This is a genomic window from uncultured Dysosmobacter sp. (genome assembly GCF_947631635.1).
Classification (GTDB): Bacteria; Bacillota; Clostridia; order Oscillospirales; family Oscillospiraceae; genus Oscillibacter.
Genome location: NZ_CANRMB010000018.1, coordinates 1 through 56,999, shown reverse-complemented (window position 1 = coordinate 56,999; position 56,999 = coordinate 1). Strand labels below are relative to the sequence as shown.

General features: G+C 59.8%; 54 protein-coding genes, 1 tRNA gene and 2 other annotated features (1 of these 57 running past the window's edge). Of the genes, 20 read left to right on the top strand and 35 right to left on the bottom strand.

Annotated elements, in window-relative coordinates; all coding sequences use genetic code 11:
- A protein-coding gene (locus tag Q0Z71_RS10345) for a YqeG family HAD IIIA-type phosphatase (protein WP_298021975.1) crosses the window boundary here: on the bottom strand, positions 1-413 show its 5' portion. It extends 100 nt beyond the left edge of the window; only the first 413 of its 513 coding nucleotides appear in the window; its start codon is at positions 411-413; the stop codon falls past the left edge of the window.
- A 75-nt stretch (positions 414-488) separates the two neighbouring features.
- Between Q0Z71_RS10345 and Q0Z71_RS10340 the strand changes: the two genes are divergently transcribed.
- The gene (locus Q0Z71_RS10340) at positions 489-1,256 is read left to right on the top strand and encodes a hypothetical protein (RefSeq protein ID WP_298021973.1); all 768 of its coding nucleotides are present in this window, start codon (positions 489-491) and stop codon (positions 1,254-1,256) included.
- A gap of 51 nt (positions 1,257-1,307) precedes the next feature.
- Here the strand turns inward: Q0Z71_RS10340 and rpsU are convergent, their stop codons facing one another.
- From rpsU to smc, 15 genes are all read right to left on the bottom strand, one after another.
- A complete protein-coding gene (gene rpsU, locus Q0Z71_RS10335; RefSeq protein ID WP_016324321.1) occupies positions 1,308-1,490 on the bottom strand; it encodes a 30S ribosomal protein S21 in 183 nt (60 codons plus the stop codon).
- Between the two features lie 228 nt (positions 1,491-1,718).
- Positions 1,719-4,145 carry a leucine--tRNA ligase gene (gene leuS / locus Q0Z71_RS10330; protein WP_298021969.1) on the bottom strand — a complete coding sequence of 809 codons (2,427 nt, stop codon included), beginning with the start codon at positions 4,143-4,145 and terminating at the stop codon, positions 1,719-1,721.
- 29 nt (positions 4,146-4,174) lie between these two features.
- Entirely contained in the window at positions 4,175-4,507 is a 333-nt protein-coding gene (locus Q0Z71_RS10325; RefSeq protein WP_298021966.1) for a putative quinol monooxygenase, read from the bottom strand.
- A gap of 58 nt (positions 4,508-4,565) precedes the next feature.
- Positions 4,566-4,778: a binding site (T-box leader), on the bottom strand.
- A 404-nt stretch (positions 4,779-5,182) separates the two neighbouring features.
- Entirely contained in the window at positions 5,183-5,545 is a 363-nt protein-coding gene (gene rsfS, locus Q0Z71_RS10320) for a ribosome silencing factor (RefSeq protein WP_298021962.1), read from the bottom strand.
- A gap of 25 nt (positions 5,546-5,570) precedes the next feature.
- Complete coding sequence (locus Q0Z71_RS10315) at positions 5,571-7,049, bottom strand: LCP family protein (RefSeq protein ID WP_298021959.1); 1,479 nt, start codon at positions 7,047-7,049, stop codon at positions 5,571-5,573.
- Between the two features lie 120 nt (positions 7,050-7,169).
- Entirely contained in the window at positions 7,170-8,378 is a 1,209-nt protein-coding gene (yqeK, locus tag Q0Z71_RS10310; RefSeq protein ID WP_298021956.1) for a bis(5'-nucleosyl)-tetraphosphatase (symmetrical) YqeK, read from the bottom strand.
- A gap of 521 nt (positions 8,379-8,899) precedes the next feature.
- The gene (gene yhbY, locus Q0Z71_RS10305) at positions 8,900-9,217 is read right to left on the bottom strand and encodes a ribosome assembly RNA-binding protein YhbY (protein ID WP_298021953.1); all 318 of its coding nucleotides are present in this window, start codon (positions 9,215-9,217) and stop codon (positions 8,900-8,902) included.
- 195 nt (positions 9,218-9,412) lie between these two features.
- Positions 9,413-10,009 carry an XTP/dITP diphosphatase gene (locus Q0Z71_RS10300; RefSeq protein WP_298021950.1) on the bottom strand — a complete coding sequence of 199 codons (597 nt, stop codon included), beginning with the start codon at positions 10,007-10,009 and terminating at the stop codon, positions 9,413-9,415.
- Positions 10,009-10,731, bottom strand: coding sequence for a ribonuclease PH (gene rph / locus Q0Z71_RS10295; RefSeq protein WP_298022002.1), 723 nt, complete (start codon positions 10,729-10,731; stop codon positions 10,009-10,011). The genes Q0Z71_RS10300 and rph overlap by 1 nt, the downstream gene beginning before the upstream one ends.
- A 2-nt stretch (positions 10,732-10,733) precedes the next feature.
- Complete coding sequence (locus Q0Z71_RS10290; RefSeq protein WP_298021947.1) at positions 10,734-10,967, bottom strand: PF20097 family protein; 234 nt, start codon at positions 10,965-10,967, stop codon at positions 10,734-10,736.
- A 13-nt stretch (positions 10,968-10,980) separates the two neighbouring features.
- Positions 10,981-11,241, bottom strand: coding sequence for a hypothetical protein (locus Q0Z71_RS10285; protein ID WP_298021945.1), 261 nt, complete (start codon positions 11,239-11,241; stop codon positions 10,981-10,983).
- Between the two features lie 144 nt (positions 11,242-11,385).
- Positions 11,386-12,258, bottom strand: a complete 873-nt coding sequence (ftsY, locus tag Q0Z71_RS10280) for a signal recognition particle-docking protein FtsY (protein WP_298021942.1) — start codon at positions 12,256-12,258, stop codon at positions 11,386-11,388.
- A 29-nt stretch (positions 12,259-12,287) separates the two neighbouring features.
- Positions 12,288-12,518 carry a hypothetical protein gene (locus Q0Z71_RS10275; protein WP_298021938.1) on the bottom strand — a complete coding sequence of 77 codons (231 nt, stop codon included), beginning with the start codon at positions 12,516-12,518 and terminating at the stop codon, positions 12,288-12,290.
- A gap of 46 nt (positions 12,519-12,564) precedes the next feature.
- The gene (locus Q0Z71_RS10270) at positions 12,565-12,771 is read right to left on the bottom strand and encodes a hypothetical protein (protein WP_298021935.1); all 207 of its coding nucleotides are present in this window, start codon (positions 12,769-12,771) and stop codon (positions 12,565-12,567) included.
- A 1-nt stretch (position 12,772) separates the two neighbouring features.
- Positions 12,773-16,339: a chromosome segregation protein SMC gene (smc, locus tag Q0Z71_RS10265; protein WP_298021932.1), complete on the bottom strand. Its 3,567-nt coding sequence runs from the start codon at positions 16,337-16,339 to the stop codon at positions 12,773-12,775.
- A 228-nt stretch (positions 16,340-16,567) separates the two neighbouring features.
- On the opposite strand from smc, the gene Q0Z71_RS10260 reads away from it, so the two are divergent.
- From Q0Z71_RS10260 to Q0Z71_RS10240, 5 genes are all read left to right on the top strand, one after another.
- Complete coding sequence (locus tag Q0Z71_RS10260; RefSeq protein WP_298021929.1) at positions 16,568-17,893, top strand: hypothetical protein; 1,326 nt, start codon at positions 16,568-16,570, stop codon at positions 17,891-17,893.
- A gap of 247 nt (positions 17,894-18,140) precedes the next feature.
- Positions 18,141-18,377, top strand: a complete 237-nt coding sequence (locus Q0Z71_RS10255; protein WP_298021927.1) for a DUF3343 domain-containing protein — start codon at positions 18,141-18,143, stop codon at positions 18,375-18,377.
- 65 nt (positions 18,378-18,442) lie between these two features.
- Positions 18,443-19,549 (top strand): YedE family putative selenium transporter, encoded by a 1,107-nt coding sequence (gene yedE, locus Q0Z71_RS10250; RefSeq protein WP_298021924.1) that lies wholly within the window; start codon positions 18,443-18,445, stop codon positions 19,547-19,549.
- A 2-nt stretch (positions 19,550-19,551) separates the two neighbouring features.
- Positions 19,552-19,755 (top strand): sulfurtransferase TusA family protein, encoded by a 204-nt coding sequence (locus Q0Z71_RS10245; protein ID WP_298021921.1) that lies wholly within the window; start codon positions 19,552-19,554, stop codon positions 19,753-19,755.
- A 194-nt stretch (positions 19,756-19,949) separates the two neighbouring features.
- A complete protein-coding gene (locus Q0Z71_RS10240) occupies positions 19,950-20,588 on the top strand; it encodes a hypothetical protein (RefSeq protein WP_298021918.1) in 639 nt (212 codons plus the stop codon).
- A gap of 87 nt (positions 20,589-20,675) precedes the next feature.
- On the opposite strand, the gene Q0Z71_RS10235 is transcribed toward Q0Z71_RS10240, so the two are convergent.
- From Q0Z71_RS10235 to Q0Z71_RS10225, 3 genes are all read right to left on the bottom strand, one after another.
- On the bottom strand, positions 20,676-20,867 hold the full coding sequence (locus Q0Z71_RS10235) for a helix-turn-helix transcriptional regulator (RefSeq protein WP_298021915.1): 192 nt from the start codon (positions 20,865-20,867) through the stop codon (positions 20,676-20,678).
- Positions 20,864-21,373: a hypothetical protein gene (locus tag Q0Z71_RS10230; RefSeq protein WP_298021912.1), complete on the bottom strand. Its 510-nt coding sequence runs from the start codon at positions 21,371-21,373 to the stop codon at positions 20,864-20,866. The genes Q0Z71_RS10235 and Q0Z71_RS10230 overlap by 4 nt, the downstream gene beginning before the upstream one ends.
- A gap of 177 nt (positions 21,374-21,550) precedes the next feature.
- Positions 21,551-22,273 (bottom strand): ClpP family protease, encoded by a 723-nt coding sequence (locus Q0Z71_RS10225; RefSeq protein WP_298021909.1) that lies wholly within the window; start codon positions 22,271-22,273, stop codon positions 21,551-21,553.
- A 230-nt stretch (positions 22,274-22,503) separates the two neighbouring features.
- On the opposite strand from Q0Z71_RS10225, the gene proB reads away from it, so the two are divergent.
- From proB to Q0Z71_RS10190, 7 genes are all read left to right on the top strand, one after another.
- A complete protein-coding gene (gene proB, locus Q0Z71_RS10220; protein ID WP_298021904.1) occupies positions 22,504-23,304 on the top strand; it encodes a glutamate 5-kinase in 801 nt (266 codons plus the stop codon).
- Between the two features lie 600 nt (positions 23,305-23,904).
- Positions 23,905-25,152: a glutamate-5-semialdehyde dehydrogenase gene (locus Q0Z71_RS10215; protein ID WP_298021901.1), complete on the top strand. Its 1,248-nt coding sequence runs from the start codon at positions 23,905-23,907 to the stop codon at positions 25,150-25,152.
- Positions 25,153-25,201: 49 nt separating this feature from the next.
- On the top strand, positions 25,202-25,543 hold the full coding sequence (locus Q0Z71_RS10210; protein WP_298021899.1) for a hypothetical protein: 342 nt from the start codon (positions 25,202-25,204) through the stop codon (positions 25,541-25,543).
- Between the two features lie 80 nt (positions 25,544-25,623).
- Positions 25,624-25,854, top strand: coding sequence for a hypothetical protein (locus tag Q0Z71_RS10205; RefSeq protein WP_298021895.1), 231 nt, complete (start codon positions 25,624-25,626; stop codon positions 25,852-25,854).
- Between the two features lie 151 nt (positions 25,855-26,005).
- Positions 26,006-26,239 carry a hypothetical protein gene (locus Q0Z71_RS10200; RefSeq protein ID WP_298021891.1) on the top strand — a complete coding sequence of 78 codons (234 nt, stop codon included), beginning with the start codon at positions 26,006-26,008 and terminating at the stop codon, positions 26,237-26,239.
- A 6-nt stretch (positions 26,240-26,245) separates the two neighbouring features.
- A complete protein-coding gene (gene proC, locus Q0Z71_RS10195; protein ID WP_298021888.1) occupies positions 26,246-27,046 on the top strand; it encodes a pyrroline-5-carboxylate reductase in 801 nt (266 codons plus the stop codon).
- A gap of 40 nt (positions 27,047-27,086) precedes the next feature.
- Positions 27,087-27,857 carry a suppressor of fused domain protein gene (locus Q0Z71_RS10190; protein WP_298021885.1) on the top strand — a complete coding sequence of 257 codons (771 nt, stop codon included), beginning with the start codon at positions 27,087-27,089 and terminating at the stop codon, positions 27,855-27,857.
- 98 nt (positions 27,858-27,955) lie between these two features.
- Here Q0Z71_RS10190 and Q0Z71_RS10185 read toward each other — a convergent pair whose 3' ends face one another.
- The 8 genes from Q0Z71_RS10185 to Q0Z71_RS10150 all read right to left on the bottom strand — a co-directional run bounded on the left by Q0Z71_RS10185 (position 27,956) and on the right by Q0Z71_RS10150 (position 38,574).
- Positions 27,956-28,921 (bottom strand): tRNA-dihydrouridine synthase, encoded by a 966-nt coding sequence (locus tag Q0Z71_RS10185; RefSeq protein ID WP_298021882.1) that lies wholly within the window; start codon positions 28,919-28,921, stop codon positions 27,956-27,958.
- Positions 28,918-29,268 (bottom strand): arsenate reductase family protein, encoded by a 351-nt coding sequence (locus Q0Z71_RS10180; RefSeq protein WP_298021879.1) that lies wholly within the window; start codon positions 29,266-29,268, stop codon positions 28,918-28,920. The genes Q0Z71_RS10185 and Q0Z71_RS10180 overlap by 4 nt, the downstream gene beginning before the upstream one ends.
- 22 nt (positions 29,269-29,290) lie before the next feature.
- Complete coding sequence (locus Q0Z71_RS10175; protein WP_298021876.1) at positions 29,291-30,160, bottom strand: radical SAM protein; 870 nt, start codon at positions 30,158-30,160, stop codon at positions 29,291-29,293.
- A gap of 136 nt (positions 30,161-30,296) precedes the next feature.
- A complete protein-coding gene (locus Q0Z71_RS10170; RefSeq protein ID WP_298021873.1) occupies positions 30,297-30,716 on the bottom strand; it encodes a YjdF family protein in 420 nt (139 codons plus the stop codon).
- Positions 30,717-31,309: 593 nt separating this feature from the next.
- Positions 31,310-32,977, bottom strand: coding sequence for a nucleoside kinase (locus tag Q0Z71_RS10165; RefSeq protein WP_298021870.1), 1,668 nt, complete (start codon positions 32,975-32,977; stop codon positions 31,310-31,312).
- A gap of 178 nt (positions 32,978-33,155) precedes the next feature.
- Positions 33,156-33,698, bottom strand: coding sequence for a DUF308 domain-containing protein (locus Q0Z71_RS10160; RefSeq protein WP_298021998.1), 543 nt, complete (start codon positions 33,696-33,698; stop codon positions 33,156-33,158).
- An 82-nt stretch (positions 33,699-33,780) separates the two neighbouring features.
- Positions 33,781-35,949, bottom strand: coding sequence for an RND family transporter (locus Q0Z71_RS10155; RefSeq protein ID WP_298021867.1), 2,169 nt, complete (start codon positions 35,947-35,949; stop codon positions 33,781-33,783).
- A 33-nt stretch (positions 35,950-35,982) separates the two neighbouring features.
- Positions 35,983-38,574, bottom strand: a complete 2,592-nt coding sequence (locus tag Q0Z71_RS10150; RefSeq protein WP_298021864.1) for a hypothetical protein — start codon at positions 38,572-38,574, stop codon at positions 35,983-35,985.
- A 178-nt stretch (positions 38,575-38,752) separates the two neighbouring features.
- Between Q0Z71_RS10150 and Q0Z71_RS10145 the strand changes: the two genes are divergently transcribed.
- The 3 genes from Q0Z71_RS10145 to Q0Z71_RS10135 all read left to right on the top strand — a co-directional run bounded on the left by Q0Z71_RS10145 (position 38,753) and on the right by Q0Z71_RS10135 (position 43,515).
- A complete protein-coding gene (locus tag Q0Z71_RS10145; RefSeq protein WP_298021861.1) occupies positions 38,753-39,319 on the top strand; it encodes a TetR/AcrR family transcriptional regulator in 567 nt (188 codons plus the stop codon).
- A gap of 651 nt (positions 39,320-39,970) precedes the next feature.
- Complete coding sequence (locus Q0Z71_RS10140; protein ID WP_298021859.1) at positions 39,971-41,809, top strand: NAD(P)-binding protein; 1,839 nt, start codon at positions 39,971-39,973, stop codon at positions 41,807-41,809.
- Positions 41,803-43,515, top strand: coding sequence for an NADH-dependent [FeFe] hydrogenase, group A6 (locus tag Q0Z71_RS10135; RefSeq protein ID WP_298021856.1), 1,713 nt, complete (start codon positions 41,803-41,805; stop codon positions 43,513-43,515). Before Q0Z71_RS10140 ends, Q0Z71_RS10135 begins: the two co-directional genes overlap by 7 nt.
- Positions 43,516-43,587: 72 nt before the next feature.
- Here the strand turns inward: Q0Z71_RS10135 and Q0Z71_RS10130 are convergent, their stop codons facing one another.
- The 3 genes from Q0Z71_RS10130 to Q0Z71_RS10120 all read right to left on the bottom strand — a co-directional run bounded on the left by Q0Z71_RS10130 (position 43,588) and on the right by Q0Z71_RS10120 (position 49,328).
- Complete coding sequence (locus tag Q0Z71_RS10130) at positions 43,588-45,624, bottom strand: S-layer homology domain-containing protein (RefSeq protein WP_298021853.1); 2,037 nt, start codon at positions 45,622-45,624, stop codon at positions 43,588-43,590.
- Positions 45,625-45,666: 42 nt separating this feature from the next.
- Positions 45,667-47,802: a hypothetical protein gene (locus Q0Z71_RS10125; protein ID WP_298021850.1), complete on the bottom strand. Its 2,136-nt coding sequence runs from the start codon at positions 47,800-47,802 to the stop codon at positions 45,667-45,669.
- Positions 47,803-48,485: 683 nt separating this feature from the next.
- On the bottom strand, positions 48,486-49,328 hold the full coding sequence (locus Q0Z71_RS10120) for a tyrosine-type recombinase/integrase (protein ID WP_298021847.1): 843 nt from the start codon (positions 49,326-49,328) through the stop codon (positions 48,486-48,488).
- 358 nt (positions 49,329-49,686) lie between these two features.
- Between Q0Z71_RS10120 and Q0Z71_RS10115 the strand changes: the two genes are divergently transcribed.
- The 4 genes from Q0Z71_RS10115 to Q0Z71_RS10100 all read left to right on the top strand — a co-directional run bounded on the left by Q0Z71_RS10115 (position 49,687) and on the right by Q0Z71_RS10100 (position 53,549).
- Complete coding sequence (locus Q0Z71_RS10115; RefSeq protein ID WP_298021844.1) at positions 49,687-50,397, top strand: hypothetical protein; 711 nt, start codon at positions 49,687-49,689, stop codon at positions 50,395-50,397.
- Positions 50,398-50,573: 176 nt separating this feature from the next.
- Positions 50,574-50,882: a hypothetical protein gene (locus Q0Z71_RS10110; RefSeq protein WP_298021840.1), complete on the top strand. Its 309-nt coding sequence runs from the start codon at positions 50,574-50,576 to the stop codon at positions 50,880-50,882.
- A gap of 174 nt (positions 50,883-51,056) precedes the next feature.
- Positions 51,057-51,298: a binding site (T-box leader), on the top strand.
- A gap of 71 nt (positions 51,299-51,369) precedes the next feature.
- On the top strand, positions 51,370-53,073 hold the full coding sequence (locus Q0Z71_RS10105) for a 2-isopropylmalate synthase (protein ID WP_298021837.1): 1,704 nt from the start codon (positions 51,370-51,372) through the stop codon (positions 53,071-53,073).
- A gap of 400 nt (positions 53,074-53,473) precedes the next feature.
- Positions 53,474-53,549: transfer RNA gene (locus tag Q0Z71_RS10100), tRNA-Ala, on the top strand.
- A gap of 51 nt (positions 53,550-53,600) precedes the next feature.
- Here the strand turns inward: Q0Z71_RS10100 and Q0Z71_RS10095 are convergent.
- From Q0Z71_RS10095 to Q0Z71_RS10075, 5 genes are all read right to left on the bottom strand, one after another.
- Positions 53,601-55,205 (bottom strand): recombinase family protein, encoded by a 1,605-nt coding sequence (locus Q0Z71_RS10095; protein WP_298021834.1) that lies wholly within the window; start codon positions 55,203-55,205, stop codon positions 53,601-53,603.
- Between the two features lie 71 nt (positions 55,206-55,276).
- Complete coding sequence (locus Q0Z71_RS10090; protein ID WP_298021831.1) at positions 55,277-55,495, bottom strand: hypothetical protein; 219 nt, start codon at positions 55,493-55,495, stop codon at positions 55,277-55,279.
- A 111-nt stretch (positions 55,496-55,606) separates the two neighbouring features.
- The gene (locus Q0Z71_RS10085) at positions 55,607-55,807 is read right to left on the bottom strand and encodes a hypothetical protein (RefSeq protein ID WP_298021828.1); all 201 of its coding nucleotides are present in this window, start codon (positions 55,805-55,807) and stop codon (positions 55,607-55,609) included.
- Positions 55,808-55,960: 153 nt separating this feature from the next.
- Positions 55,961-56,383 (bottom strand): RNA polymerase sigma factor, encoded by a 423-nt coding sequence (locus Q0Z71_RS10080; RefSeq protein WP_298021825.1) that lies wholly within the window; start codon positions 56,381-56,383, stop codon positions 55,961-55,963.
- 387 nt (positions 56,384-56,770) lie between these two features.
- A complete protein-coding gene (locus tag Q0Z71_RS10075; RefSeq protein WP_298021994.1) occupies positions 56,771-56,959 on the bottom strand; it encodes a cysteine-rich KTR domain-containing protein in 189 nt (62 codons plus the stop codon).
- Positions 56,960-56,999: the final 40 nt, after the last annotated feature.

The window sequence follows — 56,999 nt, the reverse complement described above, 5'->3', positions numbered from 1 at the left end:
TCCACCATCAGCGCCAGAACGCCGGCCCGGTTGGCCGCCAGCACATCGGTCAGCAGCTTGTCTCCCAGCATGGCGGTGTGGCCCCGGTCCGCGCCCGCCCGGGCCATGGCGGCCTCCAGGCCGCGGGGGGAGGGCTTTCCCGCGTGTCCCTGATAGGGCACGCCCAGGTCCGCGCAGAACTCCGTCACCCGGGTCCCGGAGCGGTTGTTGGAGACGATCATGAACTGGATGCCGTTCTCCGAGAGCTCCGCGATCCAATCCCGCAGAGGCTGGTCCGGGCGGCGCACCGATTTGGGCGCCAGTGTGAAATCCAGATCGCTGAGCAGCAGGGTGATCCCCTGCCCCTTCAAATATTCAGGTGTGATATCTGCGTACCGCTGAAACAGGCGGTCCGGCACAAGGGAAAACGGCATAGGCGGCTCCTTGTCTGCATATTCTTCTTTATCAGTATACCAGCTCAGGCTGAAATACACAAGGGGGAGATCGTCTTGCAGGTCTATCTGGCCGTGACACCGGGAGAATTTCAGGAGGCGTCCAAGTACTGCCGCGCCCTTGCCCACGTCGCTTACCGTATCGGTCCCGGCTCCACGCTGCTGCGGCAGAATCTGCTGCTGCAGACCCGGGGCGGACTGCTGTCCGTCAGCGACCGGGAGGCCCCGCTCATCGAGGACGCGGAGGCTCTGTCCGCGGCGGTCCTGCGGGAGTGCAGCCGGCGGGGGTATGGCGGCGTGGTGCTGGATTTTGAGGAATCCCCCCGGCGGGACCGTGTCCTGTTCGCCCAGCGGCTGGGCCAGGTCCTGACCGCCAACCGGCGGACCCTGTACGTCCCCGAGTCCTATTCCAGCGCGGCCCAGAGCGCCGTCCTGCTGATCTGCACCGCCATCTCCGGCGGAAATTTTGCGGAGCGGCTTCAGGAGGCCGCCCAGTCCCGGGGCGGCGCGGGCCGTCTGGCTCTGGACGTTCAGCGCCTGCGGATGGATTTCCGCCTCCCCGCCCGGTCCGGCGAGGGAGAGCCCCTCGGGGGAGAGGCCCTGCGGCACCTGATGGAACGGGAATCCCCGGCGGTCTTTTTCTCCCAGGACCTGTGCGCCCGGTATTTTACATACAGCCAGAACGGCGAGACTCATTTTGTCCTGTTCGACGACGGGGATACCCTGAACCAAAAGCTGAAGATCGGAGCCAGCATGGGCTTCTCCGCGGCATTCCTCATGTGGCCTGAAGTCCTGGACATTGCGGGGAAGCTGAACCTGCGCTGAAAGCCAGATGAAAAAAAGTGCTGCGCCCAACGGCACAGCACTTTCTTCGCATCAATAATAACGCTTCTTGTTCTTGCGAGCGGCCTCAGACTTCTTGCGGCGCTTGACGCTGGGGCTCTCATAATGCTCTCTCTTCCGAACCTCGGCCAGGACGCCAGCCTTGGCGCAGCTGCGCTTGAAACGCTTCAGCGCGCTGTCGATGGATTCATTTTCCTTCACATGGATCTCAGACATCTATATTTCCCTCCCTCCGAGGTATCCGGCTCAATCCAGGATACTTTAAGGGCCATAAATTATGGCTTCAACACATGCATTATACAGAGTATGCCCGAAATTGTCAAGGGATTTTCCGTGAGATCCAAGCAAATTTTCCACAAAAGCCGATCCGGACAAGCACTTATGCGCCCATTTCATGATTTTGCCTGCGGCAAAACGCCTGGATACGCCAACCGGCGCGGTGTCTTACTGGGGCTTTACGATCAAATTGACCAGCCGGTTCTTCACGAGGATGGTCTTGACGATCTTCATGCCCTCGGTGGCCTTCTGGACCTTCTCCACCGCCAGGGCGGCTTCCACCACAGCCTTTTCCTCGCTGTCGGTGGGCATGGTGATGCTGCCCTTCAGCTTGCCGTTGACCTGAACGGCCATGTCCACCGTGGAGGCCACGGTCTTGCTCTCGTCATACACAGGCCACTCCGCCTGGCAGCACATCCTGCCGGTCTGGGCCGCAAAGCCCAGGTTCTCCCACAGCTCCTCGGTGATGTGGGGCGCGAAGGGGTTCAGCAGCAGAATGAGGTACTTCATGTCGCCCTTGGTGACGCCGTTGGCGGTCAGCTCATTGACCATGGTCATCATGGCGGCGATGGCGGTGTTCATCTTCAGGCTGTCAACGTCCTCCGTGACCTTCTTGATGGTCTTGTGGATGATGGGCTCATTGGCGGGCGTCACATCATAGCTGTCCGCCGCGCCCTCCGCCAGGTTCCACACGCGGTCCAGGAACCGCTTGGAGCCCTTGACGGCCTCGGTGGACCAGGTGGCCGCCTGCTCGAAGTCGCCTACGAACATGATATACAGGCGCATGGTGTCCGCGCCGTACTGGGCCACGATATCGTTGGGGTTCACCACGTTGCCCCGGGACTTGGACATCTTCTCGCCGCCCTCGCCCAGGATCATGCCGTGACTGGTGCGCTTGGCATAGGGCTCCTTGGTGGGCACCACGCCGATGTCATAGAGGAACTTGTGCCAGAAGCGGCTGTACAGCAGGTGCAGGGTGGTGTGCTCCATGCCGCCGTTGTACCAGTCCACGGGAGACCAGTAATCCAGGGCCTCCTTGCTGGCCAGGGCCTTGTCGTTGTGGGGGTCCATATACCGCAGGAAGTACCAGGAGGAACCGGCCCACTGGGGCATGGTGTCGGTCTCACGCTGGGCGGGGCCGCCGCACTTGGGGCAGGTGGTGTTCACCCAGTCGTGCATCTGTGCCAGGGGAGACTCGCCGGTGTCGGTGACCTCGTAGCTCTCCACCTCCGGCAACAGCAGGGGCAGCTGCTCCTCCGGCAGGGGCACCCAGCCGCACTTGGGGCAGTTCACCAGGGGGATGGGTTCGCCCCAGTAACGCTGGCGGCTGAACACCCAGTCGCGGAGCTTGAAGTTGGTCTTGGGACGGCCGAAGCCCTGGTCCGTGACCCACTTCTTCATGGCGGGGATGGCCTCCTTGACGGTCATGCCGTCCAGGAAGCCGGAGTTGACCATGATGCCGGTGTCATCCTTCAGGGCGAAGGCCTCCTTGGTGATGTCGCCACCCTTGACCACCTCGACGATGGGCAGGCCGAAGGCCGTGGCGAAGTCCCAGTCGCGCTGGTCGTGGCCGGGCACGCCCATGACGATGCCGGTGCCGTAGCCCATCAGGACATAGTCGGAGACGAACAGGGGCACATGGGCGCCGTTGGCGGGGTTGACGGCCTCGATGCCGTCCAGGCGGACGCCGGTCTTTTCCTTATTCAGCTCGCCGCGCTCAAAGTCGGACTTGCGGGCGGCCTCCGCCTGATAGGCGGCCACCTCGTCCCAGTTCTTGATCTGGTCCTTCCACTGCTCCAGATAGGGATGCTCGGGGGAGATGACCATATAGGTGACGCCGAACAGGGTGTCGCACCGGGTGGTGTAGACCGTCAGCTTGTCGCCGTTGGTGGCGGTGAAATCCACCTCGGTACCCTCGGACCGGCCGATCCAGTTGCGCTGCTGGATCTTGACGCGGTTGATGAAGTCCACGTCGTTCAGATCGTCGATCAGGCGGTCGGCGTACTTGGTGATGGCCAGCATCCACTGGGATTTCTCCTTGCGGATGACCTCGCCGCCGCAGCGCTCGCAGACACCCTCCACGACCTCCTCGTTGGCCAGGACGATCTTGCAGCTGGTGCACCAGTTCACGGGCATGGAGGCCTTGTAGGCCAAGCCCTTTTTGAACATCTGGAGGAAGATCCACTGGGTCCACTTATAGTAGCTGGGGTCGGTGGTGTTGACCTCCCGGTCCCAGTCAAAGGAGTAGCCCAGCATGTGGAGCTGCTTGCGGAAATTCTCGATATTGTCGTGGGTCACCTTGGCGGGATGGATGTGGTGCTGCACGGCATAGTTCTCCGTGGGCAGGCCGAAGGCGTCATAGCCGATGGGAAACAGGACGTTGTAGCCCTGCATCCGCTTCTTGCGGCAGATGATGTCCATGGCGGTAAAGGGTCGGGCATGGCCCACATGGAGGCCCTGGCCGGAGGGATAGGGGAACTCGATCAGGCCGAAGAACTTCTCCCGGCTGGTGTCCCCGTTGACGGCGGTGAAGGGCTTTTCCTCCAGCCACTTCTCCTGCCATTTTTTCTCGATGGCGGTAAAATCGTACTTCATAGTTCTCTCCTTTATTGATTATGAAGATATCACTCTCTGATAAATTTCGCGTCTGCTTCGGGAATTCCCTCCCCGTCTGTCACATACCGTTCCGCTCTCATGCGCAGATCGTATTTCTCTCGGAGCTTCGCGACCGTTTCCATCATGGGGGAGGCGTGGTGGCGGTCGAGGGCGGCCTGGTCTTTCCACATGTCTATCAGCAGAACCGTCTCCAGGTCATCCGCCGGGAAAAAATAGGCGTAACGCTCGTTCCCCGCCTCAGCGCGGATCAGATTCGCCGTTCCGCTGTCCTCCATCTCCTGCGCAAAGGCCCGGGCGCTGCCGCCCGTTCCGGTGTAGTACAGATTCATCAGAATGCTCATCTCAAACGCCCTCTCTTCCCAGCGGCTTTTTTCGGAATAAAAACGCCCCCGGCCAAAGGCCAGGGGCGTTGTCAAACGCGGTACCACCCTGTTCAGCCGTCCGTGCCGGACGGCCCTCCCGGCCTGTAACGGGGCCAGCCGTTCCACCCTACTGTCCATTCAGGCGGAAAACTCCGGGACCAGTATACCGCAGGCTCCCCCACCGGCTCACACCAGCCGCCGGCTCTCTTCAGGCGGGACGCTTGGGCTTTCTTCCCTTCAAAGTCGTTAACGGCTCTATTTTATGTAGGTTTTTTGTGTTTGTCAAGGAAAAAGCAAAAAATCTTCCGCTTTTTTGCGAAACACCTCCGCTTCTCCGGGATCACGTCCCTCAGAAGCGCCGGACCTGCTCCGCCCTCTCTGTGCAAAAAGCCGGTTATCATACTATTTCCTGATAAAAAACTTTAAAAAGTTTTTTATTGCGGCGCAATGCGCCGCCGCGCCTGCGGCGCGCAGGAAAAGTATTGACAACATCCCTGGCGGCTATGCCGCCGGGGCCGCTTACGCGGCCCTAATAAAACGATGAAATCGTTTTATTAGGGATTCGTATCAAACGCAAATGGGCAGGCGAAGCCTGCCCATTTCAAAGCTTTCCCTCCGGCAAAGCGCACGGACGCGCTCCGTCGCGGGACCTCCTCAATCCGCCGTCAGGACGCCGCTCAAATCCACGGGCCTGCCGTCATGCCACAGGCGTTCCAGGGAGTAGAACTCCCGGGCCTCCTGGGAGAAGATGTGCACCACCACGCAGCCGTAATCCAGCAGGACCCAGGTGCCGTCCCGGTAGCCCTCCCGGCGCAGCGGGTCCTCCCCGGCCTGCTCCTTCATGGCTTTTTCCACAGCGCCGCTCAGGGCGTTGATCTGGGTGTTGGAGGTGCCGGTGGCGATGACAAAGTAATCCGCCAGAGTGGTCTGTTCCGTCACCTCAATGGCACTGATCTCCTTGCCCTTCTTCTCATCCAGGGCCTTGGCGGCAATAATGGCTAATTCTTTTGGTGTCATACAGTCCTTCCTTTCTGTTTTCAGATCAGGCCGCAGGAGGCGGCTCGATGGTGATAAAATCCGGCTCGCTGGGCGTCTCAGGCTCTGTGGGCGTCTCAGGGAACTGCTCCGTGCCGCTGTCCGGAGGCGTGGATGCCTCTCCCCCGCCGTCCGGCGCAGGAGTGGTCCCCGTGCCTGTTCCGCTGTTCGGGTCCCCGGTGCCAGTTCCGGGTTCTGCGGGCATATCAGGCTGTCCGGTGCTGGGATCTATGACAATGGTCCCTGAATCGATAGGGTTGCCGTTTTCATCCACGGCGGGGTCCTCCGCAGGGTCCGTCTCAGCGGGCTTGCTGGGCTTCACCGGGGGCACCGCCGCCTTGCTGTCCTCCACATAGCCCGTGGAGGAGCTGACGGAGCCGTCGGCGTTGACGGACATGATGTCCAGGTCGCTCATGGTGAAGGTCTCAGCAAAGGGACTCAAATGGTTGTTCACCAGGTCCAGCAGCTCCCTGGCAATAGGGACCACGTAGGACTGGTTGTTCTGATAACTCCGGCTCCAGCAATAAGCTCCCTTGTTGGGCATGGTGACAAAGTTCACATTCTCCATCTTCAGTCCGCCCAGATACGCCGACTGGGCAAACCACAGGATATTCTGGAAGCTCATGTCCGTCTCCACGCACTCTTGGAATACCTTGACGAACTGGTTGACCTTGGTGATGTTCTCCAGCTTCAAAAGCTGCTCCACCATGGCCTTCAGCAGTGCCTGCTGTGTCCTGATGCGGCCCAGGTCGCCGTCGGGATAGCCGTACTTCATATTGTTGTCGTGACGGTAGCGGAGGACCTGCATGGCGTCGTCGCCGGAGAGGAGGCGGTAGCCCGCCTTCTGACTGATCACAAGGTCCTGGTAGGGGTCTTTGTAGTTCATGTCCCGGGGCACATCGAACCAAACGCCGCCCATGGCATCCACGATCCTGCCCACGGCCTCCCACTCCACGATGACCTGGAAGTCCGGCTCAAAGCCCACCAGCTGGGAGATCTCCTTATAGAGGTACTGGATGCCCTTCTCCCCGCCGCCGCCATAATTGTATACGGCATTGATGCGCTTGATGTCGTAGGGGATGTTCACCATGGTGTCCCGGGGAATGGACATGACGGTGGCCTTCTGATTGGTCACATCATAGCTGGCCAGCAGCATGGTGTCCGTGTTTCCGCCTCCGCCGGTGTCCCGGCCCAGGATCAGAACGGTGTAAAAATCCTTGCTCTTCCGCTCGCCGTCAGCCCGGGGGCGGACGCCGTCGCCGTAGTCGATCTCCTCTGCGGCAGCGCCGCTGCCGTCGTCATCTTTTCCCACGGCCGCCGGTTTTTTGTTGTTCAGGTCCGGGCGGACAAACAGGCTCTGGCAGGCCACGACCACCGCCAGGGCCACGGCCAGGATCACCGCCACCACGATCAGGATCTTCTGCTGGCGGGTCAGGCGGCTCGGTTTTTTCTGTTTTGGCTGTTTTGGCGTTTTTCCACCCGCCACACGTTTTCCTGTTTCTCTCTGCAACGTCTATCGATCCTTTCATACTGATTCAAAAGAAAGCGCTTCATGCAGGCGTCCGCCGGCCGGCAAAACCTGGCGGGCCCCGCCCAGTCAGGCGCTTTAAAGCCTGTTATCAGATCCTGCGGTCAACGCGTCTCGCGCCTCCACAGTGGCATGGTGCACCGGGTTCCCCATGGATGTCATTTCCTCAATGGTCATTTCCAGGCCCAGCAGCAGGCCCTTGTTCAGATCCTCGTAGCACACCTTCCGCAGTCTCTCCACACCCGGGAAATCGCGGGAGGGCTCGATATAGTCCGCCAGATAGATGATCTTCTCCAGCTTCGTCATGTTGGCGCGGCCCGTGGTGTGCCACCAGATGGCCTGATAGATCTCGTCGTCCACGCCGAACACATCCCTTGCGACGGCGGCGCCGGTCTTGGCGTGGAGCAGCTTCAGCGCCTGCCGCTCCAGGCAGTCCAGCCGGATGCCGTACTTCCCGCACAGCGCCAGCTGCTCCGGCATGTCCAGCTTTTTCGTGCAGTCGTGGAGCAATGCCGCCCGGCGGGCCTTTTCCACATCGGCTCCATAGCGCTCCGCCAGACGGATCGCCTCCTGCTCCGTCCCCAGCACATGGGGGATGCGCTGGTGCTTCAGATAGCTCAGCGCCACCGGCCGGAGCTGGGACAGGGACAGGTTTTTCAGATCCGCTCCGGTGTTGTACAGGCCCTCCCGCAGGATATAGCCGTATACCGCCGGGGCCAGAAACGCCGCGCCCTTTCCCTGCGCCAGTCCCTCCCGCAGCTCTGTGGAGGAGATGTCAACGACGCCCGGGACGGTCAGCGTGAAAATGCGGGCCTGGGGATAGGTCTGGTACAGGTACGTCCGCTGGACGGAGAACAGCTCCTCTGTATCCGCCTCTGTCCGGCCAAAGGCCGCGATGCCCGCCAGGGAGAGGATCTCCTCCGGCGCGTGCCACGCCTGGATAGTCAGGAACATGTCCGTGCCCATCAGGAGCCACAGCTCGTCGTCCGGATACTGGACCTTGATCTGTTTCAATGTTTCGGAGGTGTAGCTCTTCCCCGCCCGGTGCAGCTCGAGATCCAGCGTTTTCACCTTGCCGCCCAGTCCCAGCTGCTCCCCCGCCATGCGGGTCATCTCCAGCCGCTGTGCCCGCGTGGGGCTTCCCGCCGGCAGCGCCTTGTGCGGCGGCAGCCCCGCGGGGACCAGCAGCAGCTGGTCCAGCTTCAGCAGTTCAAAGACCGCCCGGGCCGCGGTGATATGGCCCAGGTGGGGCGGGTTGAAGGTCCCGCCGTAGATGCCGATCTTCATAGTATTTCCTCTTCCCGGATCAGGGGCCGTGACATGCCGCCCCGCCGGGCGCCAGCCCCCTGACCTTTTATCTCTGATCTCTTGTTTTTCTGCGCTTCACCAGCTGGATGCGCTTCTCTTTGGGTTTGGAATGACTCTCCCGGTACAGCACGAATTTCGTCCCGATGACCTGCTCTCCCCACAGGACTTATCCTGTGGGGTCCCCCTCATGGAACTCAAATGGCCGGGCAAAGCCCGTCCATTTCAAGGTTTTTTCCGTTGGAAAAAACGCTTGGACGCCGGACTTCCGGCGGTAGTGCAGGTCATCTCCTGCGCTTCACCAGCTGGATGTGCTTCTCTTTGGGCTTGGAGTGGCTCTCCCGGTACAGCACAAATTTCGTTCCGATGACCTGCTCTCCCCACAGGACTTGTCCTGTGGGAGCCCCTCATGGAACTCAAATGGCCGGGCAAAGCCCGTCCATTTCAAGGTTTTTTCCGTTGGAAAAAACGCTTGGACGCCGGACTTCCGGCGCCGGTGCAGGTCATCTCCCGCGCTTCACCAGCTGGATGCGCTTCTCTTTGGGCTTGGAATGACTCTCCCGGTACAGCACGAATTTCGTCCCGATGACCTGCACCACTTCGCTGCGGGTGGCCTTTGCCAGCTCCTCCGCCGCCATGCGGGCGTCATACTCGATATTATTGTCCAGGACCCGGCCCTTGATGAGTTCCCGGGCCTCCAGGGCGTCGTCGGCCTGCTTCACCAGGTTTTCCCCGATGCCGTCCTTGCCGATCTGGATGATGGTGTCGATGGTGTTCGCCAGGCCCCGCAGCTGGGCCCGCTGTTTGCTTGTCAGTTCCATATGATCTCCGGCGGAAATTCCTTCCGCCTCACCTTTCTATTCAGTCGTCCCGGGGCGCTCCCCAGTATTCTCGCAAGTCTTTTCACGTCTCCTGGTCCACCCACAGCACGGCAGCGCACAATATCCGCACTGCCGCATTCGGGACATATGTGGGTGTTTTTCATCGGATGGTCTCTCTTTGTTAGACTTAGACGTTTATTTCTTCAAATAAGTTGCAAGCTTCTCCGCGAAATCCGCCAGAGCCTTTCCACGGTGGGAGATGGCGCTCTTCTCCTCCGCCGTCAGCTGGCCAAAGGTCTTGGCTTTTTCCGGCACAAAGAACACCGGATCGTAGCCAAAGCCGCCCTCGCCCATGGGTGCGAAGGCGATGGTGCCGTCACAGCGGCCCTCCGCCGTCAGCTCGTCGCCGTTGGGAAAGGCGCAGGCGATGGCGCAGGCAAAGTGGGCGGCCCGGGTGGTCTGCCCCCGCAGATTATTCAGCAAAAGCATATACCGCCCCTTGTCATCCAGGCCCTCGCCGCCGTAGCGGGCGGAGTAGACGCCGGGACCGCCGTTCAGGGCGTCCACGCACAGTCCGGAGTCATCGGCAATGGCGGGCAGGCCTGCGGCGGCGCAGATGGCCTTGGCTTTCAGCATGGCGTTCTCCGCAAAGGTGGTCCCCGTCTCCTCCACGTCCACGGTGATCCCCAGGTCCTTGGGGCTGACCACCTCCACGCCAAAGCGGGACAGGATGGCGGACATCTCCTTCAGCTTGCCCGGATTGTGGGTGGCAAGTACAAATTTTTCAGCCATCAGAATGTTCCTCCCAATACCTGTTTCTGCATGTTCAAAAGCTCCCGGTTTCCCTTGGCGCACAGGCGCACCAGCTCCTGCTGCTCATCCAGGGTAAAGGCCCGGCCCTCGCCGGTGCCCTGGAGCTCGATCAGCTCGCCCCGCTCGTTCATGATGCAGTTCAGGTCCACCTGGGCGCGGCTGTCCTCGCTGTACTGTAAGTCCAGCAGGGCGGCGTCCTCCACAATACCGGCGGAGACGCCGGTGACGTAGTGGCGGATGGGACTGGAGGCCAGCACGCCGTCCTCCACCAGCTTGCGGCAGGCCAGCGCCAGGGCGATAAAGCCTCCGGTGACGGAGGCGGTCCGGGTGCCGCCGTCGCCCTGGAGCACGTCGCAGTCCACAGTGATGGTGTGCTCCCCCAGTTTCGTCATATCCACAGCGGCCCGCAGGGAGCGGCCCACCAGCCGCTGGATCTCGGCACTGCGGGGGGACAGCTTCAGCTTGGCGATGTCCCGTTTGCTCCGCTCCCGGTTGGCCCGGGGCAGCATGGAGTACTCCGCCGTCACCCAGCCCTCTCCCTCGGGAACGTGAGGCGGGGTGCGGTCCTCGATGCTGGCACAGCAGAGGACCTTGGTGTCGCCGCACTCGATGAGGCAGCTGCCCTCTGCGAATTTCACAAAATCGGTGGTGATTTTAATGGGGCGCAGCTCGTCAAACGCCCGTCCGTCTTTTCTCGTCATCATCATGCATCCTCTTTCTGTGGCAGTAAAATCAACCTGCGGGCCGGGCAGTACCGGGCGGAACAGCCGCTTCCCCGCCAGTTGTCGGAACCGGTCAGCTCAAAATCTCCCGTTTCTTTTCTGGGCAGCAAAAATGCCCTCTGCTCTTTGTCCGCTGTCCAGCAGATGTTTGCCCTGCTGCGGACAAAGCCTTTTTGCAGTCCTCCGCCGTAATAGGGACAGGTCTTGTTTTCCATGGTCCATTCCTTCTCACTGTCCCCGCAGAACAGGCTGAATGGCCACAAGCGCGCGGTCATAGTCCTCTTTGCGGACGTAGATGGTGTAGGTCAGCGCATAGTCCTGCACGGCGGGAGGCACCATGCCCCGGGCACGGCTGGCTGCAGACGCGCCCAATCCCCGAGTCTTGGTATAGCTGGAGACCCCCGCGCTGAAAAGGGCTTCCCGGATCTTGAAAAGCTTCTTCTGGGGAACGGTGGTGATGAGCTCCCGGCGGTTGAAGATCGTGATCAAGGAAAGATCCCCCTCTCTTTCTTTTTCTGCCGCAGGGCAGAAAGCAAATAGAATCATATCTTGCCGCGGCACATCCATAGCGAACTACTTTACAGCCCGCAGCCATGCGGACGCGGCCAGGGCCCCGTGGCGGGTCGTGGAAAATCAGATGATAGCCTCCACATACGCCCTTGCGTCAAAGGGACGCAGGTCGTCGATACCCTCGCCCACACCGGCGAACTTCACGGGCACCCCCAGCTCCCGGGCGATAGCCACCACGATGCCGCCTTTGGCGGTGCCGTCCAGCTTCGTCAGCACGATGCCGGTGAGGCCCGCCGTCTCCTTGAAGGTGCGGGCCTGGATGAGGCCGTTCTGTCCGGTGGTGGCGTCCAGTACCAGCAGGGTCTCCCGTGCGGCGCCGGGGCACTCCCGGTCGATGATCTTGGAGAGTTTCGCAAGCTCCGCCATCAGATTGGCCTTGTTGTGGAGCCGTCCGGCGGTGTCGCACAGCACCACATCCACGCTCCGGGCCTTGGCGGCCTGGAGGGCGTCAAACAGCACGGCGCCGGGGTCCGCCCCCTCGTGCTGGCGGATGATCTCACATCCGGCCCGCTCCGCCCAAATCTGGAGCTGATCAGCGGCGGCGGCGCGAAAGGTATCCGCCGCGCAGAACAGGACCCGCTTGCCCTGCCCTTTCAATTGATTCCCCAGCTTGCCGATGGAGGTGGTCTTGCCCACGCCGTTGACGCCGATGAACAGCACCACGCTGGGCTGGGTGGAGGTATCCAGCCCGGTGTCGCCCACCTCCATCATTTCCACCAGCACATCCCGCAGGGCCGCCTTGACCTCCTCCTGGTCGTGGAGCTTTTCCTTGCGGACCCTTGTCCGCAGTTTCTCCACCGCTTCCAGGGCGGTGTCCATGCCCAGGTCGGCCAGGATGAGGGTCTCCTCCAGCTCCTCGAAGAATGCCTCGTCGGCCTCGGTAAAGCCGGAGAAAATGTTGGTGGTGATTTTTTTCAGTTTGTCAAAAAAGCCCATTGCAGATCGCTCCTCTCTGGCCGTATTAATCAGTTCCGCGGAAAGGACACCCAGCCTTGGCGCGCCAGTATCTTCAGGCGGCCAAGATCCACACCGGTGCCTTGGGCAGCCTCTCCGATCTTTGCAGAAGGATTGGCGTCCATATACGCCTGCACTGTCTTCATATCTTCTCTGAGCGCTTCGGTGCAGCTCGGGCAGACTCTGCTGAATCCGCGCTGGTCAAATATTTTTCCGCATAAAGGGCAATTCTGAATATTCATGTGTTCCTCCTTTCAAGATGAAGCGGCCCGTGTTTTTGCCGACGAGCTATTTGATCTTCAGTTCCTTCGCCATGTCATTCAGATTGATGGTCAATATCTTGGATACGCCCTGCTCCTGCATAACGTCGTCGCAAAGTCCGCAGCCCTGCGTTTCCGCCTCCGGCGAAAACTTCGTCTGCTCCCTTGCTCCTCCTTCTTCCCACCGCACCCGCTTCGCTGGGCTGCGGCGGGAGCCCTGCCGGGGCGTCACCATGCTATTTGATCTTCAGCTCCTTCGCCATGTCATTCAGATTGATGGTCAATATCTTACTCACGCCCTGCTCCTGCATGGTGACGCCGTACAGCACGTCGGCCTCCTCCATGGTGCCCCGGCGGTGGGTGATGACGATGAACTGCGTCTTCCCCGCCAGGGTCCGCATATAGCGGGCATAGCGGGTGACGTTGGCGTCGTCCAGCGCGGCTTCGATCTCGTCCATGACGCAGAAGGGCGTGGGATGGACCTTCAAAATGGAGAAGTACAGCGCGATGGCCACAAACGCCTTCTCTCCGCCGGAGAGAAGGGAGATGGTCTTCAGCGTCTTTCCCGGCGGCTGGGCCTTGATCTCAATGCCGCAGCCCAGAATGTCGCTCTCGTCCTCCAATTCCAGCTTTGCCGTACCGCCGCCGAACAATTCCACAAAGGTGGTCTGGAAGCTCTCGCTCAAAAGCTTGAACTGCTCGGCAAAGATGACGGTCATCTGGTTGGTGATCTCCTCGATGATGCCCTCCAGCTCTCCCTTGGCCTTTTCCACATCGTTGCGCTGGTCAGTCAGGTAGGTATAGCGGCCATTCACCCGCTCATACTCCTCAATGGCGCCGATGTTGGGCGTGCCCAGGGCGGAGATATCCCGCTTCAGCTCACCGATGCGGCGGCTGGCCTTGGGAACGCTCTCCAATTCGATGCGCTGGGCCGTGGCGTCGGAGTGGGACAGCTCGTAGTGCTCCCACAGCCGGTCCAGGATCTGCTTTTCCTCCATGGCGTTCGTCGCGATCTTCTGTTCCAGCTTGGAGGCGGCCCGCTCCAGATCCAGCAGGGTCTCGTTCATCTCCTGGCTGGCCCGGTTTTTGGCGGTGCGCTCGGCTTCCAGCGCGATCTTCTCCTCGTTCAGCGCCTTCAGGCGGTCCTGGAACGCCTGTCCCTGGACGGTAAGGTCCTCCACAGCTACCTTTCGCCGGGCGATCTCCCCGCTGGCGGTATCGATATTCCGCTGGTAAGCCCGGACCGTCTCCTCCTTCTGCGTCCGGTCCCCTGCCAGGTCCGCCGCCAGCCGCCGCAGGTCGGCGGCGCGCCGCGTCGTGGCCTCCCGCTCGGCGGTCAGGGCCGCCAGTTCGCTCTTTCTGGCGGTGATCTCCTCCGTCAAAGCGCCGGACCGGGCCAGCAGCTCGGACTGGCCGGAGAGGATCTCCTCAGCCCTGGCGCGGTGATCCGCGGCCAGGTTCTCCTGCTCCGCCACCTGCCGCTCAGCCTGGGCGGCGCGGGCGGCGTTGTCGGTCAGGCGGCCGGACAGACTCTCCAGCTCGCCCTCCAGGTTTTCCAAATTCTCCCGCAGAGAACGCAGGAGGATATCAAAGTGGTTTTTTGTGCCCTCCAGCCGCAGGACCTCGTCCTCAGCGGCACGGCGCTGGCTCTCGGCGGTCTCCAGTTCATACTGGGCCGCGGCCAGTTCCCGCTGGGCCGTCTCCTCCGCGGTCTGGGCGGCGGACAGCTTTTCATGCATGGCGGCGGCGCGGCCATGGAGCTTTTCCAGCTCAGCGGCACGGCTCAGGACGCCCGCACTGCGGCTGGTGGAGCCGCCGGTCATGGAGCCGCCCCGGTTGATGACCTGGCCGTCCAGGGTAACGATGCGGAAGGCGTTGCGGTACTTCCGTGCCATGGCGATGCCGCAGTCCATATCCTCCACGATGACCGTGCGCCCCAAAAGGCTGTTGAAAATATTCTGATACCGCTGGTCGAACTTCACCAGCCGGGAGGCCAGCCCCACGAAGCCAAACTCGTTTTCAATGCCGGGCTGGCGCAACTCGTCTCCCCGGATAGCCGTGAGGGGCAGGAAGGTGGCACGGCCGCCGTCCCGCTGTTTCAGGAAGTTGATGGCCGCTTTCGCGTCCTCCTCCCGGTCCACCACAATATTCTGCAAACCGGCGCCCAAGGCGATCTCGACAGCCAGACTGTACTGCTGGTCCGTTTTCATCAGGTTCGCCACCGGACCGTGGATGCCCCGCAGGCTGCTCTTCGCCTGCATGACCACCTTAACAGCCTTGGAGAAGCCCTCGTACTCCTTTTCCATCTCCGTCAGCAGGCGGATGCGGTTATCCAGCGCTCCCACGTCCATGGTCAGCTTCACCCGCTGTTCCGCGGCGGCGGCGGCTTTCTTCTTCCGCTCCTCCATCCGCAGGCTGTGGCCCGCGATGATGTTGGCGGCAGCGGTGGCCTCGTCCCGGGCGTCTTCCAGCGCCCGCCGGTTGGCCTTGGCCTCTTTTTCCGACATTGCCAGCTGGGCCTCGGCGGCGGCTTTTTCCTGCTCGACAGCGGCCTTGCGCTCTTCGATCTGTCCGTTTTCGGCGGCGATGGCGGCGGCTTCCGCCCGGGCGTCCGCCGCAGCGGCCGCCGCGATGGCCTCCTGGCCCCGCAGGGCCTCCGCCTGGGACTGGGCGCCTCCCGCCTGCTCGGCGGCGGCGCGGGCCTGGGACAGCAGGCCGTCCAAAGCGCCGTTCAGCGCCTGGACCTCCCGGTCGATCTCCGCAATGCGGTCCTCCTGCTCCGCCGCCTGCTTTTCCAATCCTCCGGCGCGGCTGTCGGTCTCCTCCAGCTCCGCCTGGGCCCGCTGAATATTCTCCTGATTGTGGGCGATGGTGCTCTCCAGCACGGCCACGGCGGACTCCTGCTCCTTCACCTGTCCGTCCAGCTCCGCCGCCTGGGTGCGGATGCGCTCCGCCTCCATGTCCTTCTCCCGCATGGTCTCGCCGTACCGCTCTCCCTCGGCGTAGAGGGCATCCAGCGCGGCCCGGGCCTCGTCCCGCTGGGCCTCGGCGGCGCGGAAGTCCGCCTCCAGCTTCCGGGCCCCCGCCTTCAGGGCGTCCAGATTCTCCAGCCAGACAGAGATCTCCAGCAGGCGGAGCTCATCCCGGAGGATCAGGTACTTCTTGGCCTTTTCAGACTGCTCCCGCAAGGGCTCCACCTGCAATTCCAGCTCCGAGATCTTATCGTTGATACGCACCAGGTTCTCCTCCGTGCGCTCCAGCTTCCGCTCGGACTCCTCCTTCCGGTGGCGGAATTTGGAAATGCCGGCGGCCTCCTCAAAGATCTCCCGGCGCTCGCCGCTCTTGGCGGACAGGATCTCGTCGATCTTGCCCTGGCCGATGATGGAGTAGCCCTCCTTGCCCATGCCGGTGTCCATGAACAGCTCCGTCACGTCCTTCAGCCGGACGGACTGGCGGTTGATGTAGTACTCGCTCTCGCCGCTGCGGTAGTACCGGCGGGTGACGGATACCTCCGCCTCCTCCATGGTGGGGAAGATATGCTCCGTGTTGTCGATGACCAGCGTCACCTGGGCAAAGCCCACCTGGTTCCGCTTTTCCGTGCCGCCGAAGATCACATCCTCCATCTTGGCACCCCGCAGGCCCTTGGCGCTCTGCTCACCCATGACCCAGCGGATGGCGTCGGAGATGTTGGACTTGCCGGAGCCGTTGGGCCCCACGATGGCGGTGATATCCTCACCGAAGTTCAGGACCGTCTTGTCCGGGAAGGACTTGAAGCCCTGGATCTCTAATGCTCGTAAGTACACGTTTTCACCTCTGTCATTTCCACATACGATAACTAGGATACTATACCAGAAAACTCCTGACAGTTCAAGAATAATCCATGAAATATTCCCCGCTGTCCCGGGCAGGCAGATATGGGGGAAACTCTGAGGTTTTGTAATCTTTTTGAGATGTTTTGTAACCCTTTTGAGATGTTTTGCTGTCATTTTTCCACTATATTGAATCTATCAAATACAGAGAGGAGACTGCCCATGCACCGATTTTGGAAGAGTCTTTTCCCCCTGCTGGCGGCGTTTGTGCTGTGTGCCGCCGCGGGCTGTGCCCCCGCTGATCCCGCACCGGTCCAGGAGGACTCCGCCGGGCCGGAGACGACGGTCTTTGACTGCGGCGGCATGCAGGCCGGCATCCCCACCCAGTATCTGGATCTGCTTCTGATCGAAACGGACTCCCCTGAAGCCGCCGCAAACGGCGGCTGGCTCCCGCTGCTGTATGTCCGCGAAAAAGCCTCCGTGGAGGCGGCGGAGGCAAACTGGGGCGACAGCAGCGGCATCGGGTTCCTGTTCGGCATCAACGCCCTGGACCAGGCGGCCCTTGAACGCCACCTCTGCTCCGACGGCAGCGGCGTCCGCATCTTCGCCAAAGGCGGGGACCGGTATTACGCCATGGTCTGTCCCACCGACGTGCAATTCTACCGCGGCGACGGCACCATCGACACAGAGAGCGCGGACTGGAAGCAGTGGGAAGTCCTGTGTGCCCTGGGCGAACAGGTCTGCGGCGACTTCATCACTCGCAACGGTCTGACGCCCTATGACGAATCGGCGTTCTGGGAACGGGAATTCACCTATGACGGAAACCACGCCTATGTGAACTACTACCCCTATTTCACCTTCGACGGCGACAAGCGCATCTGGGATACTCTGGTCCTCTCCCAGCCCGCCCGCCAGGGGGAGGGCGGCATCTGGTGCGTGGAGCGGTACTATGACACCAGCGGCAATGTCTATCCCTGGTTCCCGGACAGCGGCATGGCCGCGGCGGACTATTACGCGGAGCTGCAGGCCGCCTGCGACGCGGGCCGGCAGCCGGAGCTGCTGACGCCCCTGGGCGCAGCCAAGCACTTTGAGGAACAGGAATATGGTCTCCGCGAGACCCTGCCGGAGAGCTTTTCCCCGGCGGACGGCGTAGACTTTGCCTACATCGAGACCAACCAGCGGATCAACCGGCTCCTCTCATCCCTGTATTTTGACCGGGAGGTGGACAGCTTGGAGCTTCTGGACTGCATGGGCGTCTTCACGCCGGACAACTGGGGCGTGCTGGGCCGGTCCCACTATGGCTCCGACTGGTGGACGCCTCTCCGCGCCGCCCTGGAAGAGGCCGCCGTGGGCCAGGGGCAGGAGACCCGGGACCGGGACATGATGCGGCTGTATCTCTCCTCCCACGGGCAGTTTGAGGAGGCCATCGCCGGGTTCCTGCAAGCACAGCAAAACGCTGATCCGGCAGTTTTTGACGCAGTCCTCTCCGAATTTTCCCAGGCGGACCAGGCGCGTCTGCAGGCGGCCCTGATACCAACAAATGCCTGACCTCCAAAAACGGCTCCCCTCCGGGAGCCGTTTTGCTGTGGAACAGCGCTCTGAGAAAGTCCAAAAGCGCCAGGGGCCTTTGGGCGGATCTCCTGACCTGATGGGAAAAAGCCCTGATCAACAGCGGCGCCGGCCTTTCTTCCGCCGGTGCCTGTCCAGCGTTATTCTCAATTTGGATTTTGACATTGATTCCCTCCTGTGTTATTCTTTTTAAAAAATAGCGCATTGAGAAGAAAGGGGGAGCGTCATGCGGAAAAAGCAGCTTCGCCTGGTGGTGGCGTTTCATACCACCGCCGGGGCCATGGCGGCGGAACAGCTGTGCCGGAAGCAGGAGCTGGAGGGCCGCCTGATCTCCGTCCCCAGAAGCGTGACCTCCGACTGCGGCATCGCCTGGTCCGCGCCGCCGGAGCTCCGATCCACTCTGGAAACACGGTTTCAGGAGGCGGGCATCGATGCCGCCGGATACTATGAGCTGCTCCTCTGAGTGCATATCCCCTTTTCTTTTGCCCAGCGGTATTTTTTCAAAAAAACAGCGATAGGAGTGTGTGTATGAAACAACAAACCTGGTTCCGGGAGCACGGCATGATCCTGCTGACCGGCGTCATCGTGGGCATCGCGGCCATTGTGCTGACCGCCTGCGGCAACCCCAAGAACATGGGCTTCTGCATCGCCTGCTTTGAGCGGGACATTGCAGGTGCCCTGGGCCTGCACAGTGCGGATAAGGTCCAGTACATCCGTCCGGAGATCATCGGCATCGTCCTGGGCGCCGCCATCACGGCCGCTGCCGCCAAGGAGTTCCGGGCCAAGGCCGGGTCCTCCCCTGCCTGCCGTTTCGTTCTGGGCATGTTCGTCATGATTGGCGCCCTGGTCTTTTTGGGCTGCCCCCTGCGGATGGTCATCCGCCTGGGCGGCGGCGACCTGACCGCCGTCTCCGCCCTGCTGGGCTTCGTCGTGGGCATCCTTGCAGGCGTGGTCTTCCTGCGGAAGGGCTTCTCCCTGGGACGGGCCTATCCCGTCCCCCAGGGCGAGGGGCTGATCCTGCCCGGCGTCATGGTGGTCCTGCTGATGCTGCTGGTGGCCGTTCCCGGCGTGCTGCGCTTCTCTGAGGCCGGTCCCGGCTCCATGCGGGCCTTCTGGGTGATCTCCCTCCTCGCGGGCCTGGCGGTGGGCGCTCTGGCCCAGCGCAGCCGTCTGTGCATGGCCGGCGGCATCCGGGACGCCTTTATGCTCCATGACTTCACCCTGCTGTCCGGCTTCCTGGCCATCTGGATCACCATCACCATCGGCAACCTGATCCTGGGGAATTACGACCTCTCCGCCGTGTCCCAGCCCATCGCCCACAGCCAGCACCTCTGGTCCTTCCTGGGCATGGCCCTGGCGGGCTGGGGCTCCATCCTGCTGGGCGGCTGCCCCCTGCGCCAGCTGATCCTGGCCGGTGAGGGCAACGGCGACTCCGCTGTGACGGTATTCGGCATGATCGTGGGGGCGGCCGTGTCCCACAACTTCGGTCTGGCGGGTGCTGCGGACAGCGTGGCTGAGAATGGTACCTATGTGGTTGGCGGCATCGGCAAGGCCGGTATGATCGCCGTGGTATTCGGCTTTGTGGTCCTGCTGGTCATCTCCCTGACCCATCTTCCCAGAAAGGAGCAAGCATAATCATGGTTGATACAAGAGGTCTCTCCTGCCCCATGCCTGTGATCATGGTGCAAAAGGAGATCCGCAAGAATGCCCCCGCTTCCCTAGAGGTCCTGGCGGACGCCCAGGTGGCGGTGGAAAACCTCACCCGGTTCGCCGTCTCCCAGGGTTATCAGGTGTCCGTGTCCCAGGACGGTCTGGATTTCAAGCTGACGCTGACAAAGTAAAAAACGGCGAAAGGACCGCGGATATCTCCGCGGTCCTTTTTCGTTTCAGGCGCGCTCCTGTCCCTCCCAACCGGCGGGAACGGCAGCACACCTCCGGTCTTTCTTTATTTTGTAATTCTTTTGAGATGACTTCCTGCGGATAACAGATATCATAATATTATAAACAACTTCAAATTAGAGAGAGGGGTATGGAAATGCACCGAGTCAAAAACGCGCTGCTTCCGCTGCTGCTCTGCCTCCTGCTGGCCGGGTGCGGCCAGACGCTGGATGCCGCGCCGTCCGCACAGGAGTCCGAAGCGCCCCCTGCGGAGGCAGCAGCTGTCACAGACCCCCGCAGCCTGGATATCGTTCTGCCGGAGGAGGTCCTGGACTGTCTCACCGTTGTCCGGGAATTTCCCAATGAGGACACAGCCTACCACTGGTTCCCCCTGCTGACTGATAGGCAGCGGGACTCTGATGAACTGCTGTCAGAAGACCCGGAGGGCCACTGGCTCCCCCTGCTGTCCGTCAGCGAAACGGCCTCCCTGGAGGCGTTCCAGGCGGACACCGGCAAAAGCCGGGGCGTCGGGTTCCTATTCGCCGTGGCCGCGCTGGACCAGACCGCCTATGACCGTCTATCGGCCCGTGATATAGCCGGCGCCCGTGTCTTTGCCGAGAGCAGCTGTTGGTACTATGTGTGCATCACCGCCACGGACTGCCAGTATTACCGCGCCGGCCGCGAGATCGACCGGGAGCGTGCGGACTGGGCGCAGTGGGAGGCCCTGTGGGACCTGGACGAACAGGTGTGCGCCGACATCATCACCCGCAACGGCCTGACCGTTCTGGATGCTTGATCCGGCGGAAGAATCGCCGTCCCCGCCTTATCAAATCATAACCACCGGCCGTGCCGGTGGTTATGATTATGTCTCCGTGTCTCCGATTTACTCCCAAAACAGCTCGTCCAGCGTCTTGCCCAGGGCGCGGCAGATGGCGATGCACAGCTTGATGGTGGGGTTGTAGTCGCCCTTTTCAATGGCGTTGATGGTCTGGCGGGACACGCCCACCGCGTCCGCCAGCTGCTGCTGGCTCATGTCCAGGGCCGCCCGGGCGGATTTCAGGCGCAGGTTTTTCATGCCTCTTCATCCTCCCGCCTGTCGGAGAAATGCTTGTGCAGAAAGACCGTCAGCGTCAGCAGGACCGACACACTCACCGCCACAAGCGCCGCGGACACGTTCAGCGTGCCGTCCACCAGCAGCCCCGCCTTCCGCAGGTCGAATACGCCGCAGCCCAGTCCGCCCAAGCCGCCCAAAGCCAAGAGGGCCGCGACCTTCCCCGGCCTCTCGTACAGCCGCAGATAGGCGTCCCTCCGGATCGCCGTCACGGTAAACACCGTGACGCCCAGGTCCAGGCAGAGATAGCCGCCCACCTCTGTCCCGATCCAGGGAAACAGCGTCATGACCGTGTCAAAGAGGAACACGCAGACAGCCAAGGTGAGAAAACCGTATTTGTAGGCCACGCCGCGGGCCTGCTCCTGCCGCTCGTCATAGGGCTGCTTCGGCCCCTGCTCCCTCCGCCAGAAGTGGTACACCAGTCCCAGCCACGCGGCGAACAGCAGTGCCAGCACGATCCAAAAGTTCATGTCTCGTCCTCCATCTCCCAGCGGGCCAGGCAGCGGACGCCGCAGACCGCCGGGATCACACTTCCCTTTTCTGCGCCGCCCCGGACGGGCGGCCGTCTTTGATGGTGCCATTGTAATTCAATGTATATATTTTGTCAAGTATATTTGACTAATTGTCAAAAAAGAATCCGGCGGGCATCACTGCGCCGCCGGTTTTCCCTTCCGCTCTCCGATCTGCCGGTATAGGCACTGCAGGCCGTCGGAGAGGCCGCCCACCTGGTCGATCAGGCCCAGCTGGACCGCCTCCTCGCCATAGATGACGCTGCCCACATCGGCGGCCATGTCGTCCTTTTTCAGCATGAGGGCCTGGAAGTCCTCCCCGCTGATGTGGCTGTGGCCGGACACGAAGGCCACGATGCGCTCCTGGAGACGCTGGAAATAGCTGTACGTCTGCGGCGCGGCGATGACCGTGCCGCTCATGCGCACGGGGTGGATGGTCATGGCGGCGCTGGGCACGGCAAAGCTCCGCCGGGCTGCCACCGCCAGAGGCACGCCGATGGAGTGGCTCCCTCCCAGAACGATGGAGACCGTGGGCTTGGTCATGCCCGCGATCAGCTCCGCGATGGCAAGTCCCGCCTCCACGTCGCCGCCCACGGTGTTCAGCAGAAACAGCACGCCGTCCACCTCCTCGCTCTCCTCCAATTTGGCGAGAAGAGGCAGAACGTGCTCATACTTGGTGGTCTTGGTGTTGGAGGAGGCGGTCATGTGTCCCTCGATCTGTCCGATGATGGTCAGGCAGTACACGGCGCCGTGGGGCGTGCGGGTCAGGGCGGAGCCAAAGTCCAGGATGCCCTGGACGGTCTCCTTATTCTCGGAGCCGTTTTCCTGGTCCGGCTCGGTGGGTTTGGTGTTTTCGGTCATAGTATCCCTCCCTTTCCCTGGTATTGTCCGCATTTTTATGAAAACTACACGCAGTGCGGTCTTTCCTTTTTTCATGGAATATGGTATCATATGGTCAACTTTTTATGGGCCGGAGGTCCGTGTGACGGCGCGGCAGCCGGTCAGCGCTCGCCGCGCCTCGGAAAGAGAAATACGGCCTTTTTAGCACAACTTGATTTTGGACATGTCAACAAATTGAGGAGGCGTTCCCCTTGGAACAGAAAAAACAGCGCATCGTGGTGAAGGTGGGCACCTCCACCCTCACCCATGACTCCGGCAGTCTGGACCTGCGGAGCATGGAGCACCTGGTCCGGACATTGGCGGACCTGAGCGGCATGGGACACGAGATCATCCTGGTGACCTCCGGCGCCATCGCCGTGGGCACGGCCAAGCTGGGCCTCTCTGAGCGGCCGAAGGAGCTGCGGATGAAGCAGGCGGCCGCCGCCGTGGGCCAGTGCCGGATGATGCACATCTACGACAAGCTCTTCTCCGAGTATAACCGCTCCGTGGCCCAGATCCTGCTGACCGGGGACGACGTGGAGGACCCGGACCGGGCGGAGCATCTGAAGGGCACCTTCTCCGCCCTGCTGGAGATGGGCGTGATCCCAGTGGTCAACGAGAACGACTCCGTGTCCTCCGCCGAGATCGAGACCGGGCATCACAAGGTCCTGGGCGACAACGACACCCTGTCCGCCATCGTGGCGGAGTTGTGCCGGGCGGACCTGCTGATCCTGTGCTCCGACATCGACGGCCTGTATGACGCGGACCCCAAGGCCCATCCTGACGCAAAGCTGCTCCACCAGGTGACGGAGCTGACGCCGGACATCCTGGAGATGGCAGGCGGCGCGGGCACCTGGCGGGGCACCGGCGGCATGGCCACCAAGCTCTCCGCCGCCCGCATTGCGATGAACGCCGGGTGTGACATGGTCATCACCAACGGCGAGCGGATGGAGGACCTCTACGGCATCGTAGAGGGGCAGGACATCGGGACGCGGTTCACGGCAAGGGCGTGAACCGGAAGTGGATGCATTTCTACATCATCGATTTTTTGACCCTGGGAATGCTGGCCGTGGAGATCATCGGTATGCGCTTCGCCGTATCTGTATACAGGACCCATCCGGGCTTGCGGCTCATATGTCTGCCCGCCGCTGTGGTCCTTTTTCACAATATGTCCTGCCTGTTCCATGCATCGCTTAATCTTTTCTGCATCCATCCAAAAAATATTCTGCGAAAAATGACATCCGCCTTTATAAGCATACTAATGCCGTCATCATGCATGTTTCGTTCCTTGTTCTGACGGTTCCCACAGGATACAGCGCACTGCAAGTATGGGCGTCGGTTTAAAAAATCGCCTATGTCCGCGCCATATCCGTTTCCCGGAAGACACCTTTTTACATTCCGGATGATGTTTTTGGCTTTGGTCTTTGCTCCTCCGCATGATGATTCCCTTCCATTGGCGCGGATATCGATTCTCTTGATCATATAGTCAGCGCAGCTGAAAAAGAGCTTGGGTTCTTTTCAACTGTTCCGACTATAAAGCAAGTTCTCTCATATGCACGGCAGTCACACGGATCGCCGCGCTGGATTCTAGTCGTTTTTAAGGAGGTCCTCTTATGACCGCATTACAACAGCAGGGCGCGGCGGCGAAGGCCGCCAGCTACACCCTGGCCACCGCTGGCACCGCAAAGAAAAACCAGGCTCTGGAGGCCATCGCCGCCATTCTGACGGAACGTCAGGCCCAGTGGCTCTCCGCCAACGCCGATGACGTCGCCGCCGCAAAGGAGGCGGGGATGCGCCCCGCCATGCTGGACCGGCTGACCCTGACAGCGGACCGCATCGCCGGCATCGTGGACGGCGTGCGGCAGGTGGCGGCTCTGCCGGACCCCATCGGCCGGGTGGATCGGATGGAGACCCGGCCCAACGGCCTCATCATCGGGCGGCGGCGGGTGCCCCTGGGCGTCATCGCCATCATCTTCGAGGCCCGGCCCAACGTCACTGTGGACGCGGCGGCGCTGTGCCTGAAATCCGGCAATGTGTGCATCCTCCGGGGCGGCAAGGAGGCCATCCGCTCCAACCGCTGTGTGGCGGCTCTCATGCGGGAGGCTCTGGAATCCGTTGGATTGCCCGCCGACTGTATCTCCCTGGTGCAGGACACCAGTCATAAGACGGCCAATGAGCTGATGCATCTGGACGGCTATGTGGATGTGCTGATCCCCCGGGGCGGCGCGAGCCTGATCCGCACGGTGGCAAAGGAGGCCAGCGTGCCGGTCATCCGCACCGGCGAGGGCGTGTGCCACATCTATGTGGATGACGAGGCGGACCTGGACATGGCCGCCAAAGTGCTGTTCAACGCCAAGTGCTCCCGCCCCTCCGTGTGCAACGCCGTGGAGTGCGTGCTGGTGCACCGGGACGCGGCGGCGGACTTCTGGAAAAAGGCGCTCCCCCTGCTGGATGAAAAGGGCGTGGAGCTGCGGGCCGACGGAGAGGCTCTGGAGCTTCTGGGCACCCGTGCCCGTCCCGCCGCGGAGAGCGACTGGGACGCGGAATACGACGATTACATCCTGGCCGTCCGCACGGTGGGCGGTCTGGACGAGGCCGTTGATTTCATCAACGTCCACGGCACCGGCCACTCCGAGAGCATCCTCACGAAGAACTATTTCAAGGCCCAGCGCTTCCTGGACGCGGTGGACGCGGCGGCGGTGTATGTCAACGCCTCCACCCGCTTCACCGACGGCGGCGAGTTCGGCCTGGGAGCCGAGATCGGCATCTCCACCCAGAAGATGCACGCCCGGGGGCCCATGGGCCTGGAGGAGCTGACCAGCTGCAAATACATCATCTACGGCGAGGGACAGGTCCGGTGAGACCGCCCTATCCGTCATAAAAACGATTCGAGAGAAAGGAGCGTTCCCCATGGTATTTGAAACCATCGCCCTGAGCGTTATCACGGTTTTGCTGCTGCTTCTGATGCTGACCCGGAAGGCCGGGCACGTTAAGCTGCTCCTGGCGGTCCTGACCGCCGCCGCCTCCATTGCCTCCATGGTGCTGTTCATCCTCATGCAGCGGTCCAGCGGCGGCCCGGACGACGGGCAGGAGCTGTTTCAGCAGTACGTCCCCTGCGCCCTCTATCTGCTGGCAGCGCTGTTCAGCCTTCTGATGGCTGCCCTGAGCCGCCGGAAGCTCCGCATGGACAAGGCGGCAAAGGCGGTGTCCAAGCATCAGGCTCCCCCGCCGCCCAAGGAAGAGGCCGATTGATATAAAGCTGCGTCTCCGGGGCGGCTTTGGGCGCATCTTCTCTGCAAAGCGGCAGGTACGATAAGAATGGAGGACTCCGTATGCAGGAATATCTCCCCCGCATTCTGGGCTTTACCTGCCTTTGTATCGGCATCTGGGCGTTGAAAAAGTCCACTCCATGGAAGCTTTTGCTGACCGCCGGACTGCTGGCTACAGCGATATGGTCCCTTTTCTGGACGGCAACAGCAAAGCTTCTCCTCGCCTTTCCTGTGGCTGCACTTCTGGCTGTGGAGGTCTGGTGGCTGCCCCGAACCTATAATCAAATAACTTGAAAAGTGAATTTATCACTTTTCAAGTGTTACAGCGCATGTGCGCTGTGACAGGCCGCGGACCGCGGCCTTGCTTTGGATTTCATATTCAATCACTGTGCGCTTTACGCACAGCGGGCATCGCCCGCCTGAAAAATCGCATGCGATTTTTCAAGTGAATGGACTATATCAGCGAGATCCTGTGCCGCCCCTGGCCGCTCTCATCGTGCTGCTGGGCCTGCTGCCGCTGACCGGCATGGGCCGCCAGCTGTTCGGCAGGTATCCGCTCCCATCCCCGGAGCGGGAGGAAGGGTTCTTGGCCTGCGCTGCCGCTCTGCTGATCGGTATCAGCGCCGCCGCTGCCCTGATCCGTGTCCTGTGCAGACGATATCTTGAGAAAAGAGGTTGATTTCCCGTGAAAACATTTGGTTTTATCGGCACCGGCAACATGGGCGGTGCCCTGGCCCGTGCGGCCCGGAAGAGCCTGGCCGGCCAGCAGGTGCTGCTGTCCAACCGCACGGCGGAAAAAGCCCGGCTCCTGGCGGAGGAGCTGGACTGTCTGGCGGCGAACAACACCGCTGTGGCGGAGCAGGCGGACGTCATCTTCCTGGGCGTCAAGCCCCAGATGATGGCGGAGCTGCTGGCGGACATCGGCCCCGTCCTGGCCCGGCGGCAGAGCCGCTTCCTCCTAGTGACCATGGCGGCGGGCCTGACCATCGCCCGCATCCAGGAGCTGGCGGGCGGCGGGTATCCCGTCATCCGCATCATGCCCAACACCCCCGCCTCCATCGGCGCGGGCATGATCCTCTACACCTGCGGCGAGGGCGTCACCAAGCCGGAGGAGGAGGCGTTTCTGGAAGCCATGGCGGGCGCGGGCCGTTTCTCCCCCCTGCCGGAGAAGCTGATAGACGCCGGATCCGCTGTGTCCGGCTGCGGTCCCGCCTTTGTGGACCTCTTTATCGAGGCCCTGGCGGACGGCGGCGTGGCCTGCGGCCTGCCCCGGACCCAGGCTCTGGAATTCGCCGCCCAGATGGTGGCCGGCTCTGCCCGGCTGGTGCTGGAGAGCCGGCAGCACCCCGGCGTGCTGAAGGACGCGGTCTGCTCCCCCGGCGGCACCACCATCCAGGGGGTCCGGGTCCTGGAGAAAGCCGGATTCCGGGGCGCGGTCATGGACGCGGTCATCGCGGCCTATGAAAAAAACGCGGATCTGAAGTGAGCGGTCCGCACCAAACCATTGATATGCAGGAGGCTTTCTTATGGGTTTTCTCGATAAATTTCGCAAGAAAAAAACGGAGGTCACGCCCGGCGGCTCTCCGATCTACCGCTATGAGACCCCGGAGGACCAGGGTTGGCGGCCTCCCCAGGCCTACGGCACCTATGCCGAGGAGATCACCCAATACTTCGAGGCGCTGTTTCCCAACCGGGAGAGCTTTGTCTATCACGAGCTGATCTCCGATCTGGTCCACATCGATGTGAATATCCTGCGGCCCACGCCGGAGAAGAATTACTACGTGCTCTACACCACCGGCATGAGCGACCTGCCCATGACCCTGCCGGACGACCTGGCGGACCGGGAGGACCTGAAATACGCGGAGCTCTTTCTGTTCCTGCCCGGCGACTGGGACCTGGGCAAAACCGGCGATCTGAACAGCAGTCTGCCCCATTCCAGCTACTGGCCCATCCAGACGCTGAAATTTTTGGCCCGGTTCCCCCATGAGTACAAGACCTGGCTTGCCTGGGGCCACACCATGCCCAACGGTCCGGCGTACGCCCCGCTGTGCGACGGGCTGGGCTTCGGCGGCGTCGTCCTGGACCAGCTGGGCGGCCAACTGGCCTCTCTGGACACCAAGGACGGCACTCACATCAGTTTCCTCTTCGCCATCCCCGCCTACAAGGAGGAGATCGAGTATAAGCTGAAATACGGCATGGAGGCCTTGAGCAAACGCTTTGCGGAACAGGAGCTCCCCATGGTGCTGGACGTCCACCGGCCCAACTTCTGCGCCGATTTCAAGGAAATTCTGGACTGAACCTCCCCCCTCTCCATCAGAAACCGATCGTCTCCCGATAAAAAAGCCGGACCATGGAAGATGTTCCATGGTCCGGCTCTTTTGCCGCCCATATGGGGTCAGATCAAGTCTCCTTCGGAATGGTCCCGCAGGGGCAGGTCCCGGAAGATGGCGGCTTCGATGGCCTCATACTCCCCCGGTCCCCGGGAGCGGCGCAGCTTTTTGTCCAGCCGCTCCCTGTGTTCAAAGAGGTGGATCAGGTAGAACCAGACCTCCTTCATCCGCTGGGCCGCCGGGCCCACCTGCCCATAAAAGACCTGATACTCCCGGTACAGCGTCTGGGTAAAGGTCCGCAGCTCCTCCCGGGTGGCGGCGGGGCCGCCGCGGAGCTTCCGCAGCAGCCCCGGGTCCGCCACAGCGCCCCGGCCGATCATCACCGCATCCGCCCTGGGGAACCTGTCCGCAAATGCTTCCACCTCCGCCACCGTCCGCAGGTCGCCGTTGTAGCACACCGGGTTCCTGCTCTCCGCCAGAGCCTGGGCAAAGGCGTCCAGATGGACGGCCCCCCGGTATTTCTCCTTCTGCACCCGGGCGTGGATGGTCAGGCAGGCAATGGGATAGCGGTTATAGATCTCCAGCAGCCGGGGAAATTCCGCCTCCGTCTGGATGCCCAGCCGGGTCTTGACGGACACAGGCAGCCGGACCTTGGAAAACACCTGGTCAAAGAACCGGTCCAGCTCCTCCGGCTTTGCCAGAAAGCCGGAGCCCTTCCCCTTGGCCGTCACGGTCCCGGAGGGGCAGCCCAGATTCAGGTTCACCTCCGGATAGCCCAGATCCCGCACCAGCTCCGCCGCCCAGAGGAAGTCCTCCGCCCGGCATGTCATCACCTGGGGCACCAGGGGCATCCCGCCGTTATTGGCCGGGTCCAGCTCCCGCCGGTCCCGGTCTGTCAGAATGTGCTGTCCGGTGGGGGAGAAAAAGGGGATAAAGTACCGGTCCGCGCCGCCGAACTGTTGGTGCCACACCCGGCGAAACACCACCTTCGTAATGCCGTCCAGCGGGGCGAAGTCATAACGCCGGATCATTTCAGCTTTTCGTCCCACTCCGCCTGCCGGAAGCCGGTCAGCACAAAGCCGTCCCCCACCAGGATGGGGCGCTTTACCAGCATCCCGTCGGTGGCCAGCAGGGCCAGCTGCTCCTCCTCGCTCATGGCGGGCAGCTTGTCCTTCAGGGACAGGGCCTTATATTGCAGGCCGCTGGTGTTGAAGAATTTTTTCAGGGGCAGTCCGCTGGCCTGCCACCACGTCCGAAGCTCGCCGGCGCTGGGGTTTTCCAGCTTGATGTCCCGCAGCTCGTAAGCGGCGCCCTTGGCGTCCAGATACGCTTTCGCCCTCTGGCAGGTGGTGCATTTGGGATAGCAGAGAAATAACATGAAAAGTCCCTCCTGATATATTTTAAAATAAATGCAGCTGTTCTCCGGCCTGCCGGTCCTCAAACTCCATGAGGTAGGCCATTGCCTCCTTCGGCTCGCAGATGACGCCGCGGGCGCGGCACGCCTCCCGGAAAATCGCCGACAGCTTCGCGGCGTTTGGACTTGGACACTGGTAGGCGTTTCCAAAGGCGCGGATATACCGCTCCTTCATACCCGGAAAATGGCGGTCCAGCTGCTTGTAAAAATACTGCCGGTCTCCGTCCCGCAGCGTCACGCCCATGCCGAAGTTCACAATGACCTCCACCCCGGCGGCAAAGCACTGGTCCAAAAGGCCCCGCAGGTTCTCCTCCGTGTCGTTGAGGAACGGCAGGATGGGACACAACCACACGCCGGTGTGGATGCCGTGTTCCCGGCAGGTCCGCAGCATCTTGGCCCGCTGCTCTGTGGTGCAGACATGGGGCTCCAGAATGCGGCACAGGTCCTCGTCAAAGGTGGTGAGGGTGGTGCAAACCACAGCTTTGGCCTTGCTGTTGATGCTCTCCAGCAGGTCCAGATCCCGCAGGAGCAGGTCGGATTTGGTGAGGATGGACACGCCGAAGCCGTGGCGGTCGATGACCTCCAGGCAGCGCCTTGTCAGCCTTGTCTCCCGCTCCAGGGGCAGATAGGGGTCGCACATGGAGCCGGTGCCGATCATGCACCGGCGGCGCTTGCGGCGGAGGGCGTCCTCCAGCAGCTCCGGGGCGTTCCGCTTCACCGCCACATCTTCAAATTCGTGGTCCATCTGGTAGCAGGTGCTGCGGGAGTCGCAGTAGATGCACCCGTGGGTGCATCCCCGGTAGACGTTCATGCCGTTGCGGGCGGAGAGGATGGTCTTTGCCTCGATCTCATGCATGGGCCGCCCTCCTCTCCTGTCGGATATGAGTATAGCAAAAAGGCTCCGCAGGGGCAAGCCCCTCTTTGGAAAACGGTCCTCCTTTCCCGGGAAATGACAGGAAAAGCCCCGGAAGGCAATCCTTCCGGGGCACGGTTCAATGGCCTTTGTGCTTCTCCCGCTGTTTTTCCCGGCGCAGGGCAAACCGGCGGTCCTTTTCCGCCTCCCGTTCCTCCCGGGAACGGCGTTTTTTCGCCGCTTTCCCCTGCTCCTGCTGCAGCTTCAGCGCCTGCTGGGCCTTCGTCCCGATCCCCGTGTTTTGCAGCTCCCGCTTGATCCGGCGCTGCATCCGCTTGGGGCTGACCCTCCGGTCCGCAGGCTCCTCCGCTTCCATGGAAGGACTGAACCGCAGATGCCGCCAATGCTCCAGCAGAAAGGAGTAGACCTCCTGATCCCTCGGCTCCGCGCCGAACACGATCCGGCAGGCCTCATAGGTCCCGCCGCCTCCCCGCTCATAGAGTCCCACCCAAAAGGGGTTCTCAAAGCGGACGGTCAATCTGGCATATCCGGTTTCCATGTGCATGTCCTCCTTTAAAATGGTCGTTCGGAGAACGGACAACCAAGGAGGCAGGTTACTGATATCCGCAATGCGCGGATACGCCCGGACTACCGACCGGGCCGTGTTTTTATCTCCGCAAGCTCCATGATAAGCGCCGTCTGCCCCGCCGTCAAGCGCCGGGGCAAAAAAACGCCGCAAAGCATGGCCAGAGCCGCAGGAGCCGGTCCTTTTGCAGAAGCGGCGCCGCTCTCGCCGCGCCACTCCGCTTCAAATCTAATATTTATTGGGGGCCTTGTGCTGTCCGCACGATCTGATGCGGTTCAAAAAGTCTTTGCGGGGCATGGGTCCCGCCGAAGCGCCCCTACCGGCGGCCGCACCTGATATAGTCAGATACAGAGGGCCGCATACGCGGCCTGCCATGCTGCACAGCAGCATGGCGTTGAAAAGACTTTTGGGGAGTCTTTTCAACTGTGTCGACTATCTCGTCCATGAACTCGAAAAAACGCACGGGGATGGACGATGAAATTCCAATCAAGGCAGCGGTCCGCGGCCTGTCACAGCGCGCAGGCGCTGTGACACTGGAAATGTGAATGGATCCCGTTTCCAGTGATTTAATTATAGCATCCGCCGCCGATGAATTCACGCATCAGAGAGGTCCTCGGCACATCATCGGAGGGGATCGGCAAAAAGTAGTTCAGGAATTTCAGCAGGCGCTTTGCCTCGATGTATTCGTCGCAGTCTCTCGGCACGCCAAAGAGCAGCGGCTCCACATAGGGCTTCAGAAGGGCCGTCTCATAGATCAGCGCCGAGTTGAAGATCACGTCCGCACTATCCTGGAAGGGGAAAATGTGCTCTTCCTCTCCCTGTCTGACGGACGGCCACATCTGAATGGTCGCCCGGGCGCTGTATCCCCGGGTCCGCGCGTCCCGCTCGATCCTGCGCAGAAGGCGCACGTCCGTGGTGGGGATACGATTGTGGTCATCGATATTCAGCGTGGTCAGGCAGCTGATGTAGATCTTATACTTGCTCTCATTGGGCAGAGAGTAGGAGAGCTGGTCGTTCAGGCAGTGGATGCCCTCAAGGACCAGAACGTCCTGCTCGCCCAAGGCCAGGTAGTCCCCGTTGTATTCGCGCACGCCCTTCTTGAAGTTGAACTGCGGCATCTCCACGGTCTCGCCCTTCAGCAGCCGCGTCATATCCGTGTTGAACCGCTCCACATCCATGGCGTCCAGGCACTCAAAGTCATACTGGCCGTTTTCATCCCGGGGCGTCTCCGAACGGTTTTTGAAATAATTGTCCGTGGCGATGGCGTGGGGGCGCATCCCGCGGGCCAGCAGCTGCGTGGACAGCCGGTGGGAAAAGGTGGTCTTTCCCGAGGAGGAGGGGCCGGCGATCATGATGAACCGGACGTCTTTCCGCTTCGCGATCTCCTCCGCGATATCTCCGATCTGCTTCTCCATCATGGCCTCATGGGCCAGGATCATCTGCGTGGCATTCCCCTTGGAGACCATCTCGTTCATCTCTGCCACATTGGAGATCTTCAACGCCTCAGAGCGCAGCGTGGCGTCGTAGAGTTCCCGGAACACCTTCATAGAGGGCTTGAATTCCTCCAGCCGACGCGGGTCGCTCTGGGCAGGCATCCGCAGGACAAAGCCGCTCTCAAACAGCTCCAGGGCAAAATATTTTATATAGCCGGCGTCAGGGACCATGTACCCGTAAAAATAATCCGAGAATTCATCCAGGGAATAGATATTGACATGGGAGTTGATCCGGAAGCCAAACAGGCCCGCCTTATCATACATCCGCTCCCGCCGGAACAGCTCCACCGCGTCATCTGTGCTGACGGACTTTTTCCGAATGGGCGCCGCCTGCTCCACAAGCGTCCGCATGCGGGCCTCCACCCGGTCCAGAAGCTCCTGCGTCAGGGTAAACGCCCCTTTTGCCCGGATGAACAGCGCATGGCTGATGGAGTATTCCACGGAGATGCGCTCCACCTGATCCCGGCCGACCACATCGTAAAAGGCCTTCAGCATCAGGAAAACCGCGCTGCGCTCATAGGTCTGTATGCCCGGCTTATCCGCCGCCGTCACCATCTTCAGCGTGCAGTCCCGGTCCAGGGTCTTGTGCAGCTCGCAGAGCTTTCCGTTCCGGTTGACCAGCAGGATATCATGGGCGTATTTCTCCTGGAAATCAGCGGCGATCTCCCGGTACGTGGTTCCAAAGGGATATGTATACGCCGCTCCATCCACGGTCACTGTCATCAAGTTTGTCCGTTCCATCGAATGACCTCCTCAAACGTTCTGTGCATCTCTTAGGACGCGGTGCGGGTCCATAGGGGCAGCTGTGCCAGCCACTATTTTACTATCATACACCATATTGCGTGGAAATGGCTATCGTTTTTCTCATATTTGTTTTCGATTTTCACGGCGGAAATGGAACAGTGCCGGTCCACGCCCGTCATTTCGGCTGAAAATCCTGGATGATCTTCACCGTATACAGGACCACACACTGGTTTTTCAGGCCCTCGGACAAAAGCGCCAGCCCCGCGACGAGATGCGACGACAGAACGCCCGGACACAGCTTGACGATCAGGAGAATGGCAAAGCAGCTGGTGATCACGGCGATGATCAGGATGGGGCACCACGTCTCCAGGCCGAATTTCTTGGCGTCATAGGACATCTGCATCGCCAGAAAATTATCCACCAAGATCAGCATTCCCAGGCCCGGGGACAGGTATGGCAGGACGCTCTGCCTGCACAGCAGCACGATGGCGCCCAGCACCAGCAGGAGCAGCCCGCAGGCAAGGTCGTATTGGAAGGCCAGGCAGTAAAGGTCGCTGGAGAAGAACCCGATCATCTTGATGACGCCGTAGACGAGCAGCACCACGCCGCTGGTGATGCAGACCGCCGCCGGCGGGATCTCGGGAAGTATCATATACAGAACGCCCGCAATGTAAAAGACAACCGATATCATCAGATATCCGTTCCGTGCCAGCTTCACTCGTTTCAAGGAACCTCTCCCCTTCCTTTTCCACAGATGTCCCGCAAATTTCTATGTGCGCTGTTTTTTGAATCTCCGCCTGTCAGCGCTCCGCGCCGGAAGATGCCGTCTCTCTGCCCTCATCCTCCATCTGCGCCTCCCGCAGGGCCGGTGTGCGGTCCTTCTTTCTCCACGTTTTGGGCGGCGGGGCCTTTCTCCAATGGCGGCTGGTCCTGTTGAACAGCGGTTCGCACACACAGAGGATGGAGGGCGTGACCACCATGCTCATCACAGCGGAGATCAGCGCGCCCCGGGCCAGCATGGTGCAGATGGAGCCGATGAGGTCGATGGAGGAGACAAAGGAGACGCCCAGCGTGGCGCAGAACAACACCAGCGCGCTGGTGATGATGGAGGAATCCGAGGAGGAGGCCGCGATATGGATGGCCTCCATCCGGTCCTTTCCCTTCCGCAGCTCCTCCTGGAAGCGGGTGGTCATCAGGATGGCATAATCCACCGTGGCGCCCAGCTGGACGCAGCTGATGATGGTGGGTGCGATAAAGGGCACGGCGGTTCCGGTGAAATAGGACGCGCCCTGGTTCATGAAGATCGCCAGCTCAATGGCCGCCACCAGCACCAGCGGCACGGTGAGGGACTGGAACACGATGGCCACGATGAGGAAGATCGCCGCTACGGAGAGGTCGTTTGCCACGCTGAAATCCACGGCGGTGGTCTCGATCAGGTCGTTGGTCATGGCGCCCTCGCCGGTGATCATGGCCTGGGGGTCATAGGTCTTGAGGATGCCGTTCAGCGTCTCCAACTGGGCCGCCACCTCGTCGGAGGCCGTAGCATAGCTGGAGTTGACCATCATCATCTGGTAGCCGCCCTGCTTCAGCATGTCCCGCACCGCCTCCGGGATGAAGAAATCCGGGATACCGGTGCCCAGCATGGCGTGGTAGGAGACCACGGACGTCACACCCTCCACGTTTTTGATCTCATTTTCCAGGACGTTCATATCCGTGGCGGAGATATCGTCCCGCAGGATGATAAAGTGGGAGGTCGCCATGTCAAACTCATTCTTCAGCTTCTCGTTGGCCACGATGGAGGGCAGGTCCTCCGGCAGGGATTCGTCCAGCTTGTAGTAGATCTCCGCGTGATTCTGCGCATAGATGGAGGGGATGAACAGCAGCAGAAAGAGCACGAAAAACAGCTTCCGGTGGCGGAGGATGAAGGTATTGGCTCTATCGAAGCTGGGCAGCAGGTTCTTGTGGCGGTGCCTGTCGATCTGCTTGTCAAACAGCAGCACCAGCGCGGGCAGGATCAGCACCACCGTCGCCACGCCCAGCACGACGCCCTTCGCCATCACCAGGCCGATGTCCCGGCCCAGGGTCAGGCGCATGGAGCACAGAGCCAGGAAACCGGCGATGGTGGTCAGGCTGCTGCCGGAGAGGGACGTGAACGCCGCCACGATGGCCTTCGCCATGGCGTCCCGGTTGTCCTCGTAATGGGCCCGTTCCTCCTCATAGCGGTGGTAGAGGAAGATGGAGTAGTCCATGGAGACGCCCAGCTGCAAAACCGCCGCAATGGCCTTGGTGATGTACGAGATCTCGCCCAGGAAGATGTTGGTGCCGAAATTATAGAGGATGGCGATGCCGATGCCGCCCAGGAACAGGAAGGGCAGCACGGTGGATTCCAGCGTCAGCATCATGGCCGCCAGGGCCAGCACCACCGCCAGCCCCACGAAGATGGGCAGCTCGCTGTCCATCAGGTCCTTGGTGTCCTTCATCACCACAGAGAACCCCGCCAGGAAGCACCGCTCATTGCTGATGGAACGGATGGTATCGATGGCGGCCATGGTCTCGTCCGAGGCGCCGCCCTTCTCATACTGGATGATGATCATGGTAGCGTCGCCGGAGAAAAACATATCCCGAAAGCTGGCCGGGATCATCTCCGTGGGGATCTGGATGCCCACCATGTTGCTCACCCAGACGGCGCTGCTGACGCCGGGCACCTCCTTGATCTCGTTGATGAGGTCGTTGGTGTATCCGGCGGGCATCCCCTCCACGATGAGCATACTGGTGGCGGCCATGTGGAAGGGCTCCTCCAGCAGCCGCTCGCCCTGGACAGACTCCAGGTCGGCGGGCAGGTAGGACAGGATATCGTAGTTGACACGGGTGGCAATGAACCCCAGCGCCGAGGGAATCATCAGCAATACAGCGGCCAGCGCCACCAATTTCGGTTTTCGTGTCAGCCAGTGGGCAATTTTTTCAAGCAATGGGAACAGCCTCCGTTCTCAAAATGGCTGGATTCAATGGAAGATGCCGGTGACCGCATTCCAGAAGTCCTGGAACATCCGGGCGATCCGGCCCCAGAAGGTGGTGCTCTCCCCGGTGTTGACACCGGCCGCCTCCGTATCGCCGGAATCCGCCTGGATCTCCTGGGAGCGGATCAGGATCTGAATGCTCTGAGGCGCCCCGTTCCGCTCTGAGGTCAGGGAGACCGGCTGGGCGGAGGCGTCCATTAAGAGCATGTTGTTTATATCGCCGGTATACTCGTGCCAGGTGTCCTCAATGATCTCGTTGACAGCGTCCTTGGCGGTCTTGACATCGCCCACGGCGTCCGTGCTGTGGGCGGTCTTTCGCAGCGTCGCCGCCAGGTTTTCCAGGCTCTTCCTGGTACCCTCGTCCAGCTGGCTGCCGGAGGTCTTTGCCAGGGAGCGGAAGGAGGTCAGGAACCCATGGGTGTCGTCCACCGTGGCCACCATGTCCCGCACCAGGGTCTTGGTGTCCCGCAGCGTATCCCGCAGGCCGGGGACCTGGTCGTTGATGGTGTCGTCCAAGTCCTCCAGATCGTCCAGCAGGTCCTCCGCCCGGTCCAGGATGTCCCGGCCCACATCGGCGGTGCCGTTCAGGTGGCCCAGGGCGGTGTCGGTCTTCCCCACCAGACTGCCGAGATCGCCGGTCAGTCCGCCGCTGCCCATATGCTCCAGAAGCGCGCTGAGATTTTCCAGCAGGCCGGTGACCTTGGCAAGGTCATAGTCGCCGTTCAGCTCTGAAAGCAGCTTGCCGGTCTGGGCGTAGGCCGCTTTCTTTTCCAGGATTGCCGCGATGTCGGCCTGGGCGGGGTTTTGAAGCTGGTTGATGTCATTCAGCATCAGTATGGCGGTGAAGAAGTCCGCCTTGGTCATGGGCTTCTCCGTCCCGCCGCAGACGGCGGTATACACCTGCTGCATGACAAGGGCCTGCTCATAGGCGGCGGCTGCGGCCCGCTGCTGCTCGCTCCCGGCCTTCATCGCCGCCAGCACCTGCTGCAAAGCGGCTGCCTTATCCAGCGGCTGTCCCGCCGCTGCGGATTGCCGTATCGTCTCGGCCACGGCGGTCTCCACAGCGATGACGGCGGCCTGCATCTGGGCAAGCTGTCCAGCAGCCTGCTCCGGGGTGAGTGACATCCCTTTTTGTGCCGCCGAGACCATGATGGCGGCTGCGGCGAACTGCTCATAGCCGATGGCGCTGTTGACCGCTCCCTGGCCGTCAGTCCCCGCCACGGCGGCAAAGGCGCCCTCCAGCGCATTCACCTGCTTCAGCACCTCATCCAGCCGCCGGTCCTGGACCTTGATGTTTTGCTGTATCCTCTCCGGCAGCTCGGAGATCAGTCCGCCGTTGATGCGGATATCCAGCAGCTTCAGGGTGCCCCGGATCTCATCCAGGCTGGCCTGCAGCCTCTTCAGGTCCTCTCCCAGCTTTTTCAGATGGTCCTGCATGTCTCCGGTGCCGCCGCGGATAGTTCGGATATCCCGCTGCAAATCCTGCAGGCAGTCGTCCAGATCATCCAGTTCTCTCTGGAGGCCCACGGCGGTATCGGTCAGATCCGACATAGAATCCGTCACCTCGGTGACAGCGTCGTCCGCGTCGTCCAAATGGCCGGGCAGCGTGTTCAGCGAGCCGTTCAGCTTTTCCAGATCGTCCAGCACCCTGTCGCCGTCATCATAGATCTGGCCCTTTCCGGAGGAGATGGTATCCCGCGCCCGGTTCAGCTCATCCAGGCCGTCCGCGGTGGCCCGCAGGCTGCCGCCCAGGGAGGCAAAGGAATCCAGCAGCGTGTCCAGGCTGCCGGAGAGCTTGTTGTAGTCCTCCTCCAGGTCGTCCTTCCGCTGGGACAGCTTGGTGATCTCCTCCAGCTGGGCCAGGGTGGCGGGGACCATCATGAACGTCATGCCGCCGAAGGAGAAGTCCTCCGACCCCACCCGGATGACGAAATGCTGCTCCTCGCCGGGCAGGGCGATGAACAGCACCGACCGCAGGTTGCCGATAAGCTGCACCTGAGCTCCGGGCGCTTCCAGGGAGAGGATGTCGTCCTGGTTGAACATGGCCACGGCCTCCAGCGTATAGTTGTTCCGGGCGTATTCACCGGCGTTCTCATTGGGCACGATGTCCAGCTTGATCTCCACCACGCCGGTCTTTCCCGCCAGATCCTCCGCCTTGGCGGGCACGCCGTTGAGGGTATAGGAGATGGCGATGGTCCAGGGCAGTTCCGCAAAGGGCCGCGCGGTCTTGCCCTCAAAATAAAAGTGGGAGGGCGCGCCGGCGCCGTCAAATCGGAATTCGGTGGCGCCGTCCAGCCTTGTGGGCGCGGTCCCGTCGGTGAGGTTCACCACCTCGTCGTAGACACCGTAGTCCGTCAGCGTGGTGGCGCCGTTGAGGACATAGCTCTTTACCACACTGCCCTCGGTGAGATTGCCATAGTAGTCCAGGGTGGCATAATATGCCTCGTCATAGGACGGCGCCACACCGTCGCCGATCGGCTCCGCGGCAGACGCCGCCGGGATGACAGAGGCGGCTGTCAGGCAGGCCAATGCCGCCGCTGTCAGCTGCCGGACCTGAATGGGGTGCTTGGATCTCATAGGGAAATTCCTCCATTTCTCGATTGGTTTTACAGATGATTTTTGATGGAATGCTTTCGGCTGCTTTACTTTTCAGCCAATATCGGCTATACTGGCCGTGTAAAAAGCAGCGGTGGGTATGCGCACCCTGCCGCTGCTGAGGTCCCAGTCCATGGGGTATCGCGGATAGGAGGCAGGCATGAACCGGACGGAAAAGTTGATCGTGGACGCATTTGAACAGCTCCTGGCGGAAAAGCCCCTGAGCAAGATCACAGTGCGGGAGATCGTCGACCGCTGCGGCGTCAACCGGAACACGTTTTACTACCACTTTCAGGATATCCCCACCCTGTTGGAGCGCATCGTGAAGGAGAAAGCCGACGAGATCCTGCAAAATCATGGCCAGCCGGGGTCCCTGGTGGACTGCATCCACCTGATGATCCAATATTGCGCCTCCTACCGGAGGTCTATCCTGCACATCTACCGCTCCGTCCAGCGGGAGGTCTTTCTGCAAACGCTGGAGCATGTAGCGCTGTATGTGGTGGAGGAGTTCGTGACCGCCGCCACAGAGGATCTTTCCATCCGTGCCGAGGACCGTCAGCTCCTGATCCGCTACTACAAATGTACACTGATCGGCGTCATTCTGGACTGGCTGGACGCGGGGATGAACTATGATTTGCCAGCGGCCTCCGCCCGCGTCTGCGACCTGTTCGCCGGTTCCTCCAGGCGGGCCTTCCTCAAATGTGCCGCCGAACAGCCGCAGCTCTGAACGGCCGCCTTGCTGTTTTTCCGTTTCCATCCATTGCGGTTTTATTTTATCGGCGCTGAAAAAATGCGGCAATGGGCAAACCTCCTGCGGTTGTCTAAAATTTAGACAATTGCTCCCGTTTGCCTAAAAGCCGGGCGGAGGCCGGACCTCCCCGCAGCACAGCTGGGCGGCACGCCCGCCCCTCAGCGCCGAAGGCTGCCGGAGCGGACCGCTGCGCATCTGAAAACGGCCCTGGACGGGGACGGCACGCCGGTCTTTTCTTGTATCCCGGCCTGATGCAGAGGAACTTGAAAATCATTGAAAACCACCATCGTAAAAAGGACGATTTCTTTTGAAATCGTCCTTTTTACCAGCTCCGCCGGGTCCGTGGTGCCCGCAGGTGCGCACCCTTTTCGGCATATAAATGCATATTTATTCGGCATTTTGTCAAAAAATTGTCAGGATTCCTTAGTTAATTTAAAGACAATTGCACGTATCTTACAAAATTTTTTTTTGTGAAAGTCAAAAATTGCATGGTGCAAACAATTTCTGTTTGTTCGTCTAAAAAAGTTTTACCAGAATGTTGCATTTGCGTAAATCCAACGTTATACTTACGTTAACAAGGTTTGTACCGTGGTCCCACGGTACAGAGTAGAAGGAGGAGACCCCCGTATGAGCAGATTAGAGGTCAAGATGCCCGGTCAGGCACAGGCCGTGGTGGAACAGCTGTACCGCAATATGGAGCGGCGGATTGCGGCCAGTCCCCCGGGCCTGTGTCCGGTGGATATGGCCCTGAATTTTTTGAACCTGTGCCAGGCTCAGACCTGCGGCAAGTGCGTGCCCTGCCGCATCGGCCTCGCCCAGCTCTCCAACATGATCCGGGAGGTGCTGGACGGCGAGCCGAATATCAGCATCCTGCGCCGCATTGAAAGCACCGCGCAAGTCATCGTGGACACGGCGGACTGCGCCATCGGTATCGACGCTGCCAATTTGGTACTGATGGGCCTGAAGGGCTTCCGGGATGATTACGAGGAGCACATCCTCCACCACCGCTGCCTGGGAACGCTGAAAAACCCGGTGCCCTGTGTTGCCCTGTGCCCCGCGGGCGTGGACATCCCCGGCTATATCTCCCTGGTGAACGAAGGCCGCTGCGCCGACGCGGTGCGGCTCATCCGGAAGGACAATCCCTTCCCCACCGCCTGCGCCTACATCTGCGAGCACCCCTGCGAGGCCCGCTGCCGCCGCAACATGGTGGACGACGCGCTGAACATCCGCGGCCTCAAGCGGTACGCTGTGGACCACGCCGGAGATGTTCCCCAGCCGAAAAAGGCGGCTGCCACCGGCAGGTCCGTGGCCATTGTCGGCGGCGGTCCCGGCGGCCTCTCCGCCGCCTACTATCTGGCGCTGATGGGCCATAAGGTCACTGTGTATGAAAAGCAGAGCAAGCTGGGCGGCATGATGCGCTACGGCATCCCCAGCTACCGTTTCCCCCGGGAAAAGCTGGATGCGGAGATCGCATCCATCCTGTCCCTGGGCATTGAGGTACATACCGGCATCAAGGTGGGCCAGGATATCACCTTTGACCAGCTGAAAAAGGAATATGACTGCCTGTACATCTCCATCGGCGCCCATACCGACAAAAAGACCGGCATCGAGGGCGAGGACAGCGCGGGCGTCATCTCCGCTGTGGAGATGCTGCGCCGCATTGGAGACGAGGAGATGCCCGACTTTACAGGGCAGAACGTGGTGGTCATCGGCGGCGGCAACGTGGCCATGGACGTGACCCGCAGCGCTGTCCGCCTGGGTGCGAAAAAGGTCACCTGCGTCTACCGCCGCCGCCAGGAGGATATGACGGCCCAGCAGGAGGAGGTGGAGGGCGCCATTGCCGAGGGCGCCGAGGTCCTGACTCTCCAGGCGCCTCTGAAGATCGAAGCGGATGAGAGCGGCCATGTGACCGCCCTGTGGACCCAGCCTCAGATCATCGGCGAGATCGACAAGGCAGGCCGTCCCCGGCCCAACACCGCCGATGTGGAGCCTCTGCGCATCCCGGCGGACACGGTCATCGTCGCCATCGGCCAGGGCATCGAGTCCCGGGGCCTGGAGGAGAGCGGCATCAAGATCCAGCGCGGCGGCAATGTGGCGGCCAACACCAGCACCCAGATCCCCGATATGGAGGGCGTGTTTGCCGGAGGCGACTGCGTCACCGGCCCCGCCACGGTCATCCGCGCCATCGCCGCCGGCAAGGCGGCAGCGGCCAATATCGATGAATATATGGGCTTCAACCATGAGATCAAGGTGGACATCAAGGTGCCCACGGCCTGCAGCAAGGGTCTCCGGCCCAGCGGCCGCGTGAACCCCAGTGAGCGGGACGCCAGCGAGCGGAAGTGCGACTTCCAATGCATCGAGTGCGGCATGACGGACGAGGAGGCCCATCAGGAATCCTCCCGCTGCCTGCGGTGTGACCACTTTGGATATGGAATCTTTAAGGGAGGACGTGTGGAAAAATGGTAACGTTCAAGATCAACGACCGGGAGCTGTCCGCCGCCAAGGGCACCACCATCCTGGAGGCCGCTGAAAAGGCCGGCATCCCCATCCCCCATCTGTGCTTCCTGAAGGAGATCAATGAGATCGCCGCCTGCCGCATGTGCATGGTGGAGATCGAAGGGATCAACCGCCTGGTCCCCGCCTGCAACACGGAGGTTTTGGAGGGCATGGTCATTCAGACCAACTCTCCCCGCGTCCGGCAGGCCCGCAAGACCAATCTGCGGCTGATCCTCAGCCAGCACAACTCCAACTGCACGGTCTGCGTCCGCAGCGGTAATTGCGAGCTGCAAAAGCTGTCCCACGACCTGAATATCCATTACCAGCCCTACGATGTACAGCCGGAGCGGTCTCAGGTGGACCTGAGTGTCCCCATCGTCCGGGAGGCCAGCAAGTGCATCAAGTGTATGCGCTGCGTGCAGGTCTGCGACAAAATCCAGGGCATGCACATCTGGGACGTGGCGGGCACCGGCTCCCGCACCACGGTGGACGTCAGCTATAACCGCCATCTGAAGAATACGGACTGCACCTTCTGCGGCCAGTGTGTCACCCACTGCCCCACCGGCGCGCTGACAGTCCGGGATGACACCAACCGGGTGCTGCGGGCCCTGGCGGACCCGGAGGTCACCACGGTGGTCCAGGTGGCCCCGGCGGTCCGGGTGGCCTGGGCGGAGACCTTCGGCCTCACGCCCAAGCAGGCTACCACCGGCCGCATGGTGGCGGCGCTGAAGCGCATCGGCTTTGATTACGTGTTCGACACCAACTTTGCCGCGGATCTGACCATTATGGAGGAGGGCAGCGAGTTTATCGAGCGGTTCACCCACCGGGGTAAATACCGCTGGCCTATGTTCACCTCCTGCTGCCCCGGCTGGGTCAGCTTCCTAAAGACGCAGTTCCCCTCTTATAAGGAAAATCTCTCCACCGCCAAATCCCCCCAGCAGATGTTCGGCGCGGTGGCCAAGAGCTACTTCGCGGAAAAGATGGGCATCGACCCCAAAAAGATGTGCGTGGTCTCCATCATGCCCTGCTCCGCCAAAAAGGCGGAGAGCGAGTGGCCCTCCATGCGGGATGCCTGCGGCGATCCTGACGTGGATGTGGTCCTGACCACCCGGGAGATGGTGCGCCTGTTCCGCAGCGACTGCATCGTCCCCTCGGACCTGGAGGAGGAGCCATTCGACAGTCCTCTCGGCACCGGCACCGGCGCGGCGGTGATCTTCGGCGCCACCGGCGGCGTCATGGACGCGGCCCTGCGCAGCGCCTATTACCTGGCGACCGGCAAAAATCCCGATCCCGATGCCTTCTCGGCGGTCCGGGGCAGCAAGTCCTGGAAAGAGGCCACCTTTGCCATTCCCGGCGCCGGCGATGTCCGGGTGGCGGTGGTCAGCGGCCTGGGCAACACCCGGAAGCTGATGGAGGCCGTGGACAGCGGCGAGGTGGACTATGACTTCGTGGAGGTCATGGCCTGTCCCGGCGGCTGCGCTGGAGGCGGCGGACAGCCCATCCATGAGGGCATGGAGATGGCGGCGTCCCGCAGCAGCCAGCTGTGGAAGCTGGATGCAAAAGCGCCTATCCGGTTCTCCCATGAGAACCCGGATGTCCAGGCCCTGTACCGCGCCTATCTGAAAAAGCCCCTGGGAGAAAAGAGCCATCATCTGCTCCATACCAAACACGAATAAGGGGCGGGTCATGCCGCTGCAAGCAAAAAACAAGTGGGACGGTCATAGACCGTCCCACTTGTTTTTTGAGATTTATCCCACGATGTTTTCGCAGAAGCGGGAGAGGATCACCGCGAACTGGGCGCGGGTGGCGGTGCCGGTGGGATCCAGGGTCCCGGCGGCGGTGCCGCCCACGATGTCGTTGGCCACGGACCAGCTCATGGCGTCCCTGGCGTAAGCGGCCACGGAGGCGTGGTCCGGGAACCGGGTCAGGTCGGCGGTGCCGGAGGTCTTATAGCCCATTCTGGCCGCGTAGCGGTACAGGATGGTCACCAGCTGCTGGCGGGAAACCGCGCGGCCGGGGAAGGTGCCGTCGGAGATGCCGTTGTCCACGGCCCAGCTCCTGGCCTCCGCCATGTTGGCGGGGTCAGCGCCGGACAGGCGGGCCAGGATCATCCACAGCTGCTGGCGGGACACATCGCCGCCGGGGTTGAAGGTGTCGGCACTGGTGCCGTTCATGTAGCCCTTCTCAAAGGCCCAGTCGATGGCGTCCTCGGCCCAGTAGCCGTCGGGCACGTCGATGAAGTTCACCTGCTCTTCGACCTTGGCGAACACGGCCTCCACTTCCACCTTGCTGGCGGGCATGGTGAAGGTATACTTGGTGTCGCTCTTTTTCTTCAGCTTCACGCTGTCGCCGTTCTTGTCGGTGACGGTCAGCTCATCCAGCTCGTAGCCCTTGTCAGGCTTCACGGTGATGGTGACGGTGTCGCCCTTGGAAGCGCTCTTGGGGGAGACGGTCACATCGCCGTGCTTGCTCTTCTCCACGGTGATGGAGTAGGAGGAAGAACCGGAGCCGGAACCGCCGCCGGAGGAGGACTTTTTGTAGACGCTCACAGTGCAGGAGTCAGAACACACGACCTTTCCCTGGTCGGTGATGGTAACTGTGATCACAGCGTCGCCGGAGGCCACACCGGTGACAACACCCTTTTCGTCCACAGAGGCAATCTTTTTATCACTTGATGTCCATTCCACAACGCCATAGCTCTCCAGCTCGGACGGGGTGACGGTCATGGTCAGCGCAAGGGTCTTTCCCACCTTTACGGAACTGCTCGCCGGAGAGACAGAGACGCTGGCAGTCACAACGGTCACATTGCCCTGTTCATCCTTGGTCGTTGCCAATCCTTCGGGGATAAAGCTGGTTGTTGCCTGGCCGTCTGTTGTCGGCTCAGATTTGCTGTGCATGGGGTCAAACCCTTCAAAGGTTCCGCCGGTAACAGTGATTTTGGCGGTTCCATTTTTGAAGTTCGCATCAAGGCAGTTCAGCACAAAATCGTCCGGCTGAGCCGTGCTGTACTTCTGTTGGACGGAGAAGTGTCCACCCTTTACCGTCAATTCGCCCTCAAGCACATAAACAGCGTGGACATTGCCAGTAAAGGTGCCGTTCTCAATGGTGCATTTGCCGCCATCCTGCAGATCGACCGCATAGCAGTCATTTTCCTTCGCCTGCATGGTGCCGCTGCCTTTGATGGTCAAATTTCCGTTTGCCCCCACGCTGATAAGGGACCATTTGCCCTCACTTTCTTTCCAAATATCCTGTGTGTTATAAATCTTATGCTGGGCCAGGTCCAGGGTAATGGTTTTGTCGGTAACCGTCACAGGGGCGGTGAGGTCAACATCTTGCAGCAGGACCACAGTATCGTTGTCGTTGGCAGCATCAACGGCTTCCTGCAGGGTCTTGTATCCCTTCTTGCCGATCCTGGCGACAAATACGTCTGCATCCGTATTGATCTCGACGGTGTATCTGCCATTTTCATCAAGTGTAGTGGTAGGCTGGTAACCCTCAGCGCAGAACTCGGCGGAAACCACTGTGGAGAAGGAACCGCCGGAGACTACGGGGATTTTAGTTGCAGAGTTTTTCAGCTGCACGTTGATCGCCGCACTGCCGCTGGCACCGATAAACTCTCCGTCCTTGATCTCAATGCTCTTTACATGATTGCAGTCCCCATTACTGGTATACTCCAGCAGGGCATCCCCCTTCTCACTGACAAACTTTCCGCCTGTGACCGCAACTTGGATGTCACCCTGATAACCGGAACGGTTGATAACCGACAGCGCCGCGCCATCAAGCACATTGCCAGATGCCGCATACGTGTAATCTGTCAGTGTGTTTGTTCACGTTGCGGTGATCGTGCCGCCGCTGATGTTTGCAGTTCCGGCACAAATCTGGACCCCTACCAGGCCAGTGATATTGCCGCCCTCGATATTCAGGGTTCCGAGTTGAGACTGGAAAATACCAACGCCATCGTTGGCATCTGTATGGGTAATATTCGCACCATCATAAACGTTGATGAGTGTGCCGCCGTTGTTTGTGGTTGCATTCTTTGTTCCATTTCCAGCCACGCCATAATACAGGCCCTTCACAGTACCATAAATATCAGCCTGTGCCACATTGCCAAAAACGCCGACGCCAGCATAAGAAGAACTTTCGATCACCGCATCTTTCGCAATTACGACCGTGGCATTCACTTTATTGGACTGTTCCGCGGAATAATCTGCTTCCACACTGACTGCGCCGTTGTCGCTGGCAGAAAGTCCCGTTGTCTTGATCGTACCATTCTGGATGGTCAGCTTACCACCCTTTACCACAATCACAGACCCGCGGTTACCGCTTGTCTTTGTGTAGGTATTGCCTCCCAAATCGAGAGTGACCGCAGTGTCCGCTGTCTTTTCAAATTCAATCAATTCGCTGGAATTTTCAACGGATTTCAGAAGCTTTACGGTATCCCCGTCCTTGGCAACCTTAATAGCCTCTGACAAGGTAGTGTAGCCCACAGAGCCGATCTGGGCGACAGCGTTATCGGCAACGCCAATGGTATACTTACCATTTTCGTCCTGAACAGTCGTGCTGCCTGCGGGAACATAGTCCTTCACATCATTGGAGAACGTGCCGCCGGTCACCTGAACCGTTGCGCCTTCAGCTCCCTGCTTATTGATTACCGTCGAACCACCGGATGCTGTAAATGTACCGCCGGAAATCTCGACTGTACCCATATCTCCGCTGGCACCATTCATGGTTCCAATCGCCGTACTCCCTGTGGAGGTAAAGGTACCGTCAGTGATCGTCAGCTTTCCTTGGTTCAGGCATTCATCGCCAGCGGTATTACTGGTATCTCTTCCATTCAGCACAACCGCATGATTCGTCTGAACGTTAAACTCACCGCCGCTGATCTCTGCGACGTTCCAGTTCAGTACAGCAGCCTGATCCGTGTTGCTGAATGTGCCGCCGCTGATGGATACAGTACCGCCGTCATCATTCTTAATGGTATTCTTGCCGCCGGTAAAAGTGCCGCTTTCAATAGTCAAGCTGGGGTTTTCCGCATTTGTTCCAGAGACATGACCTGTTCTTTCATCGCTGCTACTATACTTCTGGTAGCCATTCTCGATCATGCTGGAATAAGTGCTTTTAGATGTTACGGCAACGTCCCCGCTGATGGTCATCGTTCCGTGATTCAAAAGGACGTACCAGCTGTTTCCATTGGCGCCGGCATTCGTCCCCGCCTCTTTACTGCGTGTATAAGAACCACCATTCAGAATCGCCGTTCCGTTGTTGAATACGGCGGCCCGGCCATTGCTCACATTGTCCACAGTGCCAGAGCCGACAACGGTAAGGGTGGCCTCCTTCGTTACATAGATCGTGTCCTTTACCTCACTTGCTGCATCGTTGGTCAGCTTTTTTCCATTGAGGTCAAGCGTAACTTCCTTGCTCGCAGGAATTACAACATTGGCCGTGATATCGGCATTCAGTTTGATATAGCCGCCCTTTTCGACCGCCGCAGTCAGCTCCTTCGCAGTGGCGACCACGTAGGGATCATCTTTCGTACCAGTGCCGCTCGCTTCCAGCAGCTCCGCCTCAGGGGTGAACAGCGCCATCAGGGCGTCCAGCTTGGCGGTGTCCAGCTCTCCGTCCAGCGCCCCCACAGCCTCCATCAGGCCGCGGACCTCAGCATAGACGGTGCCCACCGCGTCGGGGTCAGACTCCATCAGCGCCTCAACGGCTTCCGCCTCCGGCAGCGCATCGATGCGGGCCTGGAGCAGCTCCGCCTCGGTGGGTTCCACCGGCTCCTCCTCGGCTCCGGAACCTCCTGGGACCTCCTCACCGCTATCCGGCGCCTCTGTCTCTTCGACCGGAGCGGTCTGCTCCGTCTCCGGCTCGTTCCCCGCTGTTTCTTCCGCTAATGCCGTTGTGGGTATGAACGTCAACAACATCACGAATGCGAGGAATCCTGCTAAAAATTTGTTTTTCCTCATGTTATTCACTCCTTTTTTCATATTCCACCAGACATCATTCCCGGAGGAAAGTTTCGGGAATAGGATGCCCCAGAGTCCCTGCTCCCGCAAGGACCTCCGATATTTTCTCCTCTGTGGAAACACCCGATATTTCCGGTTCCACAGCAAAGACCTCTGTTTGATCCGGCGGCCGATACCTCTCCACGCGGTCAGGCTTGACCCTTCCAGCGCAGGCGGAACAGCCGCACTTCCGCAGCCCTGCCCCGAAGTAGATGGCAGTTCTTCACATATGCCCGCTGAGACACGCCCATCAGATTTTCCGATGGCTCCGTGCCGTCACCATCTCCGGGGGCAGCGGCCTGTTTTTGACTGGGTGCTATTATTGAAACAGGCCGGGCTTTTCGTTCTCCACACAATCGCTATAGAAAGCCATTCGCAATCCATCACCTCCCTCCGTTGTGTGGACAACATAAACATTTTGTCTATCCATCTGGATGATGCAATGCAAAAAAACAGTTCACTGCTAAGGCAGGGAGCCAATAGGACGCAGAAAAAACAGAACCGTTTACACTTTCACCATGCGACGGTTTATTTTGTCATATCTAAATACGAGAAATTATCTTGTCTTTACTGCGATTGCATGGTAAAATGAAAAAGCTAGTATGTATCTTTTCACATGTGCTGCGACAAAATGTTTACTTTGTCTACGACACCAGTTTCAGCCGGTCCAGCTGCCTCCGGTGCTCCGCGCCGGTGGAGACCAAGTAGATGCGGGTGGTCTCGATGCTGGAATGGCCCAGCACGTCCGCCAGCTTTACGATATCCTTACAGGCCCTGTAAAAGGCCGTGGCGAAAAGGTGCCGCAGGTTGTGTGGGAATACCTTGGACGGCTCCACGCCTGCGTGCCTGCACAGCCGCTTCATCTCCGCCCAGATCTGCTTTCGCGACAGGCTGCTGCCGCTTCTGGTGAGAAAGATCTCACCGGAGGCGGTCTTTTGCTTTGCGGCGTATTTCAGGAGCTTCCGGCACAGCTTGGCGGGCAGGAGAATGGTGCGGATCTTTCCTTTCAGCGAGATCTCCGCCCGGCCTGCCTTTGCCGCCTCTACGGTGATATACCGCACTTCACTGACCCGGATGCCCGTGGCGCAGATGGCCTCCATCAGCAGGGCCAGCCGCTCCTGTCCCCGGGTCCGGGCCGCGGCGGTCAGGGTGTCATAGTCGCTTCGTGACAGCTCCCGGCCAGGAGTTCGGAACATCTGCCGCTGGACTTTCAAAAACTTCACCCGGCAGTCCTCCCAGCCCAGGAAACGGAACAGGCTGTTGAGGGCTGCAAGCATGGCGTTGATGGTGGACGGCGTGTAATGCCGGGACAGCAGGCACTCCTTCCATTCCGTCACCGCCTCTTTCGTAACACACCTCCCATCCAGCCAAACGGCAAAAGCGCACACATCCCGCAGGTACTTTTCCACAGTGCCCTGGGCACGTTCCTCCGTGTAAAGATATCTGCCAAATCCATCCTGTTTCTCTTTTGTAAGCAGCTTTGTCATAGAGATCCCTCCTCTTTCGTGATGCTCTTATTCTACCTTGAGCCGAGGCGGTTATACGAGCAGCCGTTTCATCCCACCGGAGCCGCCGCAAAATTTCCCTGAAATCGTCTCATCTTCTTTCCCAATCCCGCGGGGCGTGGTATAATCAGTTTATCATAGTTGTTATAGTCAATTAACTCGAAAAATCGCATGGGATTTTTCAAGCAGGCGATGCCCGCTGTGCGTAAAGCGCACAGCGATTGACTATGAAATGCAAATCGAGGCCGCGGTCCGCGGCCTGTCACAGCGCACATGTGCTGTGACACTTGAAACGTGAATTGATCACTTTTCAAATGATTTGATGATAACAGGAGTTCTTATGCCAAACTGTTCCATCGCGCTCAGCGCAAATGCCGGCATCTCCCTGACATTTGGTCAGGTGCGGATCTGGGTGGATGCCGTGCATCAAAAAAAGACAGGCCCTTTCTCCACAGTGACCCCCGCCCTTTGGGAGCAGATGCAGCACTGTGCGGCCTTTGAAGCCCCAGATTTTATTTTTTTTACCCACTGTCACCCGGACCATTACGCTAAGCCACTGACGGAGCAGGCCAAAAAACGCTGGCCCCAGACCCAATTGATCCTGCCGGAGCCGGAATTTGACGACCAGCTGCTGTTGCGCGGGGGCGGCATCCATTTTCAGGTCTCCAGCCTGTCCTTTCATTTTTTCCACCTGCCCCACGAGGGCGCACAGTACACCTCTGTCCCCCACTATGGCCTGCTCCTATCCGACGGCAGGTTTCAGATCTTGATCCCCGGGGACTGCGAGCTGGCAAGTCCCGTTCTGGCACAGCGGCTCGCAGACGTTTCCGTCGATCTGGCGATCCTGGATTTCCCCTGGATCACCCTGCGGAAAGGCCGCGATTTTATCCAGCAGGTGATCCGGCCCAAGCATCTGCTGGTCCATCACCTTCCTTTTGCGCAGGATGACAGCATCGGATACCGCCGGGCCGCTGAAAAATCCGCGAAACTCCTCCCGGAGGTCCCGGACATCCGGCTTTTGACAGAGCCGCTTCAAATAGAAACACTGTAAAAAATCTAGTCGTTGAATGGATCGAGCTTTTAGCGCAAGAAAAATATTCAGAAGCCTTAGATCTTATTTTGAAAGATAATACACAAACAATAGACGGAACGATATGGATATGGGCACTGGAAAGACTGGAAGCAGCTGTTTTTACGTACGGTCTGCCGTGGTTTACAAAGGAGGATATGAACCGAGCGTTTGGAGCCGATTGTCCTGTTGACTATAAAGTGACTTCTATTCTGCATGATCCAGACAAGGACAGGCTGTTGGAAGATATCGAAGCATCCATAGACCTTTATGATGATGCCGTGTCGCCGGAGACGGCTCAAACATGGGGAACCACCAAATTGGATTATAAGAATATTATTGGTGATATTCTATTTGATGGGGTGCCTCTTGATGGAGCACGAAGCGATTTAACGGCTCTATTTTGGATCAAAAAAGTAAACGAAAAGGACATCACATTGGTCTTTCGTGATTTACATGTTATGTAAACTTTTAGTTTATCAGGCAGTTATCCATGGCAGATACCCGCTTATCTGGACACTTTGACGGAAGATATAGAAAGTCAACTTTGCATAACACCAAAAGTAATCATGGGTAGAAATTTTTCCGAATGCCACATTGACAAATCCACCGGCATCCGCTATATTATCTAATACAACTTAAAAAGGACGTTGAAGGGAAGAAAGATCAGCACTTCCCCATTTCAGAGAGCCGGTGGTCGCTGTGAACCGGTATGCGGTGCTGATGGATAACTGTTCCCGGAGTCGATGACCCGAACCCATGCGCAGTAGGGCCGTCCGGCTGACCCCGTTACAGGTCCAGGCCTTGTTGGAGGCTGCAGAGGGCTGACGCGCAAGCGTCCGCTAAACCAGGGTGGTACCGTGTAATTTTTTACACCCCTGACCAGACGATGGTCAGGGGTGTTTCTCTTTGCCCTCTGACAGATCGAATTTGCCTTTCAGGAGGAACACAGACATGAACGGATTTGAAAAGTACATCCCCTTCGTACCCCAGCCCATCGAAAACCGAACCTGGCCGGATAACGTCATCACCCACGCGCCCATCTGGTGCTCCGTGGACCTGCGGGACGGCAACCAGGCTCTGATCGATCCCATGAACATGGAGGAAAAGCTGTCCATGTTCCACATGCTGGTGGACGAGATCGGGGTGAAGGAGATTGAGATCGGCTTCCCCTCTGCTTCCGACACCGACTACGAGATCTGCCGGGAGCTGATCGAGGGCGGTCACATCCCCGACGACGTGACCATCCAAGTGCTGGTCCAGGCCCGGCCCCATCTGATCAAAAAGACCTTTGAGGCCATCCGGGGCGCCAAGCACGTCATCCTCCACTTCTACAACTCCACCTCCACCCTCCAGCGGGAAGTGGTGTTCCGCACAGACGTGGAGGGCGTGAAAAAGATTGCCACCGACGCCGCCGACCTGATCTATGAGATGGCAGGTCCGGTCATTGAGGCCGGAATGGACCTGCGCTATGAATACTCCCCCGAGTCCTTCATGGGCACGGAGATGGACGCCGCCGTGGACATCTGCGCCGCTGTTCTGGACTGCCTTCACGCCGACGCGGACCGCAGAGTCATCCTCAACCTGCCCACCACCGTGGAAAACTGCCTGCCCAACCAGTTCGCCGACGAGCTAGAGTACTTTCTCCGCAAGCTGCCTGGCCGGGAGCGGGCCATCATCTCCCTCCATCCCCACAACGACCGCGGCACCGGCGTGGCCACCACGGAGATCGGCCTGCTGGCCGGCGCGGAGCGTGTGGAGGCCTGCCTCTTCGGAAACGGCGAGCGCACCGGAAACGTGGACCTCATCACCGTGGCCCTGAACATGCATGTCCAGGGCATTGATTCCCATTTGGATTTCAGCCACATGGACCGCATCATCCAGCTGTACGAGCGCTGCACCAAGATGAAGGTGCCCGAGCGGCAGCCCTACGGCGGCGACCTGGTGTTCACCGCTTTCTCCGGCAGCCATCAGGACGCCATCAACAAGGGCTTCAACTATATGGAGGAGACCCACACCCACAAGTGGATGGTCCCCTATCTGCCCATCGACCCGACGGACCTGGGCCGCGCCTACGAACCGGTGCGCATCAACTCCCAGTCCGGCAAGGGCGGCGCCGCCTTTATCATGAACCACAAATTCGGCTTTGACATGCCCAAGGCCATGCATCCCGAGTTCGGTGAGATCGTCCAGCGGGAGTCCGACAAGGAGGGCGTGGAGCTGAAGCCCGAGATCCTCTACCGACTCTTCGAGGAGGAGTACCTGAAGGTGGACGGCCCCTATCGCCTCATCAGCGACCACTTGACCTCCAATGTGGAGAACGGCGTGGCCGTCTCCCACTTCTACGGCAAGATCCGGCACAAGGACACGGTCTTTGAGGTCAACGGCGACGGCAACGGTCCCATCGACGCGTTCTTCAATGCCATCCGGCACGAGCGCATGAACCGCTACCACTTTATCGACTACAAGGAGCACGCCATCAGCCGGGGCTCCGACTCCACCGCCGTGGCGTATATCCACCTCCAAACCGCCGACGGCAAAGATGTTTTCGGTGTTGGCATGGACCCCAATATCTCCGTGGCGTCCATCAAGGGCATCATCTGCGCCATCAACCGCGGCAAGCGGCTGGAGTCCATGCGGAAGCACGAAGGGCAGTAAGGTCCAGGCAAACCATATGCGCCCTCCTTTGAATGCCTCTAAAAGGCGCCCTGTATTTCGCCAGTTTGAAACCCAGTCAGCATTGAAACGATTTTTGGATAAATCGAAAAATTAGCTGTTGACAATTCCCTGCCTGTCTGCTATACTGTCAAATGTTCCGGTTTGGGGGTATAGCTCAGCTGGGAGCCGTAACCGCGCAAGCGCGTACCCCCAAATGAGCGACAGCACAAGACCCAAACCGACAACTTAACATTGTTTCCTTGTTAGTTCGACATGAACAATTTTTCTCCTCGAAAGAAATTTTGAGGAGGCATACACGGGGGTATAGCTCAGCTGGGAGCCCAGCACAAGCGTGTAACGGCCCCCGTCCAAAATTAAATAAATGCACTTTCCCACACCTGGGGGTATAGCTCAGCTGGGAGAGCGCTTGAATGGCATTCAAGAGGTCAGCGGTTCGATCCCGCTTATCTCCACCATCTCAAGGGAAAGTGCTTTTCCTCGCTCCTGCAAAGGAGCGAGGTTTTGTTTTATGCGGCAATCGTAACGATGTCCGTTCCGAAACTGAACTGCTCAAAGTCGATATTGAAATCAATGTGCAGCTTATAGCCCCGGTAGACCTCCACCCGCTTGATCAGGCAGTTGACGATCATTTTCTTTGCCTCAAGGCTGGCCGCGTCGTACATGTCGGCCCAGGAAATGATGTCGTCGTATTGGGCGTTCAGTGACGCCATCACCGCCTGTCCTTCGTCATAGGCGGCCTGGGCCTCCTCAAGCTGTTTCTGAACTTCGAGACACTTTGTCTCAGCCTCCGCCACCATTGAGCCCAGCAGCTCCTTTGAAAAGGCGCTTTCCCCGCGCAGGGCCTTGATGACTTCGGCCTTTAGCATATCCAGCTCGGCGGCAGCCTTTGCGTGTTCAGCCTTGACGGTGCGGAGCAGCCCTTTCCGTTCCTCCATCTTTTCGCGGTATCGGACATTGACGATTTCTTCCTTGGGGATGGACTTCATGCGCTCAAAGATCTGGCGCACGATTTTATCAATGATACCGTCAAGGACGTGGGCTGTGTACCCTGTCTGGCCGTCGCACTCGGTCTGCTTGCGGGTTTTGCCATAGCAGATATAGCGGATGCGTTTGACGATCCGATTTGGATCTTCCTTGCAGGGGTACGCTTTGCCGCTGGTGGTGAGGTTGAGCCGGGAGCCACAATGTCCGCAAAAGACGTTGCCGGACAGGAGGGACTGGCCCCCTATGTTGCGGGGAACGGTGCGCTCCTGCTCGGAGGCGTTGGCCCGGTTGGTGCGGATATGCTGGGCGGCTTCAAACAGCTCCGGGGAAATGATTTGTAAGTGGGGCAACACCTGGGAGCGGCTTTCTCCGCTCCGCAGTACGCCGGTATAGGTGAGGTTGCAGATGATCCCCCGGATCGTGGCGTGGTGCCATTTCTTGCCCGTTCTGGCCCGGTAGCCCTGATTGTTCAGATAGGTTGCGATCCGCTGGGCCCCGTAGCCCTCCCGCACATACTTTTCAAAAATGATCCGCACTACGGCGGCCTCCGTTTCGTTGAGGGCCAGCTCGTAAAGCTCATGCTTGCGCTTGTTCAAACGACCGCTTTTTACAAGGTCGTACCCATAGGGAGCAATCCCGCCCTTAAAGCCGCCGTCCTCGACGATCTGACCGAGGGCGGTTTTTGTGCGGATAGAGGTTTTTTCACTCTCACCATCGGCTTGCCAGAAACGGATGTAGTTGGTGAGCTTGTCGGTATGATTGTCAAACCGCTGCTCCCCCTCTTGGGTGCTCCAGACCCGGACGCCGTTCTTCACGAACCATTCCACCACAAAAGGCGTTTCGTCCGCGATGCGCCCGATGCGGTCAAACATGAACACCAGCAGAATATCAAACTTGCCCTGCTTGGCGTGTTCCTTGATGATCTGGAGCTTATCGCGGTTTTCAGCGCGTACCTTATGGCCGGACACGCCGTCCTCCTGTTCTTCGTGAATGATCGTCCAGCCCTTTTCCTCCGCAAAGCGGTGACAGGCTTTACGCTGCATAGGGATGTCGGCCTGGCTTTTATCGTTGTAATCCACCTGCTTGTCGGTGGACACTCTGTAAAGACAATAAACTCGGTTTTCCATTGTATTGACCCGTCCTTTCAAAATGATTTGTTTTGAGAAGGGCGTTTCAATACACAGGAGATATGCACTTTTCAAGGTACATGAGGTTTACCCCCACATATATTATCCCTCTGTCCGGGGGATATTGCAAGGATGCCTTTGGGCCGGGGGCCAGGGGTGCTGGCAACAAAAGCCGAGAGTAGAATTTGTTTTACATGAGTGATGGCTGCCGGATCACCGGCATTGGCAAAAGTAGCGGAAACTTCGTAGCCGTCAATGGAAAAGACGGCATCACGTTTTGTCTTTGGCATGAGAAACCTCCTCGGAACAGTCGGATCGGCTTCTCCTCCCATAGTCCGTTTGGGAGAAATGCGGCTTACTCCATCAAAGTATTTTGGCCTTTGGGACAAAGTGTCTCGTTGTCAGTAGGGGCTCCGCTCGAAGATGGCCTTGGCCTCCGGGATGGTGTAGCAGTCAAAGTCATCCGTGAGGGCCGCCATCACACGGCGGATCTCCCTGGACGAAAAACCGCACCGATGCATCGCGGAAATAACATAGCCCCGACAGGCTCCATCGCTCCATGCCTCAGTGAGTTGGGCGGCCAATTCCTGCGTCAGACTCATATTGCAGACCTCCTTTATAGGTGGGGAGCGCCACGCTCCCGTGTTGACCCGTCATAAGACAGCAAATAACGGCGTGGCGCTCCCCGGTTGGTCGAGGGAGAAAAACTCCTCTCATATACCAAAGTCAGATATAGGCGTTTTGAGGGGGAGTAATCAGAAATTTTCTTTCAGATATTTCCGCATGGCCGTCAGTCCAGCCCGGACGGACTCACGGATAGAACTCCAATCCACTCCCTCGGCGCGGGCAATTTCCCGATAACTCATGCCAAGGATAACATGGGCGTCCACCCGGCGGCCCTGCACTTCCGGCAAGGTATTCAGCGCGTTCCACAGGTGATAAAACAGCTCCATCCGCTCCAAAAGCTCCTGGGGCGTGGGCTCATGCAGACAGGCGGAATATTCGATCCCGTCGTCACAGTCAAGGGAATACTGCGCCTTGTTCCGGGTGACACGGCGCTGGTGAGCGGCCTCGGCCCGTCTACCGGCCCGGAGCTCCTCGGCCACTTCGTCAGTGACCTCGATAAACTGATCCTCTATGTACCACGGGTAAAACTCCCGCAAATTGATGGTTGTCATTTGTAATTCCTCCGTTCAGATTTTGGGGTTGAGTGGTCTGGACGGAGGAACGGCGGGGAGCGGCACCCGACAGGATATGGGGAAATTCGACAAAGAAAAACGCCCGCCTGCACATGGCAGACGAGCGAAATAGAATTAAAAGAAGTATTTACATGATTTGCATATTCATCTTCATCGGCAGGGTATCCCGCTCGCTGGGTCAGGCTTTTTTTGAGCGGATTACCTTTGTCGGATTTTGTCGATATAGAATTGGCTTCATGGCGGCTACCTCCTGTTAGCCGCCGTAGCTATGAGCGATCAGCCATTGCCTCGATTGTGAGATAAAGAAAACAGCGGCTTTGATCTGTAAAAAAGCAGAGCCGATAACAGCAGTTTGAAATCTGCTTGTTATCGGCTCTGCGTCTGTGCGTCTGGCTCAATTACAACCTCGATATTCAGTTCTTTCTCGTTAATGATTGTTTCGTGTTTGCACTTCGGACAATACAGAGGAAAATTTTTTAGTTCCGTATCATTTCGTACTCGTGTGCGGGTTTTGTTCCCACATACAGGGCATCTTACCCAATATTCTTTTTTCACGCTATCCATCCGACATTCACCTTACCATATTTCTTGCACC

Bases quoted from the DNA above. Each gene is read 5' to 3' on its own strand.
- Q0Z71_RS10105 (WP_298021837.1), top strand. From the start codon at position 51,370: ATGAACGGATTTGAAAAGTACATCCCCTTCGTACCCCAGCCCATCGAA.
- Q0Z71_RS10210 (WP_298021899.1), top strand. From the start codon at position 25,202: ATGGTATTTGAAACCATCGCCCTGAGCGTTATCACGGTTTTGCTGCTG.
- ftsY (WP_298021942.1), bottom strand. From the start codon at position 12,258: ATGGGCTTTTTTGACAAACTGAAAAAAATCACCACCAACATTTTCTCC.
- Q0Z71_RS10165 (WP_298021870.1), bottom strand. From the start codon at position 32,977: ATGGAACGGACAAACTTGATGACAGTGACCGTGGATGGAGCGGCGTAT.
- Q0Z71_RS10260 (WP_298021929.1), top strand. From the start codon at position 16,568: ATGCACCGATTTTGGAAGAGTCTTTTCCCCCTGCTGGCGGCGTTTGTG.
- Q0Z71_RS10175 (WP_298021876.1), bottom strand. From the start codon at position 30,160: ATGCATGAGATCGAGGCAAAGACCATCCTCTCCGCCCGCAACGGCATG.
- yhbY (WP_298021953.1), bottom strand. From the start codon at position 9,217: ATGGAACTGACAAGCAAACAGCGGGCCCAGCTGCGGGGCCTGGCGAAC.
- Q0Z71_RS10120 (WP_298021847.1), bottom strand. From the start codon at position 49,328: ATGACAAAGCTGCTTACAAAAGAGAAACAGGATGGATTTGGCAGATAT.
- Q0Z71_RS10080 (WP_298021825.1), bottom strand. From the start codon at position 56,383: ATGACAACCATCAATTTGCGGGAGTTTTACCCGTGGTACATAGAGGAT.
- Q0Z71_RS10190 (WP_298021885.1), top strand. From the start codon at position 27,087: ATGGGTTTTCTCGATAAATTTCGCAAGAAAAAAACGGAGGTCACGCCC.
- Q0Z71_RS10245 (WP_298021921.1), top strand. From the start codon at position 19,552: ATGGTTGATACAAGAGGTCTCTCCTGCCCCATGCCTGTGATCATGGTG.
- Q0Z71_RS10185 (WP_298021882.1), bottom strand. From the start codon at position 28,921: ATGATCCGGCGTTATGACTTCGCCCCGCTGGACGGCATTACGAAGGTG.
- yedE (WP_298021924.1), top strand. From the start codon at position 18,443: ATGAAACAACAAACCTGGTTCCGGGAGCACGGCATGATCCTGCTGACC.
- Q0Z71_RS10140 (WP_298021859.1), top strand. From the start codon at position 39,971: ATGAGCAGATTAGAGGTCAAGATGCCCGGTCAGGCACAGGCCGTGGTG.
- Q0Z71_RS10145 (WP_298021861.1), top strand. From the start codon at position 38,753: ATGAACCGGACGGAAAAGTTGATCGTGGACGCATTTGAACAGCTCCTG.
- Q0Z71_RS10290 (WP_298021947.1), bottom strand. From the start codon at position 10,967: ATGGAAAACAAGACCTGTCCCTATTACGGCGGAGGACTGCAAAAAGGC.
- Q0Z71_RS10085 (WP_298021828.1), bottom strand. From the start codon at position 55,807: ATGAGTCTGACGCAGGAATTGGCCGCCCAACTCACTGAGGCATGGAGC.
- leuS (WP_298021969.1), bottom strand. From the start codon at position 4,145: ATGAAGTACGATTTTACCGCCATCGAGAAAAAATGGCAGGAGAAGTGG.
- rsfS (WP_298021962.1), bottom strand. From the start codon at position 5,545: ATGACACCAAAAGAATTAGCCATTATTGCCGCCAAGGCCCTGGATGAG.
- Q0Z71_RS10270 (WP_298021935.1), bottom strand. From the start codon at position 12,771: ATGGTGACGCCCCGGCAGGGCTCCCGCCGCAGCCCAGCGAAGCGGGTG.
- Q0Z71_RS10215 (WP_298021901.1), top strand. From the start codon at position 23,905: ATGACCGCATTACAACAGCAGGGCGCGGCGGCGAAGGCCGCCAGCTAC.
- Q0Z71_RS10255 (WP_298021927.1), top strand. From the start codon at position 18,141: ATGCGGAAAAAGCAGCTTCGCCTGGTGGTGGCGTTTCATACCACCGCC.
- Q0Z71_RS10205 (WP_298021895.1), top strand. From the start codon at position 25,624: ATGCAGGAATATCTCCCCCGCATTCTGGGCTTTACCTGCCTTTGTATC.
- Q0Z71_RS10110 (WP_298021840.1), top strand. From the start codon at position 50,574: ATGAACCGAGCGTTTGGAGCCGATTGTCCTGTTGACTATAAAGTGACT.
- Q0Z71_RS10095 (WP_298021834.1), bottom strand. From the start codon at position 55,205: ATGGAAAACCGAGTTTATTGTCTTTACAGAGTGTCCACCGACAAGCAG.
- Q0Z71_RS10235 (WP_298021915.1), bottom strand. From the start codon at position 20,867: ATGAAAAACCTGCGCCTGAAATCCGCCCGGGCGGCCCTGGACATGAGC.
- Q0Z71_RS10125 (WP_298021850.1), bottom strand. From the start codon at position 47,802: ATGAGGAAAAACAAATTTTTAGCAGGATTCCTCGCATTCGTGATGTTG.
- Q0Z71_RS10170 (WP_298021873.1), bottom strand. From the start codon at position 30,716: ATGGAAACCGGATATGCCAGATTGACCGTCCGCTTTGAGAACCCCTTT.
- Q0Z71_RS10115 (WP_298021844.1), top strand. From the start codon at position 49,687: ATGCCAAACTGTTCCATCGCGCTCAGCGCAAATGCCGGCATCTCCCTG.
- Q0Z71_RS10275 (WP_298021938.1), bottom strand. From the start codon at position 12,518: ATGAATATTCAGAATTGCCCTTTATGCGGAAAAATATTTGACCAGCGC.
- Q0Z71_RS10325 (WP_298021966.1), bottom strand. From the start codon at position 4,507: ATGAGCATTCTGATGAATCTGTACTACACCGGAACGGGCGGCAGCGCC.
- Q0Z71_RS10230 (WP_298021912.1), bottom strand. From the start codon at position 21,373: ATGAACTTTTGGATCGTGCTGGCACTGCTGTTCGCCGCGTGGCTGGGA.
- Q0Z71_RS10300 (WP_298021950.1), bottom strand. From the start codon at position 10,009: ATGGCTGAAAAATTTGTACTTGCCACCCACAATCCGGGCAAGCTGAAG.
- Q0Z71_RS10240 (WP_298021918.1), top strand. From the start codon at position 19,950: ATGCACCGAGTCAAAAACGCGCTGCTTCCGCTGCTGCTCTGCCTCCTG.
- rph (WP_298022002.1), bottom strand. From the start codon at position 10,731: ATGACGAGAAAAGACGGACGGGCGTTTGACGAGCTGCGCCCCATTAAA.
- Q0Z71_RS10180 (WP_298021879.1), bottom strand. From the start codon at position 29,268: ATGTTATTTCTCTGCTATCCCAAATGCACCACCTGCCAGAGGGCGAAA.
- Q0Z71_RS10225 (WP_298021909.1), bottom strand. From the start codon at position 22,273: ATGACCGAAAACACCAAACCCACCGAGCCGGACCAGGAAAACGGCTCC.
- yqeK (WP_298021956.1), bottom strand. From the start codon at position 8,378: ATGAAGATCGGCATCTACGGCGGGACCTTCAACCCGCCCCACCTGGGC.
- Q0Z71_RS10150 (WP_298021864.1), bottom strand. From the start codon at position 38,574: ATGAGATCCAAGCACCCCATTCAGGTCCGGCAGCTGACAGCGGCGGCA.
- rpsU (WP_016324321.1), bottom strand. From the start codon at position 1,490: ATGTCTGAGATCCATGTGAAGGAAAATGAATCCATCGACAGCGCGCTG.
- Q0Z71_RS10135 (WP_298021856.1), top strand. From the start codon at position 41,803: ATGGTAACGTTCAAGATCAACGACCGGGAGCTGTCCGCCGCCAAGGGC.
- Q0Z71_RS10090 (WP_298021831.1), bottom strand. From the start codon at position 55,495: ATGCCAAAGACAAAACGTGATGCCGTCTTTTCCATTGACGGCTACGAA.